At 53.8% G+C, this 57671-nt stretch carries 55 protein-coding genes (1 of these 55 running past the window's edge); 32 read left to right on the plus strand and 23 right to left on the minus strand.

Translation table 11 applies throughout. The annotated features are described in order from the left end of the window. Nucleotides 1-173: 173 nt before the first annotated feature. The 11 genes from C2U68_RS21340 to C2U68_RS19065 form a co-directional block, all read right to left on the minus strand. On the minus strand, nucleotides 174-341 hold the full coding sequence (locus tag C2U68_RS21340) for a hypothetical protein (protein ID WP_186289674.1): 168 nt from the start codon (nucleotides 339-341) through the stop codon (nucleotides 174-176). 37 nt (nucleotides 342-378) lie between these two features. Then, nucleotides 379-1299, minus strand: a complete 921-nt coding sequence (gene xerC, locus C2U68_RS19020) for a tyrosine recombinase XerC (RefSeq protein WP_140914052.1) — start codon at nucleotides 1297-1299, stop codon at nucleotides 379-381. A 4-nt stretch (nucleotides 1300-1303) separates the two neighbouring features. Then, a complete protein-coding gene (locus tag C2U68_RS19025) occupies nucleotides 1304-1993 on the minus strand; it encodes a DUF484 family protein (protein ID WP_140914053.1) in 690 nt (229 codons plus the stop codon). After that, nucleotides 1990-2820 carry a diaminopimelate epimerase gene (gene dapF, locus C2U68_RS19030; protein ID WP_140914054.1) on the minus strand — a complete coding sequence of 277 codons (831 nt, stop codon included), beginning with the start codon at nucleotides 2818-2820 and terminating at the stop codon, nucleotides 1990-1992. Before dapF ends, C2U68_RS19025 begins: the two co-directional genes overlap by 4 nt. Nucleotides 2821-2827: 7 nt before the next feature. Continuing rightward, nucleotides 2828-4075 carry a diaminopimelate decarboxylase gene (lysA, locus tag C2U68_RS19035; RefSeq protein ID WP_140914055.1) on the minus strand — a complete coding sequence of 416 codons (1248 nt, stop codon included), beginning with the start codon at nucleotides 4073-4075 and terminating at the stop codon, nucleotides 2828-2830. A 2-nt stretch (nucleotides 4076-4077) separates the two neighbouring features. After that, nucleotides 4078-4245, minus strand: coding sequence for an LPS translocon maturation chaperone LptM (gene lptM / locus C2U68_RS21850; protein ID WP_222101936.1), 168 nt, complete (start codon nucleotides 4243-4245; stop codon nucleotides 4078-4080). A 103-nt stretch (nucleotides 4246-4348) separates the two neighbouring features. Beyond that, a complete protein-coding gene (gene pilQ, locus C2U68_RS19045; RefSeq protein WP_140914056.1) occupies nucleotides 4349-6601 on the minus strand; it encodes a type IV pilus secretin family protein in 2253 nt (750 codons plus the stop codon). Nucleotides 6602-6605: 4 nt separating this feature from the next. Further along, nucleotides 6606-7157 carry a pilus assembly protein PilP gene (locus C2U68_RS19050; protein ID WP_140914133.1) on the minus strand — a complete coding sequence of 184 codons (552 nt, stop codon included), beginning with the start codon at nucleotides 7155-7157 and terminating at the stop codon, nucleotides 6606-6608. Next, nucleotides 7157-7777, minus strand: coding sequence for a type 4a pilus biogenesis protein PilO (locus C2U68_RS19055; protein ID WP_140914057.1), 621 nt, complete (start codon nucleotides 7775-7777; stop codon nucleotides 7157-7159). Before C2U68_RS19055 ends, C2U68_RS19050 begins: the two co-directional genes overlap by 1 nt. Then, on the minus strand, nucleotides 7774-8346 hold the full coding sequence (locus C2U68_RS19060) for a PilN domain-containing protein (RefSeq protein ID WP_140914058.1): 573 nt from the start codon (nucleotides 8344-8346) through the stop codon (nucleotides 7774-7776). The genes C2U68_RS19055 and C2U68_RS19060 overlap by 4 nt, the downstream gene beginning before the upstream one ends. Then, nucleotides 8346-9407 carry a pilus assembly protein PilM gene (locus C2U68_RS19065; protein ID WP_140914059.1) on the minus strand — a complete coding sequence of 354 codons (1062 nt, stop codon included), beginning with the start codon at nucleotides 9405-9407 and terminating at the stop codon, nucleotides 8346-8348. Before C2U68_RS19065 ends, C2U68_RS19060 begins: the two co-directional genes overlap by 1 nt. A 242-nt stretch (nucleotides 9408-9649) precedes the next feature. Here C2U68_RS19065 and C2U68_RS19070 point away from each other — a divergent pair, with 242 nt between their 5' ends. Beyond that, entirely contained in the window at nucleotides 9650-11965 is a 2316-nt protein-coding gene (locus C2U68_RS19070; RefSeq protein WP_260839406.1) for a penicillin-binding protein 1A, read from the plus strand. Between the two features lie 60 nt (nucleotides 11966-12025). Here the strand turns inward: C2U68_RS19070 and rpmE are convergent, their stop codons facing one another. From rpmE to nhaD, 3 genes are all read right to left on the minus strand, one after another. Beyond that, complete coding sequence (rpmE, locus tag C2U68_RS19075) at nucleotides 12026-12226, minus strand: 50S ribosomal protein L31 (RefSeq protein WP_140914061.1); 201 nt, start codon at nucleotides 12224-12226, stop codon at nucleotides 12026-12028. Nucleotides 12227-12325: 99 nt separating this feature from the next. After that, nucleotides 12326-13669 (minus strand): AmpG family muropeptide MFS transporter, encoded by a 1344-nt coding sequence (locus C2U68_RS19080; RefSeq protein WP_140914062.1) that lies wholly within the window; start codon nucleotides 13667-13669, stop codon nucleotides 12326-12328. A gap of 39 nt (nucleotides 13670-13708) precedes the next feature. Then, entirely contained in the window at nucleotides 13709-15016 is a 1308-nt protein-coding gene (nhaD, locus tag C2U68_RS19085; protein WP_260839413.1) for a sodium:proton antiporter NhaD, read from the minus strand. A 211-nt stretch (nucleotides 15017-15227) separates the two neighbouring features. Between nhaD and C2U68_RS19090 the strand changes: the two genes are divergently transcribed. Further along, nucleotides 15228-16880, plus strand: coding sequence for a nitrite/sulfite reductase (locus tag C2U68_RS19090; protein ID WP_140914064.1), 1653 nt, complete (start codon nucleotides 15228-15230; stop codon nucleotides 16878-16880). Further along, complete coding sequence (locus C2U68_RS19095; RefSeq protein ID WP_140914065.1) at nucleotides 16867-17319, plus strand: DUF934 domain-containing protein; 453 nt, start codon at nucleotides 16867-16869, stop codon at nucleotides 17317-17319. Before C2U68_RS19090 ends, C2U68_RS19095 begins: the two co-directional genes overlap by 14 nt. Before the next feature lie 138 nt (nucleotides 17320-17457). Here C2U68_RS19095 and C2U68_RS19100 read toward each other — a convergent pair whose 3' ends face one another. Next, on the minus strand, nucleotides 17458-18822 hold the full coding sequence (locus tag C2U68_RS19100; protein ID WP_140914066.1) for a S41 family peptidase: 1365 nt from the start codon (nucleotides 18820-18822) through the stop codon (nucleotides 17458-17460). Nucleotides 18823-18860: 38 nt separating this feature from the next. Beyond that, entirely contained in the window at nucleotides 18861-20039 is a 1179-nt protein-coding gene (locus C2U68_RS19105) for a murein hydrolase activator EnvC family protein (protein ID WP_260839407.1), read from the minus strand. A 437-nt stretch (nucleotides 20040-20476) separates the two neighbouring features. Here C2U68_RS19105 and C2U68_RS19110 point away from each other — a divergent pair, with 437 nt between their 5' ends. The 21 genes from C2U68_RS19110 to lpxC all read left to right on the plus strand — a co-directional run bounded on the left by C2U68_RS19110 (nucleotide 20477) and on the right by lpxC (nucleotide 41535). After that, nucleotides 20477-20788, plus strand: coding sequence for an ArsR/SmtB family transcription factor (locus C2U68_RS19110; RefSeq protein ID WP_140914068.1), 312 nt, complete (start codon nucleotides 20477-20479; stop codon nucleotides 20786-20788). A gap of 18 nt (nucleotides 20789-20806) precedes the next feature. After that, nucleotides 20807-21256, plus strand: coding sequence for a rhodanese-like domain-containing protein (locus C2U68_RS19115; RefSeq protein WP_313901423.1), 450 nt, complete (start codon nucleotides 20807-20809; stop codon nucleotides 21254-21256). Nucleotides 21257-21279: 23 nt separating this feature from the next. Then, nucleotides 21280-21756 carry a protein-export chaperone SecB gene (gene secB / locus C2U68_RS19120; protein ID WP_140914069.1) on the plus strand — a complete coding sequence of 159 codons (477 nt, stop codon included), beginning with the start codon at nucleotides 21280-21282 and terminating at the stop codon, nucleotides 21754-21756. Nucleotides 21757-21762: 6 nt separating this feature from the next. Continuing rightward, nucleotides 21763-22764, plus strand: a complete 1002-nt coding sequence (locus C2U68_RS19125) for an NAD(P)H-dependent glycerol-3-phosphate dehydrogenase (RefSeq protein ID WP_140914070.1) — start codon at nucleotides 21763-21765, stop codon at nucleotides 22762-22764. Nucleotides 22765-23141: 377 nt separating this feature from the next. Further along, nucleotides 23142-23609, plus strand: coding sequence for a division/cell wall cluster transcriptional repressor MraZ (mraZ, locus tag C2U68_RS19130; RefSeq protein WP_140914071.1), 468 nt, complete (start codon nucleotides 23142-23144; stop codon nucleotides 23607-23609). 5 nt (nucleotides 23610-23614) lie between these two features. Further along, nucleotides 23615-24544: a 16S rRNA (cytosine(1402)-N(4))-methyltransferase RsmH gene (rsmH, locus tag C2U68_RS19135; protein WP_186289675.1), complete on the plus strand. Its 930-nt coding sequence runs from the start codon at nucleotides 23615-23617 to the stop codon at nucleotides 24542-24544. Continuing rightward, entirely contained in the window at nucleotides 24544-24816 is a 273-nt protein-coding gene (gene ftsL / locus C2U68_RS19140) for a cell division protein FtsL (RefSeq protein ID WP_140914073.1), read from the plus strand. Before rsmH ends, ftsL begins: the two co-directional genes overlap by 1 nt. Next, nucleotides 24816-26543, plus strand: coding sequence for a peptidoglycan D,D-transpeptidase FtsI family protein (locus tag C2U68_RS19145; protein WP_140914074.1), 1728 nt, complete (start codon nucleotides 24816-24818; stop codon nucleotides 26541-26543). Before ftsL ends, C2U68_RS19145 begins: the two co-directional genes overlap by 1 nt. Further along, complete coding sequence (locus C2U68_RS19150; protein ID WP_140914075.1) at nucleotides 26540-28000, plus strand: UDP-N-acetylmuramoyl-L-alanyl-D-glutamate--2,6-diaminopimelate ligase; 1461 nt, start codon at nucleotides 26540-26542, stop codon at nucleotides 27998-28000. The genes C2U68_RS19145 and C2U68_RS19150 overlap by 4 nt, the downstream gene beginning before the upstream one ends. Beyond that, entirely contained in the window at nucleotides 27997-29364 is a 1368-nt protein-coding gene (gene murF / locus C2U68_RS19155) for a UDP-N-acetylmuramoyl-tripeptide--D-alanyl-D-alanine ligase (protein ID WP_140914076.1), read from the plus strand. The genes C2U68_RS19150 and murF overlap by 4 nt, the downstream gene beginning before the upstream one ends. Beyond that, nucleotides 29364-30446 carry a phospho-N-acetylmuramoyl-pentapeptide-transferase gene (mraY, locus tag C2U68_RS19160; protein WP_140914077.1) on the plus strand — a complete coding sequence of 361 codons (1083 nt, stop codon included), beginning with the start codon at nucleotides 29364-29366 and terminating at the stop codon, nucleotides 30444-30446. The genes murF and mraY overlap by 1 nt, the downstream gene beginning before the upstream one ends. 2 nt (nucleotides 30447-30448) lie before the next feature. After that, nucleotides 30449-31819, plus strand: coding sequence for a UDP-N-acetylmuramoyl-L-alanine--D-glutamate ligase (murD, locus tag C2U68_RS19165; protein WP_140914078.1), 1371 nt, complete (start codon nucleotides 30449-30451; stop codon nucleotides 31817-31819). Beyond that, nucleotides 31813-32982, plus strand: a complete 1170-nt coding sequence (gene ftsW / locus C2U68_RS19170; protein WP_140914079.1) for a putative lipid II flippase FtsW — start codon at nucleotides 31813-31815, stop codon at nucleotides 32980-32982. Before murD ends, ftsW begins: the two co-directional genes overlap by 7 nt. Continuing rightward, nucleotides 32979-34061: an undecaprenyldiphospho-muramoylpentapeptide beta-N-acetylglucosaminyltransferase gene (gene murG, locus C2U68_RS19175; RefSeq protein ID WP_140914080.1), complete on the plus strand. Its 1083-nt coding sequence runs from the start codon at nucleotides 32979-32981 to the stop codon at nucleotides 34059-34061. The genes ftsW and murG overlap by 4 nt, the downstream gene beginning before the upstream one ends. Further along, nucleotides 34058-35509 carry a UDP-N-acetylmuramate--L-alanine ligase gene (gene murC / locus C2U68_RS19180; protein ID WP_140914081.1) on the plus strand — a complete coding sequence of 484 codons (1452 nt, stop codon included), beginning with the start codon at nucleotides 34058-34060 and terminating at the stop codon, nucleotides 35507-35509. Before murG ends, murC begins: the two co-directional genes overlap by 4 nt. After that, nucleotides 35509-36396, plus strand: coding sequence for a UDP-N-acetylmuramate dehydrogenase (murB, locus tag C2U68_RS19185; protein WP_140914082.1), 888 nt, complete (start codon nucleotides 35509-35511; stop codon nucleotides 36394-36396). Before murC ends, murB begins: the two co-directional genes overlap by 1 nt. After that, the gene (locus C2U68_RS19190; protein ID WP_140914083.1) at nucleotides 36393-37343 is read left to right on the plus strand and encodes a D-alanine--D-alanine ligase; all 951 of its coding nucleotides are present in this window, start codon (nucleotides 36393-36395) and stop codon (nucleotides 37341-37343) included. The genes murB and C2U68_RS19190 overlap by 4 nt, the downstream gene beginning before the upstream one ends. After that, nucleotides 37333-38073, plus strand: a complete 741-nt coding sequence (locus tag C2U68_RS19195) for a cell division protein FtsQ/DivIB (RefSeq protein ID WP_140914084.1) — start codon at nucleotides 37333-37335, stop codon at nucleotides 38071-38073. Before C2U68_RS19190 ends, C2U68_RS19195 begins: the two co-directional genes overlap by 11 nt. A gap of 21 nt (nucleotides 38074-38094) precedes the next feature. Next, nucleotides 38095-39321, plus strand: coding sequence for a cell division protein FtsA (gene ftsA, locus C2U68_RS19200; protein WP_054758926.1), 1227 nt, complete (start codon nucleotides 38095-38097; stop codon nucleotides 39319-39321). Between the two features lie 23 nt (nucleotides 39322-39344). Further along, on the plus strand, nucleotides 39345-40502 hold the full coding sequence (gene ftsZ / locus C2U68_RS19205; protein WP_140914085.1) for a cell division protein FtsZ: 1158 nt from the start codon (nucleotides 39345-39347) through the stop codon (nucleotides 40500-40502). 106 nt (nucleotides 40503-40608) lie between these two features. Next, the gene (lpxC, locus tag C2U68_RS19210; protein ID WP_140914086.1) at nucleotides 40609-41535 is read left to right on the plus strand and encodes a UDP-3-O-acyl-N-acetylglucosamine deacetylase; all 927 of its coding nucleotides are present in this window, start codon (nucleotides 40609-40611) and stop codon (nucleotides 41533-41535) included. Between the two features lie 63 nt (nucleotides 41536-41598). Here lpxC and C2U68_RS19215 read toward each other — a convergent pair whose 3' ends face one another. After that, nucleotides 41599-42063: a DciA family protein gene (locus C2U68_RS19215; protein WP_140914087.1), complete on the minus strand. Its 465-nt coding sequence runs from the start codon at nucleotides 42061-42063 to the stop codon at nucleotides 41599-41601. A gap of 166 nt (nucleotides 42064-42229) precedes the next feature. Here C2U68_RS19215 and C2U68_RS19220 point away from each other — a divergent pair, with 166 nt between their 5' ends. Beyond that, complete coding sequence (locus C2U68_RS19220) at nucleotides 42230-42700, plus strand: GtrA family protein (RefSeq protein ID WP_140914088.1); 471 nt, start codon at nucleotides 42230-42232, stop codon at nucleotides 42698-42700. Here C2U68_RS19220 and C2U68_RS19225 read toward each other — a convergent pair. Then, complete coding sequence (locus tag C2U68_RS19225) at nucleotides 42697-43422, minus strand: methyltransferase domain-containing protein (RefSeq protein ID WP_140914089.1); 726 nt, start codon at nucleotides 43420-43422, stop codon at nucleotides 42697-42699. The two genes, C2U68_RS19220 and C2U68_RS19225, sit on opposite strands and share 4 nt — an antisense overlap. Nucleotides 43423-43426: 4 nt before the next feature. Continuing rightward, nucleotides 43427-44347: a glycosyltransferase family 2 protein gene (locus C2U68_RS19230; RefSeq protein ID WP_140914090.1), complete on the minus strand. Its 921-nt coding sequence runs from the start codon at nucleotides 44345-44347 to the stop codon at nucleotides 43427-43429. A gap of 256 nt (nucleotides 44348-44603) precedes the next feature. On the opposite strand from C2U68_RS19230, the gene C2U68_RS19235 reads away from it, so the two are divergent. From C2U68_RS19235 to C2U68_RS19250, 4 genes are all read left to right on the plus strand, one after another. Beyond that, the gene (locus tag C2U68_RS19235) at nucleotides 44604-46331 is read left to right on the plus strand and encodes a hypothetical protein (RefSeq protein WP_140914091.1); all 1728 of its coding nucleotides are present in this window, start codon (nucleotides 44604-44606) and stop codon (nucleotides 46329-46331) included. Beyond that, the gene (locus tag C2U68_RS19240) at nucleotides 46328-47086 is read left to right on the plus strand and encodes a pentapeptide repeat-containing protein (protein WP_140914092.1); all 759 of its coding nucleotides are present in this window, start codon (nucleotides 46328-46330) and stop codon (nucleotides 47084-47086) included. The genes C2U68_RS19235 and C2U68_RS19240 overlap by 4 nt, the downstream gene beginning before the upstream one ends. Before the next feature lie 12 nt (nucleotides 47087-47098). After that, a complete protein-coding gene (locus C2U68_RS19245) occupies nucleotides 47099-48493 on the plus strand; it encodes an amino acid permease (RefSeq protein ID WP_140914093.1) in 1395 nt (464 codons plus the stop codon). Nucleotides 48494-48609: 116 nt separating this feature from the next. Next, nucleotides 48610-49791: a hypothetical protein gene (locus C2U68_RS19250; protein ID WP_140914094.1), complete on the plus strand. Its 1182-nt coding sequence runs from the start codon at nucleotides 48610-48612 to the stop codon at nucleotides 49789-49791. Between the two features lie 119 nt (nucleotides 49792-49910). On the opposite strand, the gene C2U68_RS19255 is transcribed toward C2U68_RS19250, so the two are convergent. The 4 genes from C2U68_RS19255 to speA form a co-directional block, all read right to left on the minus strand. Beyond that, nucleotides 49911-50447, minus strand: a complete 537-nt coding sequence (locus tag C2U68_RS19255) for an REP-associated tyrosine transposase (protein ID WP_140914135.1) — start codon at nucleotides 50445-50447, stop codon at nucleotides 49911-49913. Nucleotides 50448-51060: 613 nt separating this feature from the next. Beyond that, nucleotides 51061-52380, minus strand: coding sequence for a UDP-glucose dehydrogenase family protein (locus C2U68_RS19265; protein ID WP_140914095.1), 1320 nt, complete (start codon nucleotides 52378-52380; stop codon nucleotides 51061-51063). A gap of 28 nt (nucleotides 52381-52408) precedes the next feature. Beyond that, entirely contained in the window at nucleotides 52409-53263 is an 855-nt protein-coding gene (locus tag C2U68_RS19270) for an NAD(P)-dependent oxidoreductase (protein WP_140914096.1), read from the minus strand. Between the two features lie 33 nt (nucleotides 53264-53296). Continuing rightward, nucleotides 53297-55120 (minus strand): biosynthetic arginine decarboxylase, encoded by a 1824-nt coding sequence (gene speA / locus C2U68_RS19275; RefSeq protein ID WP_140914097.1) that lies wholly within the window; start codon nucleotides 55118-55120, stop codon nucleotides 53297-53299. An 81-nt stretch (nucleotides 55121-55201) separates the two neighbouring features. On the opposite strand from speA, the gene speE reads away from it, so the two are divergent. From speE to C2U68_RS19290, 3 genes are all read left to right on the plus strand, one after another. Continuing rightward, on the plus strand, nucleotides 55202-56047 hold the full coding sequence (gene speE, locus C2U68_RS19280) for a polyamine aminopropyltransferase (RefSeq protein WP_140914098.1): 846 nt from the start codon (nucleotides 55202-55204) through the stop codon (nucleotides 56045-56047). 178 nt (nucleotides 56048-56225) lie between these two features. Further along, nucleotides 56226-57194, plus strand: coding sequence for a GGDEF domain-containing protein (locus C2U68_RS19285; RefSeq protein ID WP_260839408.1), 969 nt, complete (start codon nucleotides 56226-56228; stop codon nucleotides 57192-57194). 216 nt (nucleotides 57195-57410) lie between these two features. Continuing rightward, nucleotides 57411-57671, plus strand: the 5' portion of a protein-coding gene (locus tag C2U68_RS19290) for an exosortase system-associated protein, TIGR04073 family (protein WP_140914099.1). It continues 147 nt past the right edge of the window; only the first 261 of its 408 coding nucleotides appear in the window; it begins with the start codon at nucleotides 57411-57413; the stop codon falls past the right edge of the window.

Here is a 57671-nt window from a genome sequence, read left to right on the forward strand (position 1 = left end):
TAAATTGACGTGGTCTGTATCGATAATTTCTAACAGAAATCGATCGCTACACATACCCACACAAATTATTTCGATTCAGCTTGTTAAAGAGCCAGAGCATTTCACCCTGTTGAGCCGACATATTCTACAGCAATAAGAAGTCATGTCAACCACTTTTTTCGGCGACTTTCGATTCAAACCCTCCAAATCAAAAGCCACCAATTTACCAACCCCAAAACAACAGAGCCAGCAAAGCCAGCAAAGCCAGCAAAGCCAGCAAAGCCAGCAAAGCCAGCAAAGCCACCACCAAACCAGGATCCAACTTTCAATCCCAAAACCGTCAGCAGTGAAGAGCCGCTCATTCTAACCACACATCTCCACTCTGTCAACACATCAAATTCACTCTCGCGAATTTTCAGCGTTCTCTTGAGATTTTCTTGACCGAGGATGCGCGCTGTCGTAAATCTTTGCCAGATGCTGGAAATCCAAATGCGTGTATATTTGAGTCGTTGCAACGCTGCTGTGCCCGAGCAACTCCTGAACAGCCCGAATATCCTGACTTGACTCTAAAAGATGACTAGCAAAAGAATGCCGCAGCATATGCGGATGAACATGCTCTTCCAAACCTATTTTTTTACCCCACCGACTCAACCGTAGCTGAACGCTACGCTGGGTTAGCCTTCGCCCTGAAAATGATATAAACAGCGACGACTCAGTACAATCCGGGCGAACATTTAGCCAGCGATTGACCGCGACAATGGCTTTGGAACCTATCGGAACCTGCCTTTGCTTACCGCCTTTGCCGAAACGCACCAACAAAAACCCCGCCGCAAAGTCGACATCGGACAGATCCAACTTCACCAATTCGCTTAGCCTAAGCCCTGATGAGTAAAATAGTTCGAACATAGCAAGATCCCGTATTTCATACACGGAATCAGCCACTGCATCCAACATTCCCGACATCTGATCGACATCCAACACCTTAGGCAATCTTTTTGGAGCCTTGGGCGCCCGAATATGCAAAACGGGATTGGCCGCAACGTGTTTTCCTCTGAGCAAAAATCGGTAAAAGCTACGCAACGCAGCCAAATCTCGGCCGATGGTTTTGCTGCTGATTCGATCCTTATGCCTAGCCGAGACATATTGGCGCACTTCGCCCGGCTGCACATCAGCCCAATTCCCGATTTCTTTAGAACAACAAAAATTGGTAAACCGCGCCAAATCGCGCAGGTAATTGACAGCAGTATGCTCCGAAACCCTCTTTTCTTCGCGCAGATACCGTAAGAACAAGTCTACTAAGCTATGCGCAGCAGCATCCACAGCACTAACCCAGCTGCTGCAACAACGAAATCAACCGCGTCCCAATAATCTCGCTCATCTGAGTCAAAAATACGCTTCCCATACTGTAATGAAACCGACTTTCGTCGCGGCTACCAATAGCCAATAGACCTTCGAGCTGGGTAAACACCATTGGGATAATCGCACACGACTTGACTTCCATGGCCGCATCACCGAACAAAAAAGTCGCTTGAGCCAACGTCGGACGCCCGCATTTGGGCTGATTGGTCGCCAGTTCGTTGGCAAAATGTTTCAAGTTCGGTTCATCCGCCGTAACAAACAAATTACTGATTGGCGAATAGACGCCACCCCTAATAATTTTGATTCCGACAAAATCCGTCAGAAAACATTCTGACAACACATCGCTCAAGTTCGCAATCGCATCCTCCAGAGAATTCGCTTCCAACATAGCCAGTGTCAACTCATGCATGCGATTAAACGACGCATCATTTTCCCTGGCTATATCTATCAACGCATTCAGCTGACTTTCCTGCTCTTGATGCTTGAACCGGAAGATTTCCAACTGCTTGGATATCAAGGAGATTGCGTTGCCACTGGGATGTGGGATATGCATTTGCTCCAACAAGTCCAGATGGTGATGAAAGAAATCCGGATGACGCCGCAAGTAGTCGACCACCAAAGCATCCGTGATATCCGCGCGCCGCTCGTCAATCATATGCTTATTCGCCCCTCAAATACCGTAACTGCCGGCCCGGTCATGAACACCGGATACCCCCTGCCCGACCAATTGATCCGCAACTCTCCGCCAGGCAAACGCACAGTCACCTGGCTATCCAACAGGCCGAGTTCTATACCGGCCACCGCCGCAGCACAGGCACCGCTGCCACAAGCCAACGTTTCCGCAGCACCTCGCTCATAGACCCGCAAGCGAACATATGATCGATCTACGATCTGCATAAAACCGATATTAGCCCGTTGCGGAAAAAATTCGTGGCGCTCTAACCGCGGCCCCAATTGCGCTACAGGCGCTCGCTCAACATCATCTACAATCAGCACCGCATGCGGATTACCCATGGAAACCGCGGCAAATTCGATGCATTCGTCGTCGAGCACTAACGAATAAATCGGTAGTTGTTTTGGTGCGATTAGCGGTATCTGTTCCGGTTCATGCCGCGGCACCCCCATATTAACCCGGACCAAACCGTAAGTATCGAACCCCAACACCAATTGACCGGCATCGGTATCCACGACAATTTCCGCTTTGTCGGACAATGCTTTTTCCCGCACGAAACGGGCAAAACACCTTGCCCCGTTGCCGCACTGAGACACTTCACTGCCATCGGCGTTAAAAATGCGATATTTAAAATCGGCATTTGCGCTGACAGGCTTCTCGACTAACAATACTTGGTCGCATCCGACCCCGAAATGCCGGTCAGAGAGAAAACGAACTTGACCGGCACTCAGATCGATCTGCTGTGAAACGGCATCAATGACGATAAAATCATTACCTAAGCCGTGCATTTTGGTAAAACGAATCTCCATAACCGTCCTATGGCAACAAGCGTTCGCCAATCCATAATTGCTCAACACCCTCCCGTTCACGGACCAGATGGCAGTCACTACCGTCAACGATCACCTCGGCCGCACGAGGCCGGGAATTGTAGTTGGAACTCATCGAAAACCCGTACGCTCCTGCGGAGCGGACCGCCAACAAATCGCCCGGAGCCAGCGTCAACACACGGCCTTTACCCAAGAAATCACCGGTCTCGCAAACAGGGCCGACAATGTCCCATTCCAATTCTTGCCCGGAATTGACCGACCGAGCCGGCACGATATCCTGCCATGCACTGTAAAGTGCCGGCCTGAGCAAGTCATTCATTGCCGCATCAACTATCGCAAAATTTTTATTAGGGGTTGGCTTTAGGTACTCGACTTTGGTCAGCAAAATACCGGCATTGCCAACAATCGCCCTGCCAGGTTCCAACAAAATCTCGAAATCTAATTTGCCCAAACGCTGCAGCAATGCATCGACGTATTCCGCCGGCGCCGGGGGCGTTTCGTCGCGATAGCGAATGCCTAAACCACCGCCTAAATCCAAATGATGTAGCTTGATTCCTTCCGCAGCAAGCAAATCCACCAGCGCCAGCACCCTATCCAATGCATCCAGAAACGGATTGAGCCCTGTCAGTTGAGACCCTATATGGCAATCGATCCCGACCACTTGAATATTCGGCATAGCCGCCGCGCGCCGGTATTCGTGGATAGCACTATCGATGTCGATACCGAATTTATTCTCCTTCAAGCCGGTAGAGATGTAAGGATGGGTTTTGGCATCGACATCGGGGTTCACTCGGAACGATACCGGCGCCAAAACACCAAGTTGCCCGGCTAACTCGTTGATCCGATCGAGCTCACCGCTGACTTCAACGTTAAAACAACGGATGCCGACTTGCAAAGCCGCCAAAATTTCGTCCGCGCGCTTGCCTACCCCAGAAAATACGATGTCGCCGGGACGCCCTCCAGCCGCCAATACTCTCTGCATTTCGCCGAACGAAACAATATCGAATCCCGAACCCAAGCGGGCCAACAAATTGAGTAGCGCAATGTTTGAGTTGGCCTTCACGGCGTAACAAATTAAATGCCGATGCGAGCCGAAAGCCCGATCAAAGGCTTGCCATTGTTGTTCCAACGCGGCACGCGAATAAATGTAGCAAGGTGTGCCGTATTGGGCGGCAATGCTTTCAACAGCAACATTTTCGGCAAACAAAGCCTGTTGCCGATAGTTAAAAAAATCCATGTTTATTTTTCTTGTTTGGGAACGTAAATCGGCGGCTGACTATCGGGCATATACAACGGCCCGGTCTGACCACAAGCCTGCAAAAGCAGACACCATAAAATTAAAGCAAGCAGTCTTTCAGTCGCCATAAGCAAACGAGATGGTTTAGATTGATCGATCGAATATACCATAGCCAGCCCCCCGAAAGAACGAGAGTCCCGCCAATCTGGGACTCACCATGAAAAAGGGGGCTGAAGCCCCCTTTCTACGATAGCATCTCCGCGACAAACGCAATTACTTTGCGCTCAACGATTCCTTGACGATCTTAGGCGTTATGAAAACCAGCAACTCCTTCTTGTTATCGGTTTTTATGCTCTTTTTGAACATCCACCCAATTACCGGAAGATCAGACACCCATGGCACTGTATTATACGAATCCTGCACAGTAGACTCGTAAATACCGCCCAGAACAACTGTTTCGCCGTCCTCGACCTGCACCTTGGTTTTCAACTGCCGCGTATCGATCGGTACGGTGGCGTTGCCTCCGGTCGCCAATGGCGTACCCGGCGAGTCTTTTTTGATATCCAGCTGCATAATCACGCTGCCGCTAGGGGTAATTTGCGGAGTTACGTTCAACTCCAACACTGCATCGACCAACTGCGTGACCGGTCCGGTTGCTTGACTTTGGGTTTGATAAGGAATTTGCACCCCTTGTTTGATCGAAGCTTGAACCCGGTCGCTGGTCATGACCCGAGGATTGGATACCAACTCACCCTTGCCGTCGTCCTGCAGCGCATTGATCTCCAAATTCAACAAATAGTCAGCGCCCCGAGCCAAGGTCAACGCCAGAGCACCGCCGCTGGACGCCGCCAACGCCGAACCTAAATCCGCCAGAATTTGCGAATTTTCACTGGTATCCACACCGCTGCCGGTCATACCGTATTGCGTTCCACCGTTGACATCGGCCTTGTGGGCAACACCGAATTTGGTACCCAGATTTTGGGCAAAGGAAGTATCTGCGATCACGATGCGCGACTCGATCAACACTTGCCGCACCGGTACGTCCAATAATTTGATCATTTTACGGACGTCTTCCATCGCTTTCGCAGTATCTTTGACAATCAACGTATTGGTCCGGGCATCCACGATCGCGGTGCCACGGGGCGACAGCAATCGCATACTGGTCGCCCCTCCTAATCCGCCGGCTTGACCCGCGCCGCCCAAACCTGCCGGACTGGCAACAGAACCACCGCCACCACCACAACCACCGCCGCCACTGGCACCGCCCGCTCCCGACTGTCCGCCTTGTGAGTTGTTGCCGATACCCATCAGCACACCGCAAATTTCGGAAGCCTTGGCGTAATTGATCTGGACGTTTTCAGTTTTCAACGGCTCCAGCTCTTCGAAAATCTTCTTCGAATCCAATTCTTCCTGCTCGATTTTCATGATCTCGGCTACCGGCGCCACCATCACCACGTTGCCATTTTGGCGCTTCGCCAAGCCTTTGGCCTTCAAAATCAGCTCCAAAGCCTGATCCCACGGCACGTCATTCAACCGTAGAGTAACGTTCCCGGCCACAGAATCGGCAGCGATGATATTCAGCTCGGTAAAATCGGCCAGAATCTGGAGCACCGAACGAACCTCGATATCCTGAAAATTCAAAGACAGTTTGTTGCCGACATAGGGAAACTTTTCCTTTTGTTGCGCTTCCTTTTCCGCCGGCGTTAACGGTCTGAACTCCACCGTCAACAAGTTATCGGCTTGATACGAGGAATATTCGTAATTGCCGTTGTTCGGCGTTATCGTAACGTTAACGCTGTCACCTTTCGGAACCGCCTCGATTCTTTGCACTGGCGTGGCAAAATCCGATACATCAAAGCTCTTGACCAATGACTCCGGCAAACGGGTATTCAAAAAATTCAACACCACTTTACCGCCGCTCTGCTTGGTGTCCACCACGGTGTTGGCCGCCGACAAACCCAACAGCAAGCGCCCTTCTCCATTCGCCCCCCGCCTAAAATCAATGCTCCTGATATTTTGCTCGGGCAAAAACTTGCTGATCACCGAATTCTTCGCCGCAGAAGGCGCTTGCTGCACTGTCGTGTTGACAGCAGAAACCGTACCGGCCGACTTCAGGAGCACGTAAAACTTATCGCCCTCAACTCGAGTCTCGTAGGGCACTTTCTCGATCAGGTTAATAATGACCCGGGTACGACCGGAAGCTTCCACTACATATACGGTGCCGGCGGCACCTTGATTGATCGGAAAACTTTTTTTCGCCAAATTACTCTTGACGCCAGCGAAATCTAACGCAATTCTCGACGGGTTATCGGTTTGAAATATTTTCGGCTCGACCAATCCGCCACTGGTTTCCAACTGGATTTGGACTTGATTGCCGGCTAACGACGAGAACTCGAGGTTATTGATCGCCGCATCTTCGGCTCGCACCGGCATCCCGGCCAGCAACAACACCAAAAACAGAAACCATCGTTGACTCGAAAACCGTCCCAAGCCAATCCGTACGCCATTATTAAGTTCGATACTCATTATTTTATAACCCTTTATCATCGGCCATCGCTAACGCGGACTCTTGTTCGCGCCAAGTGCCAGGTTTGTCCGGAACGATCTCCATCAGCTCTATTTTGTCGTCGAGGATACGCAAAATTTTGCCGTAGTTTTGCCCCATATGATTCCCAACTTGAACCCGGTGTATGGTCCCGTCATTCGCTCTGATCAGTCCCCAGAACCCCTTCTCGTTGCGCAACGTTCCCACCATGCGTAAAGTATCTAGCGGATAAGCCTCCAGCTCTTCTTTGCGGCGTTCGGTATCGGGATGAATACCGCTCACCCCGGAAACATCGACACTGCTGTCGTCATTCGCTCTCTCGATCTGCCGGAACGGATCGCGCAAACCGTCCGGTTTAAAAATAAACGACTCGACCACTTTTATTTCAGGCAAAGGCTCTATCGGCGCCTTGGGCCGAGATTTGACTTCCTGAACATATTTATTCAAATCGCTGACGTCGTCGCCACCGCAACCGCTAAGAACCAACAAGAACGCCAAGCATGCCGGAGTCGAGACGACTCTGCACTCAATCCCCATCACTGTCCTCTCCGTTTTTTTGCCGCCGCACCGGCTTGCCCGGATTCGCTTTCGTTGTAGGTTTTGATGATGGCCGCCATGGTCATCCCGTCTTTACCTTCTTTACCTAGCGGGGTAATTTGCACATCGTGTACCGTAACGATACGCGGTAAGGACGCCAATCCGCTGACAAATAAACCCAGTTCCTCATATTTGCCGACAACCTGAATGTTGATCGGCAATTCCGAATAGAACTCCCGATTGACCTCCGCGCCGGGTTGGAACAACTTGAATTCCAAGCCGCTGGCTAGCCCGGTCTGGGAAATGTCGACCAGCAAACTGGCCACTTCCGCTTTGGTCGGCATCTGCTTCAACATGTCGCCCAGCGACGCCTCGATCTGTTCGAGTTGATCCCGGTAATCCTGCAAATTAATGGCTTTCTTCTGTTTGACTTCGAATGCGCTCTTCAAACTGGCCTCTTGTTTTTCCAACGCCTCCAACTCATCCAACTGCGGGATCGTGACCAAGTACACGCCGGCAGCGGCGGTCAGAAGCGAAAAAATGACAATGACGATAATTTTTAGCGGTGTCGGCCAACTACCCGCAGCATTGACGTCCCAATTGACTTCCGACAAATTCATTTTGCGGCCCCTCCTGGAACGTTATCGGCTTTCTTTCCCTGCTTTGCCGTCAACGTAAAGTCGTTCATGGTTCCGCTTTTCTTACCCTCGCCCCGAATCACTGTGAGCACGGCGCCGTTCAGCCACAAAGAATTGTCTATTGCCCGCATATAAGCCGACACCCTGGCATTGGATTCCGCCTTACCGTCCAACGTTATCAGAGCCCCCGCTTGAACGAATTTAGTTATATAAACGCCTTCAGGCGTAGTTTTAGAAAGCTCTTCAAACAGATGCACCACTTCCGGACGACTTTCCTGCAGTTTTTGAATGACTTCGATCTTGGTCAACAATCGGCTTTTCTTGTCTTCGATATCTTTTATTTCCTGAATTCTCTTGTCGAGAATGGCAATCTCGTTTTGCAGCATTGTGTTACGCAAGGTCTGGTATTCCTTCAAACCTTCGATGTATAAATAGACAACCACCAAAATAAATGCGGTGGCCACTATTCCCGCGCCAATACCGGCAACAAATTCCTGTTGCCGCCTTTTCCTAAGCTCCTCGCGCCAAGGCAGTAAATTAATTCTGGCCATTAGTCGAAACTCCTTAACGCCAAGCCGCAAGCAATCATCATCGCCGGCGTATCGTTACTGAGACTTTGCGGCTTGACCCGATTGGACAGCGCCATATTGATAAACGGATTGGCTATATAAGAAGGTATGCCCAAATCGCGCTCGACTAATTTGTCCAACCCCGCGATAGACGCGCAACCGCCCGCCAGAATCAATGCGTCGACGCCACGGTTGGCGCTTGAAGACACGAAAAATTGCAGTGATCTAGCAATTTGCTGCAACATGGCTTTTTTGAAAGGCTCCAGTACGTCGGCCGCGTAGTTGTCCGGCAAACCGCCATGCTTCTTGGCCAACCCCGCCTCTTCGTAGGAAAGTCCGTAACGGCGTTGAATTTCCTCGGTCAATTGTTTGCCTCCGAAACCCTGTTCACGGGTGTAAACCGTCTTTCCGGCATGCAATATATTCAACGACGTCATCGTCGCGCCGATATCGGCGATCGCGACAGTCATACCGCCAATCCCTTCGGGCAGTTGGTCAATCAACAGCGAAAAAGCATTTTCCATGGCAAATGCCTCGACATCGACCACCACCGTTTTCAAGCCGGCATAAGCCAGTGCTGCAACGCGGTCTTCGATATTTTCCCGCCGGGACGCCGCAAGCAGCACATCCACCATATCCGGGTTGCTTTTCGTTACCCCTTGCACCTCGAAATCCAAATTCACCTCGTCAAGCGAATAAGGAATGTACTGGTCCGCTTCGACCATGATCTGTTCTTCCATCTCGGCATCGGTCAGCGAAGCCGGCATCGATATGATCTTCGTCATTACCGACGAGCCGGCAACAGCGACACTGGCATGCTTGGCCTTGGTAGCCGATTGCTTGACCGCTGCCTTGATCGCTCCGCCAATTTGCTCGACATTAGTGATATTCTTGTCAACGATGGCGTCCTGGGGTAGCGGCACTACGGCGTAACTCTCGACTTTATATCGCGCACCTGCCCGACTTAGCTCCAACAACTTGACCGCCGCCGTACTGATATCCACTCCCAATACAGCCGACGGATTCCTGCTGAACCAGCTCATGAACAAACCCTTTTTGAATCATAAAAGACTAAACTTAGCTCGCACAGCGCAACCGAGGCCCGCAGAAGCTCTACGGTCCAAGTATAGATGGTTTTTTTATTTTCATCCTGTTAGATGAACCACTTTATAAGTAACTTTAGCTTATCGACCCCATGTACAGGAATTTCCTGAACCGATTCTTGTAAATCTTCTAACGCATTCGTACTGCTGTGCCGATTAAAAAAGCTCCAAAATCAGGCTCTTTGCTGAAGTCGCTGATCAAGTGGCTGGCGTTGTGCGTTTTAGCGTTTTGCACCACTTTTGCCGTGGCGAGTTATTTTTTCTTTGCCGAACTCGACAAAGAACTGCCGGATATCGAGCAGTTACAAAACGTGCAATACCAAATGCCTTTCAGCATTTATAGCCAAGATCGCTTGTTGATTGGCCAATTCGGCGAAAAGCATCGAATGCCAGTGAGCATCGACCAAGTCCCCCCGCAACAAATTAACGCCTTTATCGCGGCAGAGGACGACCGGTTTTTTACCCATATCGGCATCGACCCCACCGGTCTGGCCAGAGCGGCTACTCAGCTCGTATTGACAGGCAAAAAGCGCCAGGGCGGTAGTACCATCACAATGCAAGTCGCGCGTAACTTTTTGCTAAGCAACGAAAAAACCTATTTGCGCAAATTGAAGGAAATCCTCCTGGCCTTAAAAATCGAGCGCCGCTATTCGAAGGATCAGATTCTCGAGCTTTATCTGAATAAAATTTACATGGGGCAACGGGCTTACGGTTTAGCCGCGTCCGCACAAACCTATTACGGCAAGAACCTCTCCGAATTGAGCCTGCCGCAGCAAGCAATGATCGCCGGCCTACCCAAGGCTCCGTCCATCTACAACCCGATCACCAATCCCGAGCGCGCGCTGCAACGGCGCAATTACGTGTTACGGCGCATGTTGGAGTTAAAACATATCGACGAAAACACCTACCGCTCGGCGCTGAACACTGCGGACGACGCCGCATTGCAGCCGGTCAATATCGAATTCCAAGCACCTTACGTAGCCGAAATGGCCCGCCAGGAAATCATGGCGCAATTCGGCGATGCCGCCTACACACTGGGCCTTAAGGTATACACCACGGTGCCGAGCGAGTTTCAGCGAGCTGCCGATCGCGCCCTTCAGGAAGCCGTACACGAATACGACGAACGCCACGGATATCGTGGCCCATTGACCAAAAACGCCTCCGGAGACGGCGCTATCTTGACCGATACCGTTATCGGCGACTGCCGCCAAGCACAAATTGTTGGACTTACCGAGTCAGGCATCACCGCGACAATTCACGGCGGCGACAGGATTCAAATCGACCGCAGCAACATCGAGTGGATCAAGCGCAGCGGGGCTAACCGAACCAACCTACATAGCGGAGATGTGATTTGGGTCAGACGACTCAATAGCGGCGATTGGGCATTGACCCAAGTACCGGAAGTGGAGGGGGCTTTAACTGCGCTTAACCCAAACAATGGCGCCATATTGGCGCTCTCGGGCGGCTTCGATTTCTACCACAGCAAATACAACCGCGCCACGCAATCTAAGCGACAGCCGGGCTCTGGATTTAAACCTATTATCTACACCGCGGCTTTTGAGAAAGGCTTTACGCCGGCCAGCATTATTAACGATGCACCGATTGTGATCGAAGATCCTTCGCAAGAAAACGACTGGCGACCGGAAAACTATAACCGGCGCTATTTGGGGCCGACACCGCTGCGGGTAGCGCTCCGGGAGTCGATAAACCTGGTGTCGATCCGCTTACTGCAGGAAATCGGCGTTGCGCAAGCCATAGACACGGCAAGACGTTTCGGCTTCGACAAAGAACAATTGCCGACCACGCTATCGCTCGCCCTGGGGAGCGGCTATGCATCGCCGTTAAGGATGGCCACCGCCTACGCCGTGTTTGCCAACGGCGGCTTTCTGGTAACGCCTTATTTGATCGAGCGAATCGAAAACAATGACGGCACAGTGTTATTCCAAGCCCAACCGCCAATGGCGTGCGCCGATTGCAAGGAACTGAACCCACCTCAAGAAACATCAGCGCCACGTGCGATTTCAGCAAAGACCAATTTCTTAATTAACAGCTTGCTACGCGATGTCGTGCAACGCGGCACAGCGACCCAAGCCAAACAACTGGGCCGAAACGACCTCGCCGGAAAAACCGGCACCACCAACGAACAGCGGGACGCCTGGTTTAATGGTTTCGCCACGGGAATTGTCGCGTCGACCTGGATCGGATATGACAACTCCCTACCATTAGGCCACGGCGAAACCGGCGGCAAAGTTGCATTACCGATGTGGATTAAATTCATCAAAGCTGTGCAACACCATTTTCCGGAAAAACCGGAAACTCCGCCCGCCGGAATTGTGCAAGCCTATATCAACCCGCGCGACGGACTTTTGCTAGAGCCAAACGAAAAAGGCGGGATTTGGGAATATTTCGCAGAAGAAACCGCACCGAAAACCATGTCGGCGCCGATTCAACCGGAAGAAAGCTTCGAAGGGGAATTTAACGAAGAAAGCTTGTTTTGACACTGGCCGACACTCAAAGCCGCCAAAGGCTTGGCGGCCGAGCGCAGGCCGGAAAGACGTTTATTTTCCGAATTTTTTGCGGAATTTATCCACGCGACCTGAGGTGTCGACCACGCGTTGCTTACCGGTAAAAAACGGGTGGCATGAAGAGCATACCTCAATGTGCAAATCGGAAGCCAAAACGGAACCGGTTTGGAAAGTATTGCCGCAACCGCATGTCACGGTTATTTGTTTATATTGTGGATGAATTTCTGGTTTCATAGCGCTCACATACCCTTTTCGGGAGACATACTTGATAGAGAACTGCTTATGATACGATTTAGCAACCAGAACCGCAAGCCAAAGCAGTATTCAGATGAATTAATTTCGCCGGCCAAACGACGCAGAGCGCGCCAACATGATCGCCAGGACGATTGCCGGTACGCCGATAACGGTGGAATACATGAAAAAAACGGCATAACCGAACTGCGCGACCAAGTCGCCAGAAACACCCCCAATCAACTTCGCCGGCAATGTCATCAACGAACTAAACAGCGCATACTGCGTTGCAGTGTAAGCCGAATTCGTCAAACTGGATAAATACGCAATAAAAGCGGCCGAAGCGATGCCGCCGCTCAAATTGTCCGCACTGATCACGCCTGCCAACAGCACGATATCGGGCTGCACCAAAGCCAAAGCTGCAAACAGCAAATTAGTCGCCGCAACAATCACAGCCCCGAATAATAATGGCCGCATAATACCGAAGCGAACCACCAACACCCCGCCTATCGACGTACCCACAATCGTCATGAAAAAACCGAATACCTTGGTGACGTCAGCGATATCTTTTTTGCTGAACCCCAATTCCAAATAGAACGGATTCGCCATGACCCCCATCGCAATATCGCTCATTTTATAGACAGCGATCAGCAGCAAAATCCGCGCGCCATTTTTGCCGTTGCGCTGGAAAAACTCGACAAACGGACTGACAACCGCATCGGAAAACCAACGTAGCAAACTAGCCGACAAGCTGCGTACCCCTGACACGCCAAGCGCAACTTCCACACTTTGCTCGAGCCGCTCCACCCGCTCGTCAACCAGCCGGGCCGGTTCCCGCGCCAGCAACGTCGCAACCATGCCCACCGACATCGTCAACGCCATCCCCTGATATGCCGCAGACCAACTCTGATATTCCGCAATGTAGAGCACCCCAGCCCCAGCGAGCAATAGCGACAGACGGTAACCAAATACGTACATCGCCGCCATCGCCCCCTGAATCTCCGGAGCTACAATCTCAATCCGATAGGCGTCGATTGCAACGTCCTGAGTAGCGGAGCAGAATGCCACCCAAATCGCCAACCAAGCCATTTTCGCCAGCTCCTGATGAACATCCAAGCCGCCCATCCCAAACAAACCCAACGCTATGCCGATTTGAGCGCCGAATATCCACCCCCGCCGCTTACCCAACCACCGGCAAAACAACGGTAACGGCAATCGGTCGACCACAGGCGCCCACAACACCTTTACCGAATATGCAACACCAACCAAACTGAAATAGCCGATTACGGCCAGAGAAACATCGGCGTCAGCCAGCCAGGCCGACAAAGTAGAGGACGTCAAAGAGAACGGAAGGCCGGCCGAAAAGCCCAGCCAAATCATACCCAGCACGCGCGGCTGGGTATAGATAGAGAAAGCGCTGCGCCAACTGCTTACAGTTTCCGCCATACGCTTTCTCTAACAACGCACTTTAGGTAGGACCTAAAATCAACCGTTGATCAAATAATGCGTCACGATACTGGCCGCATAACCAGCCGCGATAACCGGCGTCCATTTCAAGTGACTAAAGAACGTATATTTGTGATTGGATTGCCCCATCAACGCCACACCCGCGGCCGAACCGACCGAGAACAAAGATCCGCCGACGCCGGCGGTCAAGGTGACCAGCAACCATTGGTACAAATCCATATCCAGATTCATGTTCAACACTGCAAACATTACCGGGATGTTATCGACTACCGCAGAAATGATACCGACCAGAATGTTGGCCGTTGTTTGGCCCAAACCGTCATACATGGCCGCAGACAACAATTCCAGATAACCGATATAACCCAAACCGCCGACAGCAAATACCACGCCGAAAAAGAACAACAAGGTATCCCATTCCGCTTCTTTGACCCGATCGAACACATCGACTCGAGAACCGTCTTCCGCCGGGAAGCGCACTTTCAAGTAATAGCTAAACAACATCAAAATCGATAAGCCGGCCATCATTCCCATGAACGGCGGCAAGTGCAAAAATTGCTTAAAGCTGACCGCCAAGCCAATGGTTACAGCGAACAAACCGCAGACCACCCAGCCACCTGGCTTCAATTCTACCGCCGCTTCGTTGGTGGCTTGCGGCTGACCGTTTGGAATCGCTTGCGACATGAAAAATGCAGGGACAACAAAGTTGACTACCGACGGAATAAACAATTTAAAGAAATCAAAGAATTCGGCATACCCGGCTTGCCACACCATCAGCGTCGTGATATCGCCGAACGGGCAAAACGCACCGCCGGCATTTGCCGCGATAACCAGATTGACGAAACCGACAGAAACGAACTTTTCGTTATCCGCACCCACCGCCATCACCACAGCGCCGACCAATAAAGCCGAAGTCAGGTTGTCAGCGACGGAAGATAAGAAAAAGGTGATGACGCCCGTGATCCAAAACAACTGCTTGTAACCGAATTGCTTCCGAATCAACCAGGAGCGCAACGCCTCGAACACATTACGTTCCGCCATGGTGTTGATATAAGTCATCGCCACCAGCAAAAACAGCATCAGCTCAGCATATTCTTTCAAATCGTGCTCGAAAGCTTTATGCAGTTCCTCGCCCGAAACTCCGGCCTCGCTAGCCAGAACGGCCACATGCGCCCAAATCACTGCCGCGGCAAAAATCACCGGTTTAGACTTGCGCAGATGTGTGAACTCTTCGGCCATGACAAAGCCGTAAGCCACCAAAAAGATTAGAACGGTGTATATCCCCCGCTCGGTTCCGGTCAGGCCGAGGTTGTGAAACTCTTCGGCCATGGCCATTTGCGGCACAAACAACAGCCCGGCCAAAATCAACAATAAGCGCAACAAGGTAGCCCCCTTTATCCTCTATGTTTTAGTCGTTATTAAAAGCAAAAAAACTAACCGGGCATGTTATCACCATACAATATTCTTTGTCATTTAATCCCGGCCGTTATATTATTCAGATACCTAGCAAAATAGTCAGTAAACCACGCATCATCGCTAAATGTATCAATATAACCAGAAAGATCAAACACTTATTGAAGAACGCGTTAGAGAGTTTCGCGACCAGACCCAACGCTTTCTGAACGGGGACCTGGAAGCCGACCAATTCAGAGCACTACGCCTGATGAACGGTCTCTACGTGCAAACCCATGCACCGATGCTGAGGGTCGCAGTCCCTTACGGACTACTTTCCTCGAAACAATTGCGCAAGCTGGCATCGGTGGCCCGCGATTACGACCGCGGATACTGCCACTTCACAACCCGGCAGAACGTCCAATATAACTGGCCAGCCTTGGAACGGGTCCCAGACCTGCTCGCCGAATTGGCCACAGTGCAGATGCACGCCATTCAAACCAGCGGCAATTGCCTACGAAACACCACATCGGACCATTTGGCCGGCATTTGCAAAGACGAAATCGAAGACCCGCGGCCGTACTGCGAAATTATCAGACAGTGGACCACTCTGCACCCCGAATTTGCCTTCCTACCACGCAAGTTCAAAATCGCGGTCAGCGGCGCAACTCATGATCGAGCAGCAGTCCAATTGCATGATATCGGTGTCTACTTGGTCAAAAACAGCGCAGGTGAAACCGGATTTCAAATTTTGGTAGGCGGCGGCCTGGGCCGAACCCCGATCATTGGCCAAACCATTCGCCCTTATCTGGAAAAGCGGCACCTGCTGTCCTATCTGGAAGCTATTTTACGGATATATAATCTGTTCGGCCGCCGTGATAACAAGTACAAAGCCAGGATCAAGATTCTGGTTAAGGAAACCGGCCTGGAAAAATTCAAGGCCATGGTCGAGCAGGAGTGGGAACGCATCCGCGACAGCATGTTACTGAGCGAGGAACGAATCGCCGAACTTAAAGCCCACTTCGCCCCGCCCGCTTACGAAACCATCGCAAGCCCCGACCCGAATTTTGCCAACACCCTTGCCGTTAACAGCGACTTCGCCAAATGGGCTAAATACAACACAGTCGAACACAAAATCGACGGCTACCAAGGCGTTTACATCTCTTTGAAAGCCCCCGAATCCCCGCCAGGCGACATTACCGCCGAACAACTGGAGGCCGTGGCCGATTTGGCTGACCAATATAGCTTCGGCGAAGTCCGAAGTAGCCATCGGCAAAACCTCGTGCTCGCCGACGTCAAACAAAGCGACTTATTTGCGCTCTGGCAAAAACTGGACGCACTCAAGCTGGCCACACCCAATATCGGCACAGTAACCGACATTATTTGCTGCCCCGGCCTGGACTTTTGTTCTCTGGCCAACGCCAGCTCGATCAGCGTTGCCAAAGAACTGAATTCCAAACTCGACGACATTGATTACATTCACGACATCGGCGACATCAAAATTAACATGTCCGGCTGCATGAACGGTTGCGCACACCAAAGCGTCGGCCATATCGGCATCCTCGGCGTCGACAAGCACGGCGAAGAGTGGTACCAAATCACACTCGGCGGCTCATCCGAAAACGAAGCCGCGATTGGCGAACGCCTGGGACCGGCAGTTGCCAAAAGCGATATCACCACGGCCGTTACCGACATCCTCGACGTTTATGTTCAGCAACGCTTAGAAGACGAAGCCTTCTTACAAACCGTAAAGCGCGTCGGCCTGGAGCCGTTTAGGGAAAGAGTTTATGCAAATCATTAAAGACCAACAGTTAATCAACAACACCTGGACTTTTATCGAAGACGCCGCCCCGCTTCCCAGCGGAGACATTACGGTCAGCCTGCAACGCTGGCTCAGCGAGAAAGCCCAGCTCCTTGAACGTAACAGCAAAGTTGGCATCCGGGTAGCTCCCGGCGAACAACTGGACGCTTTGAACTCGGACCTGGATAAAATCGATTTGATCGAACTGAACTTTCCGATCTTCGGCGACGGCCGCTTGTTTTCCGTGGCCCGCTTACTACGCAGCAGGGACGGGTACCAAGGCGAGCTCCGCGCGGTGGGTCAATACCTTCCCGACCAAGTATTCTACTTGTCCAGAGTCGGCATCAACGCCTTTGATTTAAGCAGCCAAAACGACGCTGATTTGGTTTTGGCGGCCATGAATCAATTTTCAGTGCGTTATCAATCGTCGACCAATTGAACTTCGCGCTCAGCTAACAAAAAGCCACCTGACCTGAAACAAAAAACCCCGACTGGCGAAAGCTACTCGGGGTTTTATTTTGGCCAAAGACGCCGGAATCGCAGCGATTCCGGCGAACGACTTTATCAAACCGAACACTTAACGACGCATGATGCTAATGCCTTTCAGCAAGTTCAACGCCTCATGCAGAGGATAATCGCGCATATCAGCCTCGGACAAGTCAGCCCCGTCCCCATCTTTCTCCGGCGCATCTTTGGCGTCATCACCGTCTTCTTCATCAACCTTCTTCTCAGGTTTAGCATTACCGTTGGTCAAATGATGCGTTAAATCCGCTTCTTTGACGGTATCCAGCTTCGCTTTATCCATTGCCGCCAGCTTGACTCTGGCCAACGTCACATCCGGCTCGATACCTTCGGCCTGAATAGACCGACCTGAAGGCGTAAAATAGCGCGCCGTAGTCAACTTGACCGCCGCACCGTTACTGGTCGGCAAAATGGTTTGCACCGAGCCTTTGCCGAACGACTTCTCACCCATGATGATGGCCCGCTTGTGGTCCTGCAATGCGCCGGCCACAATTTCGGATGCCGAAGCCGAACCGCCATTGATCAGCACCACGATAGGCGCACCGTTTATCACATCGCCTGAAGTGGCATTAAAACGCATTTCCGAATTTTTGATCCGTCCCTCGGTATAAACGATCAACCCGGAATCGATAAAGGCATCACTAACATCCACCGCCGCATTTAAAACGCCCCCCGGATTGTTGCGCAAATCCAAAACGATACCTTTCAGCGGGCCTTCGTTCTCCTTTTTCAACTCATCAATTGCATCCAATAGACCTTGACCAGTGCCGGACTGAAAACTACTGATCCGCAAATACCCGTAATTCTTTTCCAAAATCCTGTTCTTGACGCTTTTGACTTTGATAATGTCGCGAGTCAACGCGAACTTCAACGGCGCCTCTTCCCCTTCGCGAATCACTGTCAGCACAATCTCGCTGCCTGGCTCGCCGCGCATGATTTTCACCGCATCGGCCAGCGTCATACCTTTCACCGGCTTATCGTCGAGACGAACGATCAAGTCTCCAGCTTTAATTCCGGCCCGTTGCGCCGGCGTATCGTCTATAGGAGAAACCACTTTAACAAACCCGTTTTCCATGCCGACTTCTATACCCAAACCACCGAATTGACCCGTGGTGCCTTCTTGCAGCTCCTTATACTCTTCGCTGGCAAGATACGCCGAATGCGGGTCCAAACCGGACAGCATGCCCCGAATCGCATCTTCCAAAAGTTTCTTGTCGGAAACGGGTTCTACATAATCCTGCTTGATGCGACCGAAAATCTCGGTGAAGGTCCGCAGCTCGTCAAACGGCAAGGCCTGCAGCTCATCGCTTTTCACCGAAGCCGGCGACTCTTTTTCGGCAAAGACGCTACCACACAAACTAAGCGCCACGCCCAAAATAAATCCGACCAGCAAGATTAATATGTTTCTGTTTTTTAACATTTGAATTCGAACTCCAACAACCTGTTTCCTAAAAATAATTAACCTTTGCCCGGTTTACGGCACCATTGCTCCGGATCGACCGGCCGTCCGTTTTTTCGGATGCCAAAATACAAGGCGGCATCGACTCTGCCACCGCTTCGACCTACCGAGGCCAAAACCTCGCCGGCCCTAACGTGATCGCCAACCCCTTTATGTAAACTTTGGCTGAACGCGTACAAGCTCATAAAGCCTCTACCGTGATCGACAATAATCATCAATCCGTAACCTCGCAGCCAATCAGCATAGACTACCTTGCCGCCCGTCACCGCACGCACGTCAGCCCCTTCCCTGGCACTGATAACGACGCCGTCCCAAGTGGTTTCGTAGCGCCGACTGCCAAACCGCTCCGTCACCGCCCCTTGCACCGGCCAAGGCAATTGGCCGCGCAACTCTGCAAACGGCTGGCTTGCTGATACGCCAACCGGAGGAGTAGCCGGCATTTGCTTGGAAACTACCCGCGGCGGGCTCGTGCTTGGTTCGGACTTGTGCGGCTCAGGTGAAGACTCGTCCTCGGCATTATCATCAGTTTTCTGCAAAGACGCCACCAAGGACTGCAATTTTTTCTCGTCAGCCACCAAGCGCTGCAGTTGGTCGGCCTTGGCTGAATAATCGCTTTCAATCCTGGCTAACAAGGCTTCGCGTTGACCCTTTAACGCCAGCATTGCATCCGACTCTTGCTGCTTCTTTACCAAAGCAGCTTGAAGCAATTGAGACTCGCTGTCCTTTTGCGCCTCCAACTGCCGAAGCTCGTTGAAGGCCTCGCCAAACGCGTTGAGTTTTTCCACTCGCGCCTTACTGATATAGTCGAAGTAAATCGCCATGCGACTTGACACTGCCGGATCGCGTTGGTTCAGAATCACTTTCCAGCCCTCCTTATCGCCGCCCATGGCGTAGATCGCCTTGAGCAACCCTTCGAGTTCCTGCTGTTGTTCGTGCATACTGCGTTGCGCCGCAGCGCTCTTGCCGCGCACTTCCTGCAGCACTGACTCCTGTTGCCTGATTTCGGCTTTCAATGCACGCAGGCTATTTGCCAATTCGCCATATTGCATCTCCAGCTTTTGCAACTGCTCCACTGCCCGATTTTTTTCGGCTTGCAAGTCACGAACGTCGCCACCGATCTGTTGAATTTTCGACTGGACGTCGGCCAAGGTTTTGTCGTTTGCGGGAGCGGCCGACAATGTCTGACTTACCCCCCCCAACCCGGCGAAAACCAGGCAACCGACTACCCTCGCCAGCGCCATCGGTGGGTATTTGGCAATTCTTATACTCCCGAGCCGACACGACAATTCGCTGTTTTTCGACCCTGAAAACCTGTTGGTAACGAGCGGCGTACGGGGAAGCCGGTTTGCCATCGGATTAAGGACTCCAAGCACTAATGGTTATAAAATCAGATCTCGGCGACAGCCATTGCCGCACAATTACGCCGGCTCAATTCTCGGGTATTGAACAATAAGGCCTACTCTGTTAGATTTGCTGGCCTCGTATTGCTCGCTAAGTTGGCGGCTTGGCCGCTGCATATCTAAGCAAGGCATTATACCAGCACCACCAGCCGCCAAATCCGAAAAATGCCACAGGCCGCCTAGCGACCAATTTTGCCAAGCTATATCGTAATTAAATGGAAGATCAAGACGATAGTATTCAATATGACGACAGCGATATCAGCCGCGCCGCGCGCTGCCTGAAAGCCATGTCCCACCCTTTACGACTGAAAATCCTCTGCGTATTGGGCAGCAACTCGATCAGCGTTCAAGACATTGTGGAACAGGTCGGAACCAGTCAGAGCAATATTTCGCAACATTTGGCGATATTGCGGGACAAAGGCATTCTTGATTATAAAAAGGAAGCCAACCGCGTTTATTACTTTATCGACGACGAACGCGTTATTCATCTGATTCAAATGATGCGCAGCATTTTTTGCGGCGCTTAAACAGCAATAACCAACAATATGAATGCACCAATAGAACAATATATCGAATTCGCCACCAACCATTATTTACTGGTATTTGCACTGGTCTGCGTCATTTTCTTGCTAATTCAGGATTTGCTTGCCAATTCTTTTAATAAGTACGAAAACATTTCGCCGCTAATTGCCGTCACCAAAATGAACAGTGACGACGTCGTCGTTCTGGACGTCAGGGAATTGCACGAATTCAGCAAAAGCCACATCGAAAATGCTTTGAATATTCCGCTAGGCAAAATCGATGAACAACTCACGGCCCTGGAGAAACACAAAAAGCATCCGCTGATCGTGACTTGCCAAACCGGGGCTCGCTCGGCCGCTGCCTGCAAAACCCTGACTAAGTCAGGATTCGAACAGGTCTATAACATGATTGGCGGCATGCAATCATGGGAAGACAACAAACTGCCGATCAAACTGGGCAAAATCAAAGATTAACCAACCAACCCCAAACCACGACCATGGCCGAAAACAACGCATCCAGCGAAAAACAATTCATCATTCAAAAGATCTATACCAAAGACATTTCTTTTGAAACCCCAAATTCACCCAAAATCTTTACCCAAAAATGGGAGCCGGCGCTGGATCTGAACCTCGGCACCAATGTGTTACCGATCGAAAACTCGATGTTCGAAGTCTCGCTCACATTGACCGTAACCGTCAAAGTCGGCGAAAGCACCGCTTATCTGGTAGAAGTCAACCAGTCCGGAGTATTTCTGATCGCCGGCTTTAACGAACAGGAAATGGGGCCAATGCTGGGTAGCTTTTGCCCGAACATTCTGTTCCCCTACGCCCGCGAGGTCATTTCCGACCTAGTCAGCAAAGGCGGATTCCCGCAACTGGTCCTGGCTCCGGTTAATTTCGACGCCCTGTATATGCAACATTTACAACAGGCACAACAAGCCCCGCAAAACGCCGAAGCCAAAACTTTAAACTAAGACAGGATGCCGCCATCAATCAGCATCCTGGGTGCCGGATCATGGGGGACCGCCCTGGCTATCCAAGCAGCCAGAAATGGCTGCACCACCTCGCTATGGGGACATAATCCGCAACATATCGCTGCGCTGCAACAAGCCGGCGAAAACAGCCGCTACCTGCCCGGCGCCCAGTTGCCTGCCAATCTCGAGCTCACCGCCGACATCAGCAAAGCCGTAAGTTACAGCCAGGTACTTTTGATTTCGGTCCCCAGCCATGCCTTCCGGGATACTTTGATTCGCATCAAACCCTTTTTGGCGGAAAAACCTATGGTCGCTTGGGCCACCAAAGGCTTCGACGGGCTTGATGGCGCTCTGTTAAGCCAAGTCGTCGCCGAAACGCTGGGCGAAGATATCGAAACCGCCGCGCTGTCCGGGCCGACTTTCGCCGCCGAAGTCGCGGCAGACTTGCCCACAGCAGTGACCGTCGCCTCGACATCCGATGCCTTTTCGTCCCGACTCAGCGCCATGCTGCACAATCAACGCTTTCGAGTCTACACCAGCCACGACATTATTGGCGTCCAGGTCGGCGGCGCCTGCAAAAACGTATTAGCCATCGCCGCCGGAATCGCTGACGGCTTGGGTTTCGGCGCCAACACACGCGCAGCTTTAATCACCCGCGGCCTGACCGAAATCATGCGCCTCGGCATCCGTCTGGGCGGCCAAGCCGACACGTTTATGGGCTTGGCCGGCCTCGGCGACTTGATCCTGACCTGCACCGACGATCAATCCCGCAATCGCCGCTTCGGCCTGGCCCTTGGACGCGGCCAGGATCAGGCTCAAGCGTTGAAACAAATCAACCAGGAAGTGGAAGGCATCTCCGCTGCCCGCGAAACCTTCGGGTTATCGCAAAAATACGGCGTCGAAATGCCCATCACCTCGCAGGTTTACAAAGTACTCTTCGAGAACCTCCAACCCAAACAAGCCGTAGACAACTTGTTAAACCGGGATCAAAAACCCGAACAAGCCTGAATTCGCCCCGCCCCCATTCAAAGAGCAATCCGCCCTAAAAACCACGCCCTAACAAGCGCGAGTTTTTTCGGCGCCCTGAGTTCCTGCAAGCGCCGCTTCTCCCGTTTTGAACAAAATAACCTTATAAATTTAAGCATTAGCGTTCGTTAATTGCGATTTACATCAAAAATCGACATTAACTTTTTGATACCAATCAGTTTTACCCCCTCCCTCACCACCCATTCAAAGCCAACCCCCAACCAGACCTAAGTCATTGTAGAAAAAGAAAGAATTTAATCTAGCTGCCTCTTGACTAAGCCCATTTTGAAAACTATAGTGGTACAAAAGTGATGTAAAGTGGGCATAAATGGATTTTTTTGGCTTTTTGAGGGTTTGATTTGTTTCGAGGCATAAGTTCAATCAGTTTGGATGCGAAAGGGCGCGTTGCGATTCCTACCCGCTATCGGGAGGAGTTACAGGAGTGCTGCGACCGCCAACTGGTTGTGACCGTTGCAGTCGACGATAAATGCGTTGGTGAACCGGGCTGCCTCTGGCTGTACCCTTTACCCGAATGGGAAAAGCTGGAGCAAACCATCAGCCGCTTACCGACCTTGAACAAAATGGCCGGCAAGTTGCGGCGTTTTGTCATAGGCAACGCCTCGGAGTGCGAAATGGACGCCCAGGGCCGCCTGCTGTTGCCGGAAAAATTGCGCGAGTTCGCCGGCCTGGAAAAGCATATTGTGCTGGTCGGCCAACTGAACAAGTTCGAAGTCTGGAACGAAGACGCCTGGAAGGCCAAAGAACAGGAATGGATGGACGGTAACGACAGCGAGGGCCTTGAAGAACTTGGCTCTTTGTCGTTTTGACGGAGATGCCGGCACACCAAACCGTTTTATACGCGGAAGCGCTCCAGCAACTCGCGATAAAACCGGACGGCCTCTACCTGGATTGCACTTTCGGCCGGGGCGGTCATAGTCGTGGCATTTTGGCCGAGCTGAGCGAATCGGGCCGGTTGTTGGCACTGGATAGAGACGCAGATGCGATTGGCAGCCAAGAGGCAGAGAGTTTACGTCAGGACCCCAGATTCGAATTACGCCATGCCAGTTTTGCCGAATTGGCGGAAGTAACCAGACGTAACGGATACGCCGGCAAGATCGACGGCATATTGATGGACTTGGGCGTATCGTCGCCGCAACTAGATATTGCCGAACGCGGCTTCAGTTTTTTACGCGACGGCCCCCTGGATATGCGTATGGACACCGGACGCGGACTGTCGGCTGCCGAGTACCTGGCTAGCGTTGCCGAACCGGAATTGGTCCGGATTTTATTCGAATATGGCGAAGAACGGTTTGCCAAGCGCATCGCCCGGGCGATCGTCGGCCAGCGCCAACAGGCCCCGGTCACGACCACTCTGGAACTGGCGAGATTGATTGAACAAAGCGTGCCGTTTCGCGACAAGCACAAACATCCTGCCACACGCAGCTTTCAGGCGATCAGGATCGAAATCAATCAGGAGCTGGAACAGATCAAGGCAGGTTTGCAGCAAGCGCTGGAGGTACTGGCGCCGGGGGGACGGCTGGTAGTGATCTCGTTTCACTCTTTGGAAGACAGGATCGTCAAGCGGTTTATTCGGGACCAATCGGGGGCGAAAACCGATCCCGGCAGATTGCCGGTCAGAGAACGGGACATAGAACAAGGGCAATTACGCAAAATCGGTAAATCGATACGCGCCCAAGCGCAGGAATTGCGCGATAACCCCAGAGCGCGTAGCGCGGTAATGCGAGTCGCGGAGAAGCGTTGATGATATTTGCTCGAAACATCCTGCTGACAATACTGGTAGCGGTGTTGCTTATATCCGGCATCGCGGTGATTTACAGCAAATACCAATCGCGGCTGCTGTTTATCGAGATCCAAAAAAAGGAAAAGGAACTCGACGATTACGAAGTCGAATGGGGACGGTTACAGCTCGAATTGACGACGCTGACCGAAGAAAACCGAGTTGAAGTCGAGGCCAGGTCGCGATTGATGCTGACTTTGCCGCCGCAGGACAAAATAATTTACATCAAGCCGTAATGCGAATTTTTACCGGTTCTGCCCCAGCACCGCGCCTTAATACCGATTTTCCGATACGGCGAAAACTGCTGTTGTCGACAATGATGCTGGCGATGACAGCCTTGGTTGGCCGCGCGGTTTATCTGCAAATCCTGGACAAGGATTTTTTACAGGATAAAGGCGACATGCAACACATCGGCGTCGTGTCGGTGTCGGCATACCGCGGCCAGATCAAGGACCGTAACGGCGAACCGTTGGCAATCAGTACCCCGGTGCAATCGATCTGGGTCAATCCACGGCAATTGAAAGACAGCGAACTGGACAAACTGACACCGATGGCGAGAATCCTCGGTTTCCCGGAAAAAGAGCTGCGCTCGCTGCTGAAAAAAGAAAAAGACGCCAACAAGCGCTTCGTCTATTTGCGCCGGCAGATTAATCCGGATATTGCCGAAAAAGTTAAGGATCTGGAAATCACCGGCGTCTATTTCGAGCGCGAATTCAAGCGGTATTACCCTGCCGGGGCAGTCTCCGGCCATTTGCTGGGCTTTACCAATATCGACGATATCGGCCAGGAAGGCATCGAACACGGTTACGAACATATATTGCGCGGCCAACCGGGCAAAAAACGGGTGATCAAAGACGGCAAAGGCCAGATCATCAAAGACGTAGAAAACATCGAAGCAGCGGTGCCGGGCCGCGACCTGATTCTGACGATAGACGAGCGTTTGCAATACCTGGCTTACCGGGAGTTGCAGAACGCAGTAATCCAGAATAAGGCGCATTCGGCCTCACTGGTGGTATTGGATGCCAAAAACGGCGACGTATTGGCCAGCGTCAGCCAGCCGGCGTTCAACCCGAACAACCGGAAAGAACTGAGCAGCAACCGTTACCGCAACCGGGCCATCGTCGACAGCTTCGAACCCGGCTCGACCGTAAAGCCGTTCGTGATCGCGGCGGCGCTGGACGGCGGCTATATCCATCCGAATGTGATGATCGAGACCCACGGCGTTTACCACCTGGGCCGCAACGTGGTCAAAGACGTGCATAACTACGGCACGATGGATTTGACCCACGTGTTGCAAAAATCCAGCAACATCGCGGTGACCCAGATCGCGATGACCATGCCGCCGGAGTATTTCTGGGGGGTTTACAACAAACTGGGCTTCGGCACCTCGGCCGGCGTCGGCTTCCCCGGCGAGGCCAGCGGCTCGTTGCTCGATTATCAAGGCTGGCACGAATTCGACCAAGCGATTTTATCGTTCGGTTACGGGGTATCCACCTCGATTTTACAACTGGCCAGGGCCTATACCGCCTTGGCCGACGACGGCATCATTCATTCGGTGACCCTATTGAAGCGCGACGAAGATCCGGACGCACAACGGGTGTTTAAGCCGGAGACAGCCAGAAAAGTCCGGGAAATGCTGGAGCACGTGATCAGCAAGGAAGGCACGGCCTATCAAGCCAGAGTCGAAGGTTACCGGGTGGCCGGCAAAACCGGCACCGTGAAAAAAGCCACCGCCGGCGGTTACGCCGACGACAAATATTTATCGGTATTCGTCGGCATGGCGCCGGCCAGTAACCCGCGATTTATTATCGCGATCGTGGTTGACGAGCCGACCAGCGGCCAATATTACGGCGGTTTGGTTGCCGCACCGGCCTTCTCGCGGGTCATGGCCGGCGCATTACGAGTTTACGGCGTCGAGCCGGACGGCATGGAAAACATGCACTTACTGTTGAGCAAACGATGAAGCTGAGCGAATTGCTGAACGGACTAACTGATATAGCTACGGACGCGGAGATAACCGGCTTGAGCCTGGATAGCCGTTGCACGCGCGCAGGCGACGTATTCATCGCTTTGAACGGCTCGCGGCAACACGGCCTGACCCATGCCGCGCAGGCCGTAAGCCGCGGCGCCAAAGCCGTGGTATTCGAACCGCAGCAGAGTGCGTCACACTTACAGACGCCTCTCGCTGCGCCGCTGTTTGCCGTTGCCGGATTGGCGGACAGTCTGGGCGAGATCGCCGCCCGGTTTTACGGCCGGCCTTCGGCGCAGTTGGATGTGATCGGCGTCACCGGCACCAACGGCAAAACCACCTGCAGCCAACTGCTCGCGCAGGCGCTGCCCGATTGCGGCGTGATCGGCACGCTGGGTTGGGGCGAATTCGGCAAGTTACAGCCGACCGCAAACACAACCCCCGATGCGCTGGACGTGCAACGGATCTTGTCCGAATTGGCGGCCCAAGGCAAACGCGCAGTCGCCATGGAAGTGTCCTCGCATGGATTGCAGCAAGGCCGGGTCAATGCCGTGCAATTCAAGGGCGCGGTATTCACCAATTTGAGCCGGGACCATCTGGATTATCACGGCGATATGCAGAGCTATCTGCAAGCCAAGCTGACCTTGTTCAAAACGCCGGGCTTGAAATTTGCCGCTATCAATTTGGATGACGCCAGCAGCGCACAGGTATTGGACAGTATCGGCCAGGGTGTCCAGGTGTGGACCTTCAGCGCCAGCGGGCGAACGCTTCCGGGCTGCGAATGCGTGACGGCCGAAAATGCAAAATTTAGCGCCGCCGGCATCGAATTCGACGCGGTTTGGCGCGGTAAACGGCTAACCGCCGCCAGCGGCATTGCCGGCAGTTTCAATCTGGAAAATCTGCTGGCGGTGCTGTGCGTATTGCTGGCCCAGGGCATTGGTTTCGAAACCGCCGTAGCACGCTTGGCCTCACTGACTGCCATTGCCGGCCGCATGGAAAAATTCGGCGGCCAGGGCAAACCGACCGTGTTCGTGGACTATGCCCACAGCCCGGATGCCTTGGAAAAAGTTTTGAAAGCCATCAAAGGCAACAGCCGGTTGCAACTGGTGTTCGGCTGCGGCGGCGACCGCGACAAAGGCAAACGCCCGGAAATGGGCCGGATTGCCGAGACCTGGGCGGATCAGGTCATCGTCACCGACGACAATCCGCGAAGCGAAGCTCCGGCCGCCATCGTCGCCGACATTTTGGCGGGCTGCCGTAGCGATAAAGTAACCGTTATTAACGACAGGGCCACGGCCATAAACACAGCCATACAACAATCAGCTCCCGACGATTGCGTACTGATCGCCGGCAAGGGCCACGAAGATTACCAGGAAATCGCCGGCGTAAAATGGCCGTTCAGCGATAGCGCGCTGGTGGAAAAAACCTTGGCGGAGTGGCGCAAACCATGAAGATGCTGCTCAGCGAAATCGCCCGAGCCGTCAACGGCACTCTGACCGGAACCGACCGCAGCGTCGAGTCGGTCAGCATCGACACCCGCACGCTCAAACCCGGCGAACTTTACCTGGCCTTGAAAGGCAAGAATTTCGACGGCCACGATTTTATCGAGCAAGCGCAACAGGCCGGCGCCGCGGCGCTGCTGGTAGAACGCGCCTGCGCATCCGATCTACCGCAAATCGTGGTCGACAACAGCCACCTGGCGCTGGCCGAACTGGCCGGCTACTGGCGCCGGCAATTGCCGGTCAAAGTTGCCGGCGTCACCGGCAGCAACGGCAAAACCACGGTCAAAGAAATGATCGCGGCGATTTTCGCTACCCAAGGCCCCACCTTATCGACTCAAGGCAATTTGAACAACGACATCGGTGTCCCGCTAACTTTGCTGAAACTCGATGCCGGCCACCGCTATGCCGTGATTGAGATGGGCGCCAACCACATCGGCGAAATCGCCTATACCAGCCGCTATGCCCAAGCCGACGTCAGCGTGATTAATAACGTCGGTGCGGCGCATATCGAGGGTTTCGGCGACCTGAACGGCGTGGCCAAAACCAAGGGCGAGATCATCGAAAGCCTAAGCCCGCAAAGCGTTGCGGTGTTGAACCGAGACGACGCCTTCTACGAGTTCTGGCTCACCCTGGCCGGCCCGCGCAAATCGGTTAGTTTCGGCTTCCATCCTGCTGCCGACGTCCGCGCCGAGCAAATCGAAACCGGCCTTGATGCTGACGGCTTCGCCACCCGCTTTCAGTTGCAAGCCGGCGGCGAAAGTATCGCTATCCGCTTGAATCTGGCCGGCGCCCACAACGTCAAAAACGCGTTGGCAGCGGCGACGGTTGCGCGGCAATTCGACATCGCGCTCGACGCGATCAAAGCCGGTCTGGAAGGCTTGCGGCCGGTGGTCGGCCGGATGCAGCCATTACGCGGCCGCCGCAACAACATCGTGGTCGACGACACCTACAACGCCAATCCGAGTTCGCTGCGCGCCGCTTTGGAAGCCATCGACGGCTGCAGCCAGGCCGAGTTGTGGGTTGCGCTAGGCGCGTTCGGCGAATTAGGCCCGGACAGCCCGGCGATACACCGGGAAATGGGTGAATTGGTCAAAGCCATGGGCGCCAAGCGCCTGTTCGCCACCGGCGAATTGGCCCGCCACAGCGTCGCCGGCTTCGGCGCCGGCGCCCGTTATTACGACACGCAGGAACAATTGATTGCAGACCTGACCGCGGAACTGAGCGGCGGGGAAACTTTACTGATTAAAGGCTCGCGCGCCCAAAAAATGGAAAACGTGGTGGCGGCGCTGGTCGACAATTTTAGAGCGGCATAATGTTACTTTTACTCGCAGACTTTTTAAGCAGTATCGACAGCGGCTTCCGGGTCTTACACTACCTTACCTTTCGCGCCATCCTGGGCGTGTTGACCGCTTTGGCGATTTCGCTGCTGAGCGGCCCGATGGTGATCGAAAAGCTGACCCGCAGAAAAATCGGCCAAAGCGTGCGCGACGACGGTCCGCAAAGCCATTTCTCCAAATCGGGCACCCCGACCATGGGCGGGGCGATGATTCTGTTCGCGGTGGCGATCAGCACCCTACTCTGCGCCGATCTGAGCAATCGCTACATCTGGGTGGTTTTGTTGGTGACACTGGCGCACGGCGTCATCGGTTTTATCGACGATTACAAGAAAGTGCTGCTCGGCAACAGCGTCGGCCTGTCGGCCAAAGCCAAATATTTCTGGCAGTCGGTGGTCGCACTGGGTGCCGGCATCTACTTGTACAGCACCGCTCAAGTCGCTGCCGAAACCCAATTCATTGTGCCGTTTTTCAAGAACGTGACGCTGGACATGGGCTGGATGTACATCGTGCTGACCTATTTCGTCATCGTCGGCTCCAGTAACGCGGTGAACTTGACCGACGGCCTCGACGGCCTGGCGATCATGCCTACCGTGATGATCGCGGCCGCATTGGCGATCTTCGCCTATCTGTCCGGCCACGCCAATTTCGCCCAATACCTGCAAATACCGCATATCCCCAAATCCGGCGAATTGGTGGTGTTCTGCGCCGCGCTGATCGGCTCCGGCCTCGGCTTTCTCTGGTTCAACGCCTATCCGGCCATGGTATTCATGGGCGACGTCGGCGCGTTGGCATTGGGCGCCGCGCTGGGCATCGTCGCCGTGCTGGTCCGCCAGGAAATCGTTTTGGTGATTATGGGCGGCATTTTTGTGGTCGAAACCATTTCGGTGATCATTCAGGTCGCCTCCTATAAAACCCGCAAAAAACGGGTATTTCTGATGGCTCCGATTCACCACCATTACGAATTGAAAGGCTGGCCCGAGCCGCGCATCATCGTCCGCTTCTGGATCGTTTCGGTCATTTTGGTCCTGATCGGCCTGGCGACATTGAAACTGAGATAGCCATGGATACCGCACAATTACTCGCCAATCTGGAACGCCATTTTCAACTGGATCCGGCCAACGCTCGACTGCTGATCGTCGGCCTTGGCGCGACTGGCTATTCGGCCGCGCAATTTTTGCAAAAAACCCCGATCCGGTTCGCCGTAGTCGACAGCCGCAAGCAACCGCCGTTGATCGACAATCTGCGGGAACAAATGCCGGACGTACCCGTGTTTTCCGGCGGCTTCGATCAATCCGCGCTGGATGTCGCCACTCACTTGCTCGTCAGTCCCGGCGTATCGCTGCACGAAACCGCGATTCACAAAGCCGTGCAGGCCGGAGTAAAAGTCATCAGCGACATCGATTTGTTCGCCTGCGCTACCGATAAGCCGATCATCGGCATCACCGGTTCGAACGGCAAAAGCACGGTGACGACCATGCTCGGCGAAATGGCCAACGCCGCCGGAGTGAAAACCGCCATCGGCGGCAATCTGGGCACGCCGGCGCTGGACTTATTACAACAGGACGCCGATTTATACGTGCTGGAGCTGTCCAGTTTCCAATTGGAACGCACCCGAGCCTTGAACGCCAAAGCCGCCACCGTGCTGAACGTCAGTCCGGACCATCTGGATCGCCATGCTAGCATCGAAACCTACGCCGCCGAAAAGCAACGCATATTCCGCGGCGACGGCACGATGGTTTTGAATGCGGACGATGCGCTGGTCATGGCGATGCGCGACACCAACCGGCCGAGCTTGACGTTTTCGATCCAAAGCACCGCCGATTTCTATCTGCAACGCGGCGAAACCATCAATCTGATGCACGGCGATCAAGTATTGATGCCGGCCTCTCACCTGCGTCTGGAAGGTTCGCACAATCTGGCCAACGCCTTGGCCGCATTGGCCTTGGGCAGCGCCATCGGTTTGAGTATGACCGCGATGTGCACCGCGCTGCGCAACTTCAAAGGCCTACCGCACCGGATGCAAAAAGTTGCCGAAAGAGCCGGCATCAACTGGATCAACGACTCCAAAGCCACCAACATCGGCGCCTGTATCGCCGCGCTGCAAGGCTACGACCGTAAAGTGATACTGATCGCCGGGGGCGACGCCAAAGGTGCCGACATGGCCGAATTGGCACCGGCCGTGCGCGAGAAAACCAAGGCCGTGGTCTTGATCGGCAAGGATGCGCAATTGATCGCCGATGCCTTGCACGATTACGTACCGGTCAAATTCGCCGGCAACATGAAAGAAGCGGTCAAAACCGCGGCCAGCCTGGCCGATGCAGGCGACAGCGTGCTGTTATCGCCGGCCTGCGCCAGTCTCGACCAATACCGCAGTTACGTCGACCGCGGCAACAAATTTGCCGAAGCGGTGATGGAGCTGCCGTCATGTTGAAGCCTACGCCCGCAGCGAAGCCTCGGCAAAGCCGCTTGCATACCGATCCGGTACTGATGCTGGCCTGCTTCGCCCTGCTCGGTATCGGCTTCATGATGGTCACGTCGTCTTCGCTGCATCTGGGCGTGAAGATGGCCGACGACATTTCGCATTATCCGTTCAAACAATTGGCGCACATCGCCTTCGGCTTGGCCTTTGCCGGCTTTATCTTGAACGTGCCGATGAGAAGCTGGGAAAAAATGGGGCAAACCCTGTTCATCGCCGGTCTGGCGCTGCTACTGGTGGTGCTGATTCCCGGCGTCGGCGTCAAAGTCAACGGCAGTATCCGTTGGTTATCGATTTTGGGTCTGCGGATTCAGGTGTCCGAGGTGGTCAAACTGATTTCGGTGATTTACATGGCCGGCTACGTCACCCGCCACGCCGAACACGTGCGCCGTTCCGCCTTCGGTTTGGTTAAGCCGCTGATGCTGTTTTCGGTGGCGTGCGTATTGCTGCTGCTGGAGCCGGACTTCGGCTCCGCCGTCGTGATTCTGATCATTGCCATGGGCATGATGTTTCTGGGCGGGGCGCGGATTTCGCAATTCGTCATCCTGCTGGCGCTGGTCGCCGGCCTGGCAGTCATGTTGGTGATCGTCTCGCCTTACCGGCTGGCGCGGGTCACCAGTTTCCTCGACCCGTGGGCCGACGCCAAGGACACCGGCTTCCAGTTGACGCAAGCCTTGATTTCGTTCGGCCGCGGCGAGTTCTTCGGCGTCGGCCTCGGCAACGGCCTGCAAAAATTGTTTTATCTGCCCGAAGCTCATACCGACTTTTTATTCTCGGTGCTGGGTGAAGAACTGGGCTTGGTCGGCGTACTGGTGATCATCGCGCTGTTCAGCGCCCTGGTGGTGCGCGCGTTTGCGATCGGCGAACAGGCGGAACAGGCCGGCCTGCGTTTCAACTCGCTCGCGGCTTACGGCTTGGGTATCTGGTTCGGCTTTCAGTCCTTCGTCAATATGGGCGTCAACATGGGCATGTTGCCCACCAAAGGTCTGACCCTGCCGCTGATGAGTTACGGCGGCGGCAGTATGATCGTGATGTGCGGCGCGATGGCGGTGTTGTTTCGGATTCATTACGAAGTGACCGAACACAACAAGAGCAACGTCAAGGGGAAACTGGCATGAGCGGCCGCATTGTGATCATGGCGGGCGGTACCGGCGGCCACGTATTTCCAGCATTGGCGGTGGCCCAGGAAATGGCTGCGCGCGGCTGGCAAGTGAGTTGGCTCGGCACCCAGACCGGTCTGGAAGCCAAAGTGGTACCGGCCGCCGGCATCGATATCGACTGGCTGGCGGTGGCCGGCCTGCGCGGCAAAGGCTTGTTGGCCAAAGTCGGCGGTATCGTCAAACTGGTGCAAGCCTGCCGCCAAGCCAAACGGATTTTGCGCGAGCGCCGGCCGGATGTGGTTTTGGGCATGGGCGGCTTCGTCGCCGGCCCCGGCGGTCTGATGGCCAAGAGCCTGCGCATTCCGCTGGTAATCCACGAACAAAACCGGGTGCCCGGCACCACCAACCGCTGGCTGGCCAAACTGGCGGCAACCAAAATTCTGGAAGCCTTTCCCGCCAGTTTTGCGCCGAATCTCGGCGCCGAATGCACCGGCAACCCGTTGCGCAGCGGCTTCAGCGCATTGCCGGACAAACAGGCATGGACGCCGGACGCCGGCCGTAACCTGCACATACTGGTTCTCGGCGGCAGCCAGGGCGCCAAAGTCTTGAACGAGACCGTACCAGCCGCCTTGGCGACATTGGCCAATCTGGAGATCAAGCACCAGACCGGTGCCGCGATGCAAACCGAGGTAGCCGCCGCTTACCGCTCCACCAACCTAAACGCCGAAGTAGCAGCCTTCATCGACGACATGGCCGCCGCTTACCGGTGGGCTGATCTGATCGTCTGCCGCGCCGGCGCGATGACGGTCAGCGAAGTCGCGGCGGCCGGATTGCCGGCGATCTTCGTGCCGTTGTTGTATGCCATAGACGACCACCAAACCGCGAACGCCAAATATTTAGCCGATGCCGGCGCCGCTTTACTGCTGCCGCAACCCGAATTGAACGCGGAAAACCTGCGTAAAACCATTACCCAAGCCATGACATCCTTAGATTCCATGAGTCGAGCGGCGAAAGCCAAGGCCCGACTCGCTGCCACCCAAACCGTGGCCGACATTTGCGGGGCAATTGCCGCGCCTCACGCGGAGGCCGCGCGATGAACCGCCCCAATATTCCCGCCGCCAATCAGGCCTTGGGCGACATCGACAAAATCCATTTCGTCGGTATCGGCGGCACCGGTATGAGCGGCATCGCCGAAGTGCTGAGCAACCTGGGCTACACCGTGTCCGGCTCCGACATCAAGGCCTCGCCGGTCACCGACCGTCTGCAAAACCTGGGCGTCAAAGTCTATCTAGAACATAAGGCCGAAAACGTCGCCGATGTCGATGTCGTCGTCACCTCCACCGCGGTAGATAAAACCAACCCGGAAGTGGTCAGGGCCTACGAAAACCGGATTCCGGTGATTCCGCGCGCAGAAATGTTGGCCGAGCTGATGCGCTTCCGCTTCGGTATCGCCGTCGCCGGCACTCACGGTAAAACCACCACCACCAGTTTGACCACGATGATGCTGGCCGAAGGCGGCCTGGACCCCACTTTCGTCATTGGCGGCCGCCTGAACAGTGCCGGCGCCAATGCCAAATTGGGCCTGGGCAAGTATTTGGTGGCCGAAGCCGACGAAAGCGACGCCTCGTTTCTGTTCCTGCAGCCGATGATGGCGATTGTGACCAATATCGATCAGGACCACATGGAGACCTACGGCGGCAGTTACAGCAAGCTGAAGGACACCTTCCTGAAATTTCTGCACCAGTTGCCGTTCTACGGACTGGCCGTGATGTGCGTGGACGACCCCGGCGTTTGCGACGTGCTGCCGAACATCTCGAAACCGGTAAAAACCTATGGCGTCAGCAGTTATGCCGACGTCCGCGCCGTCGACATCAAACAAGACGGGCTGCGCACCCATTTCACCGTGCTGCGCTGGGGCACCCTGCCGCCGCTGCAAGTCACATTGAATTTGCCCGGCTGGCACAACATGTTGAATGCGCTGGCGGCAACCACGATCGCTACCGCGCTGGGCGTGGACGACGCCGCCATTGTGAAAAGCTTGGCCGAATTCAAAGGCGTCGGCCGCCGCTTCCAAATTAACGGCGACGTCGATTTCGCCGACGGCAAACTGACCTTGGTCGACGACTACGGCCATCACCCGCGCGAACTGGCCGCCACCTTGGAAGCCTTGCGCCAAGCCTGGCCGAGTCGGCGTAAAGTCGTGGTATTCCAACCCCACCGCTATACCCGCACCCGCGATCTGTTCGAAGATTTCGTCGAAGTGCTGTCCGGGGTCGATGTGTTGATTTTGCTGGACGTTTATTCGGCCGGGGAAACGCCAATCACCGGCGCCGACGGCAAAGCCTTGAGCCGCTCGATTCGGGTGCGCGGCCAAGTCGATCCGGTATTCGTGCAAAACCGCGAGGATTTGGCCACCATCCTGGCCGGCATCGTCGAAAAAGACGACGTGATCCTGACCATGGGCGCCGGCAACGTCGGCCAGATCGCCGCCGAACTGCCGCAAAAGCTGGCCGAGGCGCTGGCCGAACTGAGAGGAAGCGAGTGATGGCCCCGGCGAGCTGGAAAGGCACCTTGCTGAACGACGAGCCGCTGGCCAAATACACCAGCTGGCGGGTCGGCGGCCCGGCGCAGCACATGTACATTCCGGAGAATAAGGCCGACCTGATCGAGTTCATTGCCGAACTGCCGGAAGGCGAGCCTTTGTATTGGCTGGGCCTGGGCAGCAATTTGCTGGTGCGCGACGGCGGCATCAAAGGCACCGTGATCAACACCCGCAACCGCTTGAAAGAGATGCGGCTGATCGACTCGGAACGGGTTTACGTCGAAGCTGGCGTGCCTTGCGCCCACGTCGCCCGCTTTTGCGCCGATTTGGGCCTGACCGGCGCCGAATTTTTGGCCGGTATCCCCGGCACAATGGGCGGCGCCCTGAAAATGAATGCCGGCGCTTTCGGCGGCGAGACCTGGCGCATTGTCGACCGGGTGGAAATGGTCAACGCCCGCGGCGAAGTGATCGAGCGCGATCACGGCGAGTTCGAAGTTGCCTACCGCTCGGTCAAAGGCCTGGAAGGCGAATGGTTTCTGTCGGTGCAACTGAAATTGGTCAAAGGCAATAGCGAAGCCAGCCAGCAACACATCAAGGCACTGTTGGAGAAACGCAACGCGACCCAACCGACCAACAAGCCGACCTGCGGCTCGGTGTTCAAGAATCCGCCCGGCGACTTCGCCGCGCGGCTGATCGAAGCCTGCGGCTTGAAAGGCTTTGCAGTGGGCGGCGCCGTGGTATCGGAAAAACACGCCAATTTTATCGAGAATCAGGGTAACGCCAGTTCGGCGGATATCGAAGCTCTGATCGAACATATTCAAACGCAAGTGCAAACCAAGTTCGGCGTCAGTCTGCAGACCGAAGTTTGCCGGATAGGTGACAAAACATGAGGCCCTTACGGATTAAAGATCCCGCCGCATTCGGCAAGGTCGCGGTGATGATGGGCGGTTCCGCCGCCGAGCGCGAAGTATCGTTGAACAGCGGCAACGCCGTATACCGGGCCTTGCAAGCCCAAGGCATCGATACCACCGCGATAGACGTGACCGGCAGCCCGATCGACGCCCTGGCCGGGCGCAAATTCGACCGGGTGTTCAACATCATCCACGGCCGCGGCGGCGAAGACGGCGTGTTGCAGGCGGTATTGGCGACTATGGGCTTGCCTTACACCGGCTCCGGCGTACTGGCTTCGGCCTTGGCGATGGACAAGCTGCGCACCAAATTATGCTGGCAAGGCGCCGGCCTGCCGACGCCGCGCTGGTTTTTGTTGAGCGGCGAGCACGACATCGATACCTGCATCAACGCGCTGGGTTTTCCGGTGATCGTCAAGCCGGCCCAGGAAGGCTCCAGCATCGGCATGAGCAAGGCCCATAATCGCGAGGAATTGCTGGCGGCGTTGAAAATCGCCAGCCAGTACCGCTGCGAAGTCTATGCCGAGCAATGGATCCAGGGCCAGGAATTCACCATCGGCATGCTGGACGGCGAGGCGCTGCCGGCGATCCGGCTGGAAACGCCGCACACGTTTTACGATTTCGACGCCAAATACCGCGCCAACACCACGCAATACCATTGTCCGTGCGGCTTGAGCCCGGAGCGCGAGCGGGAATTGCAAGCCCTGGCGCTGAGAGCCTGCCAGACCGTCGGCGTCGCCGGTTGGGGCCGGGTCGATGCCTTCATCGACGACAGCGGCCGGCTGCAATTGATCGAGGTCAATACCGTGCCGGGCATGACCGACCACAGCCTGGTGCCGATGGCAGCCAAGGCGGTCGGCGTCAGTTTCGAGGAATTGGTTTGGCGAATCCTGGAGACCAGCGTGGCGGGATCGGCCGGTGCGGCTTAGATTTTTGATTGTGGTCCTGGTATTGGCCGGGGCCGGCTGGTGGAGTTGGCAACACTTCGGCGCGAGAGCCCTGCGCGGCCAACCGATCCGTTACGTACGCATCGAAGGTGCGTTCCAATACACCAGCAAGGACAGATTGAAGCAGGTTTTGGCGCCGCAGATGAAGCAGGGTTACTACCACGCCGATATGCAGGCCATCCATCAGGCGATCAAAGCCCTGCCGTTGGTGGACAAGGTGGACGTAAAACGAGTGTGGCCGGACGCGGTGCACATCAAAATCACCGAACAAAAACCGGTGGTGCGCTGGGGCAACTCGGCACTATTGAACAAACAAGGCGATTTGCTGGTTCCGGACAACATCGAGGAATTCAAGAATCTGCCGTTGATTACCGGCCCGGAAGGCCAGGAGAAAAAGCTGCTGGAAATCATGAAGGGCGTTTACATCGTGTTGAAGGATAAATCGATGCAATTGGCCGAGTTCCACGTCAACGAACGCCGGGCTTGGCGGATTAAACTGGCCAACGGCATGGAGATGCAATTGGGCCGCAAGGCGCCGCTGGAGAATATGCAGCGCTTTTTGAAAACCATGGATTTATTGGGCGAGGAGCAAATCGCCATGATAGCGAGCGTGGACACCCGTTATCCGAACGGCTTTGCCGTGACTTGGAAACCGGAAGCCGCCGCTATCGATTGGAAAGCAATCGCAGAAAAGAATAAGAACCTGATTTAAACGCTTACTGAGCACACAACAATGGCCAAAAAGACAGATCGAAATATTTTAGTGGGATTGGACATAGGCACGTCGAAGGTCGCGGCCATCGTCGGCGAATACCGCGGCGGCGACGAAATCGAAGTGATCGGTATCGGCACCGCGCCGTCCAAGGGCTTGAAAAAAGGCATCGTGGTCAATCTGGAATCGACCGTGCATTCGATCCAGCGCGCGGTCGAGGAAGCCGAATTGATGGCCGGTTGCCAGATCAAATCGGTTTTCGCCGGCATCGCCGGCAGCCATATCAAAAGCCTGAATTCGCACGGCATCGTCGCGATCAAGGAAAAGGAAGTCACCCAGCACGACATCGACCGGGTGATCGATTCGGCGCGGGCGGTGGCAATTCCGGCCGATCAGAAAATCCTGCACATCCTGCCGCAGGAGTTTGTGATCGACCAGCAGGAAGGCATCAAGGAGCCGATCGGCATGTCCGGCATCCGCCTGGAAGCGAAGGTGCACATGGTCACCAGCAGCGTCAGCGCCGAACAGAACATCGTCAAATGCATCCGCAAATGCGGGTTGGACGTCGACGATATCGTGCTGGAGCAATTGGCTTCGTGTTCGGCGGTATTGACCGACGACGAGAAGGATCTGGGCGTGTGCCTGATCGATATCGGTGGCGGCACCACCGATCTGGCGATCTTTTCGGAAGGCGCGATCAAGCACACAGCGGTGATTCCGATTGCCGGCGATCAGGTCACCAACGATATCGCGGTGGCGTTACGGACGCCGACCAAAAACGCCGAGGACATCAAGCGCCAGTATGCCTGCGCCTTGACCCAATTGGCCGATCCGCAACAAACCATCAACGTGCCGAGCATCGGCGACCGCGAGCCGCGCAAAATCTCGGCGCAAAACCTGGCCGAGATCGTCGAGCCGCGTTACGAGGAGTTGATGCTGTTGGTGCAAGCAGAATTGAGAAGAAGTGGATATGAAGATCTGATCGCCGCCGGCATGGTAATCACCGGCGGCAGCTCCCAAGTGAAGGGATTGGTCGAATTGGCGGAGGAAATTTTCCACATGCCGGTTCGGATGGGCGTACCGCTGCACGTGTCGGGATTGACCGATGTAGCGGAAAACCCGATTTATTCGACCGCGGTCGGTCTGTTGCTGTACGGCAAGGATCATCACGGCCGGGCGTTAGGCATAAACGATGACGGCGCCGATCTGTTATCGAAAATAAAAAGCTGGTTTCAAGGTAATTTTTAATCTTTTGTCTGGAGGGCGTGAATATGAAATATGAATTATTGGATAGCAGCGGCAGTGCTGTGATTAAAGTGATCGGCGTCGGCGGCGGCGGCGGCAATGCGGTCAACCACATGGCAGCCGACGGTATCGACGGCGTCCAGTTTATCTGCGCCAACACCGATGCCCAGGCCCTGCGGGAAATGAACGTCGAATCCATCGTCCAACTGGGTGTAGAGCTGACCAAAGGCTTGGGCGCCGGCACCCGGCCGGAAATCGGTAGAGCCGCGGCCGAAGAAAACCGCGACCGCATCCGCGAAGTCATCTCTGGCGCCGACATGGTGTTCCTGACCGCCGGCATGGGTGGCGGTACCGGTACCGGCGCGATTGCGGTGTTCGCCGAGGTCGCCAAAGAGTTGGGCGTACTGACCGTGGCCGTGGTATCCAAACCTTTCGACTTCGAAGGTTCCAAGAAAAAAGGCGTGGCCGACGCCGGCTTGCGCGAACTGGAAAAACTGGTCGATTCCTTGATCATCATTCCTAACCAAAAACTGCTGCCGACGCTAGGCAACAACAAATCGCTGGTCGAAGCGTTCCGTGCCGCCAACGACGTATTGCGCGATGCGGTACAAGGCATCACCGAGCTGATTACCCACCCGGGCTTGATGAACGTCGACTTTGCCGACGTCCGCACCGTGATGTCAAATATGGGCAGCGCGATCATGGGTACCGGCGTCGCCAGCGGCGAAAACCGGGCCCGCTTGGCGGCGGAAAAAGCCATTGCCTGCCCGCTGCTGGACGACAACAATCTGCAAGGCGCGCGCGGCATCCTGGTCAACGTCACCTCCAACGGCGACCTGGGCCTGAACGAGTTCGACGAAATCGGCAGCATCATGCACGCGTTCGCTTCCGAAGACGCCGACATGAAAATCGGCATGGCGGTTAATCCGACCTTGGGTAACGAAATCAAAGTCACCGTGGTTGCGACCGGCATGGGCGATAAAGCCAAACACGCGGCTCCGATCAGTCTGGTGAAAAAGGTCGCGGCCGGCGAAGTCGATTACGGCCAACTGGAAAAACCGACCGTAATCCGCCAGCAAAAGCAGGAATCGACCCGGGAGTCGCGTTTCGGCGCCCAACCGAGAAACGATGTCGATCTGGACTACTTGGACGTACCGGCCTTCTTGCGTCGCCAAGCGGACTAAGCAAGTCCGCCGCTTAGCGCTTCAGGCAGACCACCAAGTTCGGGGGGAGCTATCGCCCAATCTGTGATAGACTCCCCCGCCTTGTTTTACATATTGTCGGCATTTCATGATTAAACAGCGTACTTTGAAGAACACGATCAGAGCCACCGGCGTCGGCTTGCATACCGGCGACAAAGTCTATCTGACTCTGCACCCGTCCGAGCCGGATACCGGCATCCGCTTCCGCCGCGTCGATTTGGAAGCGCCGGTCATGATTTCCGCTCGTCCCGAAAATGTCGGCGAGACCAAACTATCCACCACGTTGGTACGCGACGGCGTTAAGGTTTCCACGGTAGAGCATTTACTGTCGGCTCTGGCCGGGCTGGGCATCGACAATGCGATCGTCGATGTCAGCGCCGCCGAAGTACCGATCATGGACGGCAGCGCCGGGCCTTTTGTATTTTTACTGCAGTCGGCCGGCGTCGTCGAACAAGACGCGCCCAAGCAATATATCCGGATCAAACGCGAAGTCAGGGTTGAGGATGGCGACAAATGGGCGGCTTTTCTGCCGTTCGAAGGCTTTAAAGTCACTTTCACGATCGATTTCGAACATCCGGCTTTTTCCGAGCATTTGAAAACCGCGGTGATGGATTTCTCGACGACGACTTTCGTCAAGGAAGTGGCTCGAGCCCGCACCTTCGGCTTTATGAAAGACATCGAGTTTTTGCGGGAAAATAATCTGGCGCTGGGCGGAAGTTTGGATAACGCCATCGTGGTCGACGACGACAAGGTGCTGAACGAAGACGGTCTGCGTTACGCCGACGAATTCGTCAAACACAAGATTCTCGATGCGATCGGCGACCTGTATTTGCTGGGCCACAGCCTGATCGGCGAATATCAGGGCTTTAAATCCGGCCACGCGCTGAATAATAAATTGTTATTGACGCTACTGAACGAAACCGACGCCTGGGAAAAGGTCACCTTCGAAAACGCCGAGGACGCGCCGATTTCCTTCTTGCATTCGGCTCAGTCTTCCGCACGGGCCACGGGCTGATAACGCGCCGACTCAATCTTGACGCTGCCTGGTTCTAGTTCGTCCGGGCAGCGCCTCCATCAACTAGCCTTCCTGCGTCCTCCGCCGCAAAGTATCGCCCAAACGCTTCAACGCTACTGCCAACGCGTCATCGCCGGTAGCGCTGTCAACACTCCGGCAAAGTACTTCGATGGCCTCCGCCGAAGGCAACCTTGGCTTGCGGGGCGCCGCAGATGCGCCGACAGCCGCGGTCACGATTCGAACCTGCAGTTTGACCAAGCCCATCTCGCCGGCGTCATGCAACTTTTCCAGAATGTTCCGCGCAAAAAAACGAATTTGCGATGCCCAATTCGCGGAGTCGCTGTAGAGCAGAATCGCCGAATCCGAGGCAACGCAATGCAAAACGTGTTTCGACAGATCATCGGGTAACCCGGCTCGAACGATTGCCAACAATTCCCGTTGCTTGGCAATGTTGCTTAGGCATAAACTAATCTGATTTTTATTAAAGTCCGCTGCAGGTTTAAAACGGAATATTTTGGGTTTATTCATAATTGGCTCAAACTTATCTGCGACAATACGGCAATCAGTTTGCACCAACACCGCAGTTACAATATTTTACCTTTCTGCCTGTTGAGATAGGTGCAAACATTTTCGACATATCAATCAGCCACCTGTCGATCAGGTATAGAAAAAAGACCCCGGTTAACTGTTAGCTATGCGTAAAACCAAAAAGCAAAAAAAACATCACCGAGTCAAAGGGAAACCGCGTTATATTGCAGTCCCAACCAAATCCGGAAATCCATCAAGCCAAACCCGATGGCAAATTTTAAAATTTGCCATCGTCGGCGGTTTAGCAACAGCAACGCATGCGGGTATATTTGCCTTTGTTATTGAAACGCAGTTAGCCCAAGCCCTAGAAGCTAACTTTATCGCCTTTGCCGTCGCCTTTTTAATATCCTTTTTAGGCCAATACCACTGGACCTTTCGAAATAGCAGCGATACGCATTGGTCCAAAAAGATGACCAAGTTTTTGATCGTCGCATTGATTGGATTGGGCCTAAATACTGCGGGAGTGCTGGTTATCGTCGAGCGGTTGTTATTACCTTATCATTACGCCATATTATTTATGGTAACAGTAGTTCCGGTGACGACTTTCATTATCAACAAAAAATGGGCTTTTTCCTAACTCACTTTCTTTGCCAAACAAAAAGCAGACAACCCTGCACCTCTATTGATCAAAAATAAAGTCTTGGCTTCCACCTGATGAATCATTATCAATAAACTATTGACAATATTACTTGCCTTAGTCAAATCGCTTTTCGCCTGATTTTTATTCGTCCTGCCTCGCCATCTACTAAATATTCGAATCGCGGCTACAATAGGAAATAGCAACCCAAAAAAATACCGACCTTTTACTACATGTAGCCCTGCATTCTTTACAAGCGATTCTAATTCCCCTAAAGAATAGCGTCGTTTATGCTCCAAGAAAACGTCATGGCCCGACCATAGCAAATTAAACGCCGGCACAGAAATTAAAACATGCCCACCCACAGGCATTCTATCAACATAATATTTTAAAAACTCTCGATCGTTCTCAACGTGTTCAATAACGTCAATCATTAATACGACATCCTCATCGACAGAATTGATTGTCTTAACAAAAACGATTTCCTTACCCTGATAAAGCTCGCGCCTTTCATCATCGACATATGCAGTATCGACGCAACGCGCAGCCGAGCCAGCGTCGATCAACAACAATTTCGAAAAAATTCCGGATCCTGCGCCAACATCAAGAATTCTTTTAAAAAAAATATCCGCCAATAATCCTTGAATGGCTTTCAGTTTGGACAAGTAATACCAATGCGTATAAACAGCATCGCCTAATATTGACTCTTCTTTAACGTCCACAGCCTCATTTCCTGATAACTTTGTTAACAAAGTATAAGGGCCTGCGCTTGGACTCAGAAAAGGCTCTCGCCAGATACTCCCCCAATACCCCGATAAATATTAATTGCACTCCGCCGAGAAATAAAATAGTCACAATTAATGACGGATAGCCTGCAACCGGATTACCATACAAAATAGTATTTATAATAATATAAACTCCGTAACAAAATGCCGCAAATGCTACAGCTACGCCAACATAACTAGCTACCTTAAGCGGAACCTCTGTAAACGAAGTAATCCCTTCCAACGCGAAATTCCATAGCTTCCAATAGTTCCATTTTGTTTCGCCGGCATAGCGCGGATCACGCCGATACTCTACCGCAACAGAGGGATAACCGATCCAAGCGTACAAGCCTTTCATGAAACGATTCCGCTCAGGCAATTGTTTCAACGAATCCACCGCGCGCCGGCTCAATAACCGAAAATCTCCGGTATCGGCAGGAATATCGATATTAGTCATTCTTCGAATAAACCGGTAAAACAGATACGAAGTCGTTTTCTTGATTACCGACTCGCCGTCTCGGCTAATTCTCCGTGCATAAACATTATCGAAGCCACTATTCCATTGCTTCAACAATTCCGGGATTAACTCAGGCGGATCCTGTAAATCTGCATCGATAATAATCACTGCATCGCCCCGCGAGAAATCAATCCCGGCCGAAACAGCAATTTCTTTGCCGAAATTTCGGCTCAAATCGATAACAACAACTCGCGGATCCGATTCCGACAATCTCTCTAATAACTGCAGAGTGCCATCTCGGCTACCGTCATTGACAAAAATCAACTCGTAGTCCGGAGCGGCGGTTTGTAACACAACCGTCACACGAGCATAAAACTGATCTAGCACTTCCTGCTCGTTATATGCCGGAACAATTATCGATAACATGATGCCACCATTCAATATTTGTTATATTTTATAGCGACTATTTTAACAGCATAGCCGCAAATGTATTTTCGACCCTTATAAAATAAAAACTGCCGTTTCGTATTCCCGCCAGAGCCGAAACAACGCACCGATCAATGGTCAAGTATAGGCAATTTCACTAACATCGCCAGTTTCCGGCAGCAACTCCTGGCGCCGCCTTACCAGCCTAAAATTATTGATATACAATACGATTACCTTGAGAGTCACAGGAAAAACCATGAAAAACGGTCTGACGGCTAGTTTGCATATTCGCCCCAATCTACGGGACTTTTTCTACATATACCTGCCGTTGCTGCTATTAAGCACAATTATCGTATTGAATCTGACAGCATTTATCGATTCGATAAGATTCTACCCGAGTAACGACAGCTACTACGAAGAAGCTCAAAATTTCATCAAGGGCCACGGCTTAACCAGAACGCCTTGGGCGGCGAACAACTATACCGTGGATTACGAACCAACCATATATCAACCGCCAGGCTACGGAATACTAATTTATCTGGTTACACAATTCGGTCTGCCACCCACCGCCGCCGACCTGTGGATTTCTCGAATTTGCTGGATATTAACGCCCTCCGCCCTTGCCTTTCTCCTACGGCCACTAATCGGTCTGACGTTTTCGATTCTATCCGCAGCAATAATCGCAAGCGCCCCCAGCTTTTATTTATTCAGCCCAGGCCCATTTACTGAGCCGGTTTATAGCTTGCTGATCTTGATTTCCCTGGGCGTAACAACTAGAAGCCTACAATATGAAGATAAGCATAAAAATTTAAAATTATTTGTTTTGTCCGGATTTATCGCCGGCATTGCCTATGCCATCAGAAACGTTGGCTTGGCATATTTTTTATCTTTTTTTTCGGCACTACTAGTACTAGGAGCATTAAGACAGGAAAGCCCGAAAAAGATTGCCAAAATTTTCGGATTTTTTCTATTGGGCTTAACCCCTATCGTAATAGCCTTACTCTGGAGGAATATTAGTCTATTTGGCGAAGCACTACCCTACAAAGTCAATCAAGGTTACTTTTCAACGCCGCTGATTTCGTTACGCGTTTTAATTGAAGCCATCCTACTTGACCTGAGTGGCTCGCGGGACATATCGATGTTGTCGTGGGATTTTTTGCGCTTAATTTCAATCGGGCTTCCGCTGGCAACTCTATTCGCTTACTTTTGTTGGAAACACCGGCATAGCTACAATTTAACCGAAAAGTTCTTTATTTTATTCGCGCTGCTATTGCTCACATCTTCGAGCGGAATGCTAGTCATTGCCCATACTTACCACGGCCTGGATCCGGGAGATCTGATCCGCCACGTATATCCTTTTAGCTGGATATTTTTCCCCCTGTTTTTAGTTGCTTTTCGCATCAAAAATCAAGGCCCATATTACAAAGCCGTCGGTGTCGCTATTGGCACCATCATTATTGCCGGCCACTTATATTTTATTAAATCCGACATCGAAAAAACCGAAGACATTCTGAACAGCCTCAACCAGTCTACAGACATTGTTGCCGCGGCGCAGCCAGTTACCGGAAAATATAAAATACTATCGAACGAAATTATCTTTAAAATTAGCCGCGATCCAATTATCCAGAACACCGTATCCGCTCTTCCGGGAGATGCCTTATTAATATCGAATGTGGGCGGTGCTTTGCGCCGAGTGACCGGCCGTCCGGTCAGAACCCTGGACTTTAACGCCAGAAATTTGGATAAGAGCTTAATGGATGTTATAGAAATGTCTAACTCGGTTACAACGGTTAGACCATTTTATTTTATAGCGCTACCTAGCAACGATATCGCCAGAGCGCCTGTTAGTATCGATTGGCAGCAGAAAATGGCGGAAATACTTGTTCCGCACGGTTTTTCGATTGCGGAGCAGCACGCCAATATCATCGTATTTTCCAAACCCAAGCAGCCTAACTCCCTTGCAAATGGTCAGGAGACTTTATGAACTTCCCAATCAAAGCGGTGCTTTTTGCAATCCCAATTGCAATGGGCCCGATACCAACCCTAGCCGCCGAACTCAATCGAGCCCAAGTCGAGCAACTGCTCGCAAAGGCCGACAAGCAACACCCAGCCGACTTACGGCGGAAGGATCTGACCGATCTGGACTTGTCCAACCTGGATTTTCGCAACGCCGACTTGTGGGGAGCCGATCTTAGACGCTCGAATTTGAACAAATCTAATCTGCAAGGCCTGACGCTGGACCTGACGGTGATGACCCGCATCCAGCTAAGCGGCGCCAATCTGGCCAATACCAGCATTTTCGGGGTCAGCTTGATGCACGCCGACCTCAGCAAGGCCGACATGAGCGGCAGCCGGGTGGTGGCGATCATGGACGGCGCCAACCTGAGCAATGCCAATCTCAGCAACGTACAGTGGGCTGCCGACATGAAAAACCAATCGATGGGTCTGATGCGCGCCAGTTTGAAGGGTGCCAACCTAAGCGGAGCCAATTTACGCAACGCTCAACTCGGCCGAGCCATGCTGAAACACGCCAAATTGGTGAAAGCCAATTTGCAGAACGCCGACTTGTATTCCGCCGAAATGGACGGTGCCGATATGAGCGGAGCCGACCTCAGCAACGCCAACTTCTCGGAAGCGAAATTGCACGATGCAATTTTTACCGGCGCGAATTTGCAAGGCACCCGCTTCGACGGCGCCAAGAATCTGCCCGACTCCGTCACATCCGCCCAAACTAAATAACCGAGACCGCTCATGCAAATTCCCAAGCAACTGCTGCAACGCAAATCGGTCGACGCATTGACCGATGTCGAGCACGGCCTGAAACAAACCCTGACCGCCAAAGACTTGACCATCCTCGGCATCGGCGCCGTCATCGGAGCCGGGATCTTCGTGCTGACCGGCATCGCCGCCGCCAAATATGCCGGCCCGGCCATCGTCGTCTCGTTTATTTTGGCCGGTATCGCCTGCGGTCTGGCAGCGATGTGTTACAGCGAATTGGCGGCGATGATCCCGGTGTCCGGCAGCGCGTACAGCTACGCCTACGCCACGATGGGCGAACTGATGGCCTGGATTATCGGCTGGGACTTGATCCTGGAATACGCGCTGGCCAGCAGCACCGTAGCGATCGGCTGGGCCGGCTACTTGACCAGCTTCTTCGACGCTTTAGGCGTGCATCTACCCACCTATCTCACCACGGCTTATCTGGCCAATCCCGAAGCCGGCTTCGTTAACCTGCCCGCCGCCGCAATCATCCTGCTGCTGACCGGGTTATTGGTGCTCGGCATCCGCCAATCCGCAATCTTCAATTTCGTCATGGTATTGATCAAATCGGCGGTGATCGTGATCTTCATCGTGGCCGGCGCCGGCCACGTCGATACCGCGAATTGGTCGAATTTCACACCGTTCGGCTTCGGCGGCGTATTGACCGGAGCTGGCGTGATTTTTTTCGCTTACATTGGTTTCGATGCGGTATCCACCGCCGCACAGGAAGCCATCAACCCGCAACGCGACGTACCGATCGGCATCATCGGCTCGCTGGCGGTCTGCACCTTGTTGTACATTCTGGTCGCCGGCGTATTGACCGGTATCATTTCCTATACCGAATTGAATGTACCGGCACCGATCGCACTGGCGGTCGACCACGTCGGCATGGGCTGGCTGTCGCCGATCATCAAAATCGCCGCCATCGCCGGCCTGACCTCGGTGATGCTGGTATTGCTGATGGGTCAAAGCCGGATTTTCTTCTCCATGGCTAAAGACCAACTGCTGCCGCCGTTGTTCGCCCAAGTCCACCCGAAGTTTCAAACCCCGCATTTATCAACCATCCTGGTCGGCGTCGCCGTATCCTTGCTGGCCGGCTTCATGCCGATCGAGAAACTTGGCGAACTGGTCAGCATCGGCACCTTGTTCGCCTTCGTCCTGGTCTGCGGCGGTGTCTGGATCTTGCGTAACAGCCACCCGGAAATGGAACGCCATTTCAAATGCCCGGCCGTGCCCTATGTGCCAATTGGCGGGATTTTAGTGTGCTTGAGCTTGATGGCCGGCTTGCCGATGGATACCTGGATCAGGTTATTGATTTGGCTGCTGCTAGGGTTTTTGATTTATTTTGGGTATGGGGTGAAGCATAGTCAGCTGCGGTCTTACTAACTTTATTTGGGCTGAATGGCTTACAACTATTCCGTTCGCCCTGAGTTACTTGTTAGGCCTTGGATTCCATCTCTCAAGCTTGCCGACACGGAACAGCCAGACTTTAGGAGCACGCATTGCCAGTTACTCGTACTTTGGGGCCATTACACTTTGAAGACCTCGAGCCGAAGCGCTTCGAAGATCTAGTGCGACAGTTAGTGTATGACTTCAAGCGTTGGCGCCGCCTAGAAGCAACCGGCCGCGCTGGCTCCGACGATGGTTTTGACGCCCGGGGCTTCGAGATTACGCAGGACGATGAGCCTAATGAAACAGACGAACAGATGGTGGTCACGGGCAGCACCGATCGCCTATGGCTGATTCAATGCAAGAGGGAGCGGACGATTTCTCCTGCCAAACTGAAGGGCTACCTGAACGACACAAAGCTAGCCTCCGGCGAAAGACTGCATGGGATCGTGTTCACTGCAGCATGCGACTTCTCCAAGCGCTCACGCGACACCTTCCGAACACGGTGTGAAGAACTTGGCATCGAGGAGTGGCATCTCTGGGGCAAAGCAGAACTCGAAGACCTCCTGTTCCAACCCAGAAACGATTCCCTGCTCTTTGCATACTTCGGAGTCTCGCTAGCGATTCGCCGCAGGAGTCAGAAAACTGAGTTGCGTGCCCGGCTTGCCATTAAGCGCAAAGCTCATCGAGTGCTAGAGACTCGCAGTTACCAACACGTCCTGCTCCGCGCGCCAGATGCACTCGAGTATCCTTACAGCGCTCTGATACCGGACTTTGAGCGGAAACCGCCATGGATCATGGCAAGCTACAAAGGGCTCTGCCACTCCGGGCTCTTGTTCACGGTCAGGCGGCACTTCGCGTACATCAACGATGACAGCACTGCCTGGGATGCTGCCTTTGTGCTTGATGACGCTCGTCCGCACCACGACCCTTGGCGAGGTAACCCTGACAACTGGCAGTTGCGACAGGAGATCTACTCATTCTGGAACGAAATTCCCAAAACGAACCAAGCGTGGTTTGAGTTGGAAGCGCTCATCCCTTTTGAAGCCATTCTGGAAATTGACGAACTTGGGGATGAGTATGTTAGGGAGCCACATATCTATGTCCCTTTCAATCCGCTGACCGGGCCATATTCCGACTACTCGGCTTCGGTAACCAGCGTAGATCAATACATCGGTGGTGAGTACTATCCAACTAGTCGCGATGACGGACGAGAAAGCAAGTTTGCCGAAGTATGGCGCACAGACGGCCTGTGGGGACCTTACGCTGGCAAGCCTCGCAGCCCCGAAGCATAATAGTAAATAGGCTGGGTAGAGCAATGCGAAATCCAGCGAGAAATCGTTAACGCTGGGTTTTATTATCTCGTTCCCACGCGCCACGTGGGAACGCAAACAAACCGCGCTGCGGTCATCAGCTAAAACCAATCCCGATAGATCGGCAACACTCTTTCTTGCACCGCATAATTCCGGGCACTCGAATACAGCCAATGCTCCGGCAAATCGACATAACCACGTTTAACCGGATTCAGGTGGATGTAATCCAATTTCTGCCGCAAAACATCGGGGCGGTCGATCAGCTGCGGGTGACTACCTTCTTCCCACAATTGATAACCCCGATCAGTTTTATGCGCCTTGCGAAACCAGCTCAATTGCTTCAATAAGCGCTCGGCATTCATAGCTTGCAAATAATCGATCAACTGCCGCGCGGTATAAGACTTGAAGTGGGCTATTTGATTGGGTAAATCGTCAGCTTGTACCAGCAAGTGCAGATGATTTTCCAGAATGACATAGCCGTAGATTCGCCAATTGTGCATTTGTTGGCGGTAGAGCAAAGCGTCCAGCACGATTTGCACCGTAGTCGGACGCGTGAATAATGGTATCCAGTTCAGTACGGTGCAGGTTATGAAATGGGGATGGTCTGATTGGAGAATGCGGTAACGGCTGCGGCCCATGAATTTGACCTCGTTTAATAGCTTGGTCATTGTTACCGCTGGCGCGGATTGTCTGCATTCCCACGCGGCGCGTGGGAACGAGGACAAAAACGAGTAGGAGGCGAGAAGACTTAATCCCCAAGTGTAGAGGTTGACGATCAGCAAGCAATAACGTGACAGGTCCGATTAGCTTAGCGTAATCGGACGCATGTTGGATTTAAATATTTCGACATATAGCGCTATCGGTAATAGATCAAAATCCCTCATTCCTCCGAATACGCTTCGCTATTCGGAGCTACTCCACCAATCCCACGACGGGGTTTCTCCCGTATGCCGCGCCGAGCACCGAAGCTTTTGAACGGAATAGCCCGAAGGGGTGCGGCATGGATGCCGCACGTTGACGAAGGGGCAGGAGCCCCTTTCGGCAACCCCGTTCAAAAGCTTCGGCGCGCAGGGAATAAGCGGAATCCGGGTGTCTTTTCTTTTGGATACTTTTCTTTGGACAAGCAAAGAAAAGTATCTCGCCCGTCAGTGCGAGAACCGACATTAAATCAAGCCGTCGCGCCAGCGACACACCTCAACTTCGATAGCCCTTCGACAAGCTCAGGGCGAACGGAATCCAAGAAAAAACTAATCAACGCCCAATCGCGTAATACTGCAACCCAAACTGCTTAACCAACCTCGGCTCATACATATTCCGCCCGTCGAATATCACCTTGTCCTTTAACAAATGCCCCAAGTCATCAAAATCCGGGCTGCGAAATTGTTTCCATTCGGTAACGATGACCAGCGCGTCGGCATCGTTTAAGGTTTCATTCTGTTTCGCGCAATAAACCAAACCAGCCTTGTCGCCATAGATCCGCTGCGCTTCTTGCAGTGCTTCCGGATCGTAGGCCCGGACCACGGCGCCGGCATCGATCAATGCCTCCAGCAGTACCCGGCTAGGTGCTTCGCGCATGTCGTCGGTATTGGGTTTGAAGGCCAGGCCCCACAAGGCAAAGGTTTTGCCTTTGACGCCATCCGGGTAATGCGCGCTGATTTTTTCAAACAAGCGGTGTTTCTGCCGGTCGTTGACGTTTTCGACCGCACTCAGTAACTCGGCGTGATAGCCGTTGTCGCGGGCGGTGCGCTCCAGGGCTTTGACGTCTTTCGGAAAGCAGGAACCGCCGTAGCCGCAACCCGGATAGATAAAGCTATAACCGATCCGGCTGTCGGAACCGATGCCGTGGCGCACCTGTTCGATGTCGGCACCCAGCCGCTCGGCCAGATTGGCCAGTTCGTTCATGAAACTGATTTTGGTCGCCAGCATCGCGTTGGCGGCGTACTTGGTCAGCTCCGCAGAGCGGATGTCCATCGTGATCACCCGCTCGCGGCTACGGTTGAACGGCGCGTATAGCGCTTTTAGCAGCTCGGCGGTACGTGGGTTGTCGGTGCCGATGATGATGCGGTCGGGCTTCATGAAGTCGTCCAGCGCCGAGCCTTCCTTCAAAAACTCCGGATTGGACACGACATCGAATTCCAAGCTCTGGCCGCGCTGGGCCAGCGCGTCGGCCACGGTCTGCTTCACTTTATCGGCGGTACCGACCGGCACAGTGGATTTGTCGACGACGATTTTGTAATCGTTCATGTGTTCGGCAATGCTTTTCGCTACCGCCAACACATATTTCAAATCGGCCGACCCATCCTCGTCCGGCGGAGTACCGACGGCGATGAATTGGAACAAACCGAAATCGACGGCTTCTTTGACGTCGGTGGTAAAGCTTAGCCGGCCGGCGGCGACATTATCCTTGACCATCTCGTCCAAACCGGGCTCGTAGATCGGGATAACACCCTGTTTCAGCTGGTCGATTTTCCGTTGATCGACGTCCATGCACAGCACTTGATTACCCACTTCGGCCAAGCAGGCTCCCGTGACCAAACCGACGTATCCACTGCCAAATACCGTAATTTTCATTGTTACACCTTGTAAGCTAATTGAAAGATCATTGCTGTTTTAACCGGTACAACGCCGAGATATCCTCGTCGCCGTACCCTTGTGCCATTAGTTTGGCATAATCCGCCAGCGTTGCTGCCGTTAATGGACATGTCAGTCCAACCTGCGCCGCCATCCGTTCGGCGATGAGCAAATCCTTGTGATGCAGCGCCAACTTGAAACCCGGTGCGTACTGGTTGTTGGTCATGGTCTTGCCGCGATGTTGCAAAAACCAATTGCCGGCGGCCCCGCCCGCTATCACATCTACAACCTTGTCTAGCGGCAATTGCTGCGCGGCGGCGAACGCCAAAGCTTCGGTCACGGCCTGATTGATGCCGGCGCACATGATTTGGTTAACCGCCTTGCAAGCCTGGCCGGCACCAACGCCGCCCATGTGTTCGATCCGTGCGGTCATCGCGGTCAATACCGGCCGCACCCGCTCCAGTACTCCCGCGTCGCCGCCGACCATCATTGCCAAAGTGCCGTTTCTGGCACCTTCTACGCCACCGGATACCGGCGCGTCCAGAAATTCCGCTTGTTTTTCGGCAAGCTTTGCCGCCGCTATTCTCGCAGTCTCGCCACTGACCGTAGACATATCGACGACCACAGTCCCCGGCTTGACGCCGATGCAAACGGCATCCACCACGTCGAGTACGTCTTGGTCGGCCGACACGCAAATCATTATGACCTCGGCATTGCCAGCGAGCTGTTCTATGCTACCGCAAGCCTCCGCACCCGTTTCCGCCGCCAAGGCCGCAGCTTTCTCCACAGTTCGGTTATACACCGCAGCCAAATGACCGGCCTTGGCCAAATTGCGGGTCATGCCCAGCCCCATTGCCCCCAAACCGATAAATCCCGTTTTCATCGTCTGCGCCCGTCCTGTGTCACTCTAAGGAAGCTATTTTTCCAAGTAGGTATAAGCATTCAATCCGGCCGACAACTCCTGTTCGAAGCCGGCTTTCTGTTCTGCCGTCAACGCTGCGCCGTCCAGTTTACGCCGATAAGCGGCTTTCAGCGCCTCGGCATCGATGTGCACGTAATCCAGCAACTCGCTGACATCTTCGCCTTCCATAAAATCGCTGAAGCGGTAGCCGCCGGCCGCCAGTTCGACGTTGACCGAGTGGGTATCGCCGAACAGATTGTGCATGTCGCCCAGGATTTCCTGATAGGCGCCGACCATGAAAAAACCGATCAAGTAATCTTCGTCATCGCCGATTGCGTGCAGCGCCAAGGTGTTGCTGATATTTTGCCGATCGACATACTGGTCGATCCTGCCGTCGGAATCGCAGGTCAAATCCTGCAATACCGCACGCCGGATTGGTTGCTCGTGTAAGCGGTGAATCGGCATGATCGGGAAGATCTGATCGATGCCCCAGATATCCGGCATCGACTGAAACAGCGAGAAATTGCAAAACACCTTGTCCGCCAGTTTTTCGTCGAGCTCCTGCAAAATTTCCCGATGATGGTGGTTATCCAGATTCAATTGCTCCTGAATCTGCTGACATAATCCGACGTAGCGCCGCTCGGCCGCAGCCAAATCGGCTAAATCGATATCCCCTTGCACGAAACGGGCGCGGGCTTCGGCCATATCGAATTGAGCATTATGATAAGCCTCGCTGACGTTATCGAAATGCTTGGCAACCAAGCCGGCTCCCTGCAAACGCTCGACTTCGGTGACGTTGGTGATCAGCACGGCATGGTGGGCGGTAATGGCCCGGCCCGACTCGGTAATGATGTTGGGCTGCGGCAAATCGTGCTGCCGGCTGACCTCGGCAAAGGCGCGGACGATATTGTCGGCGTATTCGGACATGCTGTAGTTGATCGAACATTCCCGCCGCGAGCCGCTGCCGTCGTAATCCACGCCCAAGCCGCCGCCGGCGTCCACTGTACTGATTTCGGCACCGAGCCGACGCAATTGCAGATAAAACTGGCCAGCTTCCTTCAAGGCCAATTTAATGTCGTGAATGTTGGCGATCTGCGAGCCCATATGAAAATGCATCAGTTGCAGGCAATCCAGCATCTGCGCCTGGCGCAAGTACTCAACCAACTGCAGCACTTCACTGGCATGCAAACCGAATTTGGACTTTTCGCCGCCGCTGTTTTGCCATTTGCCGGCACTGATGGTCGACAGCCGCACCCGCAGACCTATCAACGGTTTGACCTGCAGTTTGGCCGCTTCTTCCAGGATCAATTCCAGCTCGGACGGCTTTTCGATGACGATGAACACCGACAAACCCATCAGCTGGCCCATTAGCGCCATCCGGATGTAAAGCCTGTCCTTGTAACCGTTGCAGACGATGGTACCGTTGGTTTTGGCTAAACCCAAAATCGCCAGCAACTCCGGCTTACTACCGGCTTCCAGACCGATATTGTCGGCAGACAGGATGGCCTCCACCACGTTGCCCTGTTGGTTGACCTTGATCGGGTATACCGGCGTGTAATGTCCAGCGTAGCCATGAGCAGTTCTGGCCTGATCGAAAGCCTGCTGCAGCCGGCGAATGCGGTCGGGCAGAATATCGGTGAAGCGTACCAGTACCGGCAGATTCAAGCCTTTACCGCGCAAGGCCTCGGCCACTTCGAACAAATCGATTGCCAACGGATTGTCGCTGCTCGGTTTGACGCAGACATGGCCGTGTTGGTTAATCGAAAAATAACCGTCGCCCCATTGTTGAATCGCGTAAAGCTGTTTTGCCTGTTCAATCGACCATGCTTGTGCCGGCACTCAGGTTCCCCGTACTGTCATATAGATGCAGGGATTCTAAAGTATAATGCCGCGACTTTTATGACTTTTTGAGGACAACTCATGCTCGACGCCACCTGGTTCAGCGAAGCGCAAGAGCCGTCAGGCTCCGCCTTTTCATTAAAAATCAAACGCAAATTGCACGAAGAGCAGTCGGAGTTTCAGTTTCTGGAAATCTACGAGACCGAACAATTCGGCAATTTGATGGTGATTGACGGTTGCACCATGGTTTCGACCCGGGACAATTTCTTCTACCATGAGATGATGAGCCACCCGGTATTGTTTACCCACCCTGCCCCCAAAAACGTACTGATCATCGGCGGCGGCGACTGCGGTACGCTCCGCGAAGTGCTGAAACATCCAGACGTCGAAAAAGCCGTGCAGATCGACATCGACGAACGCGTCACCCGCTTGTCCGAAATTTATTTCCCGGAATTGTGCGAGTCCAACCACGATCCACGGGCCGAGCTGAAATTCATCGACGGCATCAAATGGGTGAAGGATGCAGCGCCTAACAGCGTGGACATCATCATCGTCGACAGCACCGATCCGGTAGGACCGGCGGCGGGCTTGTTCTGCGCCGACTTTTACAAGGACTGCTTCAGAGCCTTGACCGAAAACGGCATCGTCGTCCAACAAAGCGAATCGGCTTTGCTGCACATGCACATCCTGCGGGAAATGCGCGACGAGATGCGGGCCGGCGGTTTTAACCATTACCAGACCGTGTTCTTCCCGCAATGCATCTATCCATCCGGCTGGTGGAGCGCAACCATGGCAGGCAAGAACGCCTTCGCCGCGTTCCGAGAACAGGATGCAATCAATAAAAGTTTCGACACTGTGTACTACAACAGCGATATCCACAAAGCCAGTCTGGCGATGCCGGAGTTTTTCAAAAAGGCTTTTGCATAAGGCCTTGCCTTGTTGCCGCGGAACAGCCCTGCGGCAACAGCCGATTTAAAAGCTCGCGGCTTGCGAGCAATCGGCCTATCTGCGACACTGGGCGCCGTATCAGCAGATCACGAATATTGACCATGCAAAACCGTTTTTGGCCGGCCTCCGCTACCCGCTGCAACCGATTGGGCCAAGCATGGAATTTTCGCCAATCGACGTTACCGGCCGCGGCGCCACCCCGCCGAATCAGGCAATGACCGCCCCTCCCGATCCCACACTAAACGCATTTTCGAATACGCTGACCGGCAAGCCCACCCAAACCGGCCGCGACGGCGCGGATTTGCAGCCTTACTTGGTGGTGCTGTCCGGCAGAGACCAAGGCAAACAATTCCCGCTGATGGCCACCCGGCACGTTCTGGGCCGCGAGCTTAGCGCAGATATCGCGATCGCCGACCCGAAAATATCGCGCCGCCATTGCCTGCTTTCGCTAGACGGCAGACAGGTGCATCTGGAAGACCTTAACTCCACCAACGGCACCTTCGTCAACAACCGACGCATTACCCGCCATCTCGTGCAACTACTGGATCGAATCCGCATCGGCGACACTTACCTGAAAATCGATTACAAGTTACCGAACGAAGCGCTGTCGGAACAGGCGCTTTACGAAGCGGCCAACATCGATTCGATGACCCAGGTCTTGAACCGAAACGCTTTTATTTCCCGGGCCCAGCAGGAGTTTTCGTACTGCAAACGCAACCGGAGCCGGTTGACGGTGATGATGTGCGACGCCGACCACTTCAAACTGACCAACGACAACTACGGCCATCTGGCCGGGGATCAGGTTCTACGCGATCTGGCGAAGATCCTGCAAGCGGAAATGCGCCGCGAAGATCTGCTAGCACGTTACGGCGGCGAGGAATTCATTATGCTGCTGCGGGAAATTTCCGCCGAAGCCGCGGTTGCTCTGGCGGAACGCATTCGAGTAACCGTGCTGCAACACTGCTTCCGCTACCAGAATTTCACGATCCCATCGACGCTGTCTATTGGCCTGTGTACCCGCCGGATCGATGGCACTATGGCGCTGGACGACATCATCCGCACCGCCGACGACGCCTTGTATCTCGCCAAAAAAAACGGCCGTAACCGGGTGGAAATCGGCCCGTGACCCGCAACCAGTCCGCCCCTGCCCGAGCCGGCACCGCTCACTCCTTCAAAAAACGGCTTCGATCAGCCGCCGCAACCCGGCCAAACCGCCGCTCTTGAGGTTTGCAATTGTGCCCGGCATGGGTTAGTGTCTGAACGCCAATGTGTTCGGCATTCTACTGCTATGCTTATAGATGCTAACCGGAATCATCATTGCAACACCATGGGAGATACTACAATGAAAAAAAACAAATTTGTCATCACCTGCCTCCTGACCGGCATGTTGCTGGCGCCGGCGGTCAATGCCGACGGCCATCAAAGCTACTTGTCCGGTTTCACCAGCAAAGTCAGCCAGGGCTTTTTTAATATGGCCGGCGGTATCCTCGAATTACCCAAAAATATCGTCAACATCAGCAGCGAACAAAACATCCTGCTGGGGATGAGTTGGGGTTTGCTGCGCGGCGTAGCCCATACGGTTGACCGTACCTTGATCGGCGCG

The sequence above is a fragment of the Methylomonas koyamae genome (assembly GCF_006483455.1).
GTDB lineage: Bacteria > Pseudomonadota > Gammaproteobacteria > Methylococcales > Methylomonadaceae > Methylomonas > Methylomonas koyamae_B.

Bases quoted from the DNA above. Each gene is read 5' to 3' on its own strand.
- C2U68_RS21340 (WP_186289674.1), bottom strand. From the start codon at position 341: ATGAGCGGCTCTTCACTGCTGACGGTTTTGGGATTGAAAGTTGGATCC.
- C2U68_RS19025 (WP_140914053.1), bottom strand. From the start codon at position 1,993: ATGATTGACGAGCGGCGCGCGGATATCACGGATGCTTTGGTGGTCGAC.
- dapF (WP_140914054.1), bottom strand. From the start codon at position 2,820: ATGGAGATTCGTTTTACCAAAATGCACGGCTTAGGTAATGATTTTATC.
- lysA (WP_140914055.1), bottom strand. From the start codon at position 4,075: ATGGATTTTTTTAACTATCGGCAACAGGCTTTGTTTGCCGAAAATGTT.
- lptM (WP_222101936.1), bottom strand. From the start codon at position 4,245: ATGGTATATTCGATCGATCAATCTAAACCATCTCGTTTGCTTATGGCG.
- pilQ (WP_140914056.1), bottom strand. From the start codon at position 6,601: ATGAGTATCGAACTTAATAATGGCGTACGGATTGGCTTGGGACGGTTT.
- C2U68_RS19050 (WP_140914133.1), bottom strand. From the start codon at position 7,157: ATGGGGATTGAGTGCAGAGTCGTCTCGACTCCGGCATGCTTGGCGTTC.
- C2U68_RS19055 (WP_140914057.1), bottom strand. From the start codon at position 7,777: ATGAATTTGTCGGAAGTCAATTGGGACGTCAATGCTGCGGGTAGTTGG.
- C2U68_RS19060 (WP_140914058.1), bottom strand. From the start codon at position 8,346: ATGGCCAGAATTAATTTACTGCCTTGGCGCGAGGAGCTTAGGAAAAGG.
- C2U68_RS19065 (WP_140914059.1), bottom strand. From the start codon at position 9,407: ATGAGCTGGTTCAGCAGGAATCCGTCGGCTGTATTGGGAGTGGATATC.
- rpmE (WP_140914061.1), bottom strand. From the start codon at position 12,226: ATGAAACCAGAAATTCATCCACAATATAAACAAATAACCGTGACATGC.
- C2U68_RS19080 (WP_140914062.1), bottom strand. From the start codon at position 13,669: ATGGCGGAAACTGTAAGCAGTTGGCGCAGCGCTTTCTCTATCTATACC.
- nhaD (WP_260839413.1), bottom strand. From the start codon at position 15,016: ATGGCCGAAGAGTTTCACAACCTCGGCCTGACCGGAACCGAGCGGGGG.
- C2U68_RS19090 (WP_140914064.1), top strand. From the start codon at position 15,228: ATGTATCAATATAACCAGAAAGATCAAACACTTATTGAAGAACGCGTT.
- C2U68_RS19095 (WP_140914065.1), top strand. From the start codon at position 16,867: ATGCAAATCATTAAAGACCAACAGTTAATCAACAACACCTGGACTTTT.
- C2U68_RS19100 (WP_140914066.1), bottom strand. From the start codon at position 18,822: ATGTTAAAAAACAGAAACATATTAATCTTGCTGGTCGGATTTATTTTG.
- C2U68_RS19110 (WP_140914068.1), top strand. From the start codon at position 20,477: ATGGAAGATCAAGACGATAGTATTCAATATGACGACAGCGATATCAGC.
- C2U68_RS19115 (WP_313901423.1), top strand. From the start codon at position 20,807: ATGAATGCACCAATAGAACAATATATCGAATTCGCCACCAACCATTAT.
- secB (WP_140914069.1), top strand. From the start codon at position 21,280: ATGGCCGAAAACAACGCATCCAGCGAAAAACAATTCATCATTCAAAAG.
- C2U68_RS19125 (WP_140914070.1), top strand. From the start codon at position 21,763: ATGCCGCCATCAATCAGCATCCTGGGTGCCGGATCATGGGGGACCGCC.
- rsmH (WP_186289675.1), top strand. From the start codon at position 23,615: ATGCCGGCACACCAAACCGTTTTATACGCGGAAGCGCTCCAGCAACTC.
- ftsL (WP_140914073.1), top strand. From the start codon at position 24,544: ATGATATTTGCTCGAAACATCCTGCTGACAATACTGGTAGCGGTGTTG.
- C2U68_RS19145 (WP_140914074.1), top strand. From the start codon at position 24,816: ATGCGAATTTTTACCGGTTCTGCCCCAGCACCGCGCCTTAATACCGAT.
- C2U68_RS19150 (WP_140914075.1), top strand. From the start codon at position 26,540: ATGAAGCTGAGCGAATTGCTGAACGGACTAACTGATATAGCTACGGAC.
- murF (WP_140914076.1), top strand. From the start codon at position 27,997: ATGAAGATGCTGCTCAGCGAAATCGCCCGAGCCGTCAACGGCACTCTG.
- mraY (WP_140914077.1), top strand. From the start codon at position 29,364: ATGTTACTTTTACTCGCAGACTTTTTAAGCAGTATCGACAGCGGCTTC.
- murD (WP_140914078.1), top strand. From the start codon at position 30,449: ATGGATACCGCACAATTACTCGCCAATCTGGAACGCCATTTTCAACTG.
- ftsW (WP_140914079.1), top strand. From the start codon at position 31,813: ATGTTGAAGCCTACGCCCGCAGCGAAGCCTCGGCAAAGCCGCTTGCAT.
- murG (WP_140914080.1), top strand. From the start codon at position 32,979: ATGAGCGGCCGCATTGTGATCATGGCGGGCGGTACCGGCGGCCACGTA.
- murC (WP_140914081.1), top strand. From the start codon at position 34,058: ATGAACCGCCCCAATATTCCCGCCGCCAATCAGGCCTTGGGCGACATC.
- murB (WP_140914082.1), top strand. From the start codon at position 35,509: ATGGCCCCGGCGAGCTGGAAAGGCACCTTGCTGAACGACGAGCCGCTG.
- C2U68_RS19190 (WP_140914083.1), top strand. From the start codon at position 36,393: ATGAGGCCCTTACGGATTAAAGATCCCGCCGCATTCGGCAAGGTCGCG.
- ftsA (WP_054758926.1), top strand. From the start codon at position 38,095: ATGGCCAAAAAGACAGATCGAAATATTTTAGTGGGATTGGACATAGGC.
- ftsZ (WP_140914085.1), top strand. From the start codon at position 39,345: ATGAAATATGAATTATTGGATAGCAGCGGCAGTGCTGTGATTAAAGTG.
- lpxC (WP_140914086.1), top strand. From the start codon at position 40,609: ATGATTAAACAGCGTACTTTGAAGAACACGATCAGAGCCACCGGCGTC.
- C2U68_RS19215 (WP_140914087.1), bottom strand. From the start codon at position 42,063: ATGAATAAACCCAAAATATTCCGTTTTAAACCTGCAGCGGACTTTAAT.
- C2U68_RS19220 (WP_140914088.1), top strand. From the start codon at position 42,230: ATGCGTAAAACCAAAAAGCAAAAAAAACATCACCGAGTCAAAGGGAAA.
- C2U68_RS19230 (WP_140914090.1), bottom strand. From the start codon at position 44,347: ATGTTATCGATAATTGTTCCGGCATATAACGAGCAGGAAGTGCTAGAT.
- C2U68_RS19235 (WP_140914091.1), top strand. From the start codon at position 44,604: ATGAAAAACGGTCTGACGGCTAGTTTGCATATTCGCCCCAATCTACGG.
- C2U68_RS19240 (WP_140914092.1), top strand. From the start codon at position 46,328: ATGAACTTCCCAATCAAAGCGGTGCTTTTTGCAATCCCAATTGCAATG.
- C2U68_RS19245 (WP_140914093.1), top strand. From the start codon at position 47,099: ATGCAAATTCCCAAGCAACTGCTGCAACGCAAATCGGTCGACGCATTG.
- C2U68_RS19255 (WP_140914135.1), bottom strand. From the start codon at position 50,447: ATGGGCCGCAGCCGTTACCGCATTCTCCAATCAGACCATCCCCATTTC.
- C2U68_RS19265 (WP_140914095.1), bottom strand. From the start codon at position 52,380: ATGAAAATTACGGTATTTGGCAGTGGATACGTCGGTTTGGTCACGGGA.
- C2U68_RS19270 (WP_140914096.1), bottom strand. From the start codon at position 53,263: ATGAAAACGGGATTTATCGGTTTGGGGGCAATGGGGCTGGGCATGACC.
- speE (WP_140914098.1), top strand. From the start codon at position 55,202: ATGCTCGACGCCACCTGGTTCAGCGAAGCGCAAGAGCCGTCAGGCTCC.
- C2U68_RS19285 (WP_260839408.1), top strand. From the start codon at position 56,226: ATGGAATTTTCGCCAATCGACGTTACCGGCCGCGGCGCCACCCCGCCG.